Below are 41,580 nucleotides of genomic sequence, written 5' to 3'. Positions count from 1 at the left end.
GCTGCTGACCATCGCCTATGGCGTGCTCAAATCGGGCAAGCCTTTCGACCCTGCTTTAGCCATTGCACACTGAAGGGCGAAGACGGTATCTACGCCGAACCCACCCCCCACGCCGATCCGCCCCCTCTCCCGCCTGCGGGAGAGGGCTGGGGTGAGAGTGCTCCAGGCGGCACGAGTTGGCCACGTCAGGAAGCCCGCTTGCACTAGGGTTCCGGTGATCTCTGCTGTTGGGCGAACCAGCCAAGGAAAGCGGCCAGTCGCTGGCGGAATTCGGCAGCGGCTGCCTGAGGTTGCAAGGCCTCGGTATAGAAGAACTCGATTGCGACCCCTTGCTCGGGATACAGCCGCAAGGCCCGCGTCCGATGCTCTTCCAGCGTCCAGGGCCAGTCGATCTCGTCGGGCCGACGCAGCACCAGCAACGCGCGCAGCAGCCGCCGCGCCGCCTCTCGTTGCAGGCGCAACCGCTCAACGGGCAGCGTGCCCGTGACCAGGGTATGCAGATACCCCTCCAACACAGGTATTACAGTGCCATTCACCGCTCGAGCGATGGCCGCGTCCGGCTTGAAGGGGGTAAAACGCCGCGCCAGATCCTCGCCCCACAGCCAGCGACAATGATGCTTGAGCCAGAACCCCCAACTGAGGCGATTGGCTGAGGCGAGGGCCTCGGCTCGGCGCCCGAGGTCAAAATCGATCTTGCTGACTTCAGGGTAGCCAAGCTCCAGCGTGCGCCGCAGATGCTCCAGCTCGTTCACCTGGGTGCTCGGGCAGGCATCGCTCAGGATCAACGTAAGATCCAGATCAGACTGCGCCGGTCGGGCACGACCTTCGGCCACGCTGCCATAGACATAGAGCGCGACCAGATGCGCGCCCAGCAAAGCTGGTAACTGACTGCAGACGGCGGTCAGCACCGCCTGGTACTCGTGCTGGAAGGGCAACTCCGGCACCTGGCGGATAAAACCGGCTGCATCCAGTCCATTGTCAGCCGCATGCATCAGAACAACCCCATCTGTTGATCCAACAGCCGGTCGAAGCGGTCGCCGACGAAGGGCAGGATGGCGTCGGCCACCGGGGCCAGCTGGCGCTGCACATAGTGGTCGTAGTCCGGCGGCGCATGGGGCAGCTCGACCGGTTCGGCGCCGGCGGTGGTGATCAGGTAGCTGATCCAGCCGCCGCGGCGAAAGCGGCTGCGGCGGCCCAGGCGGGCGCCATCCGCCTCCAGCAGGCGCGCCGCACGGACCTGGGGCGAGAGGTTGCTCTGGTATTCCTCCAGCGGCCGACGCAGGCGCTTGCGATAGACCAGCAGGTCGTCGAAGTCGCCGGCGCGGGTGCGGGCGACGAAGTCGCGCACATAGTCCTCGTGGGGCTCGCCGGTGAAGATGCGCAGGTAGAGCTCGCGCTGGAAGCGCTGGGCCAGTGGCGACCAGTCGCTGCGCACCGTCTCCAGGCCCTTGAACACCAGTTCCGGCTGACCGTCCGTCCCGGGTCGCAAGCCGGCGTATCTCTTCTTGCTGCCCTCCTCCGCGCCGCGGATGGTGGGCATGAGAAATCGGGAAAAATGGGTCTCGTATTGCAGCTCCAGGTGGCTTTCCAGCCCCAGCTCGGCCTGCAGCTGCGCGCGCCAGTGGGCGTTGACCGCCGCCACCAGGTCGCGACCGATGCGCTCGGCCTCGGCCTCTTCGTGAGCGCGGCCGAGCCAGACGAAGGTGGAATCGGTGTCGCCATAGATCACCCGATGGCCACGCGCCTCGATCAGCTCGCGGGTCTGGTGCATCACCGCATGGCCGCGCAGGGTGATGGATGAGGCCAGGCGGTGATCGAAGAAGCGGCAGTGCGGGGTACCCAGCACGCCATAGAAGCTGTTCATGATGATCTTCAGCGCCTGGGCCAGGGGCGCGTTGCCGGCGCGCTTGGCGGCGTCGCGCCCTTCCCAGACCCGCGCCACCATCTCCGGCAGGCAGTGCCGGGTGCGATGGAAGCGCGCGCCGCGAAAGCCCGGCACCGTCTCCGCCTCGGGCAGCGCCAGGCCCTCCACCAGGCCCACCGGATCGATGAGAAAGGTACGGATCAGCGAGGGATAGAGACTCTTGTAGTCCAGCACCAGCACCGAGTCATAGAGCCCGGGCCGCGAATCCATGACGAAGCCGCCGGGGCTGGCCTCGGGCGGCTGGGCGCCGAGATTGGGCGCGACGAAACCCTGGCGGTGCATCAGCGGCAGATAGAGGTGGTAGAAGGCGGCGATGGAGGCGCCATGACGCTCCAGCGGCAAGCCGGTGACGCTGGCCCGCTCCAGCAGGAAGCGCAGCAGGCCGGTCTTGGCGAAGATGCGCGTGACCAACTCGCAGTCCACCAGGTTGTAGCGCGCCAGGGCGCTCTTCTCGCCGGCGAACATGCGATTGATGGAGGCCATGCGGTCGTGGGGATTGTCGATGGCCTTGCCCTCGCCCAGCAGGGTGCGGCTGACGTTCTCCAGGCTGTAGGAGGGAAACACCCAGGTCGCCGACTTGAGCGCCTCCACCCCGTCGATGATCGGCCGTCCGGCCAGCAGGGCGTGGAAGGGCCGGCCCTGGCCGCCGGGTTCGTAGCGATCGTCCTCCACGGCGCCCCGGCCCAGGTGCAGGGGCACGCCCAGTTTGCGCGCGTGCTCGTGGAGCACGCGGATGTCGAACTGCAGCACGCTCCAGCCGATGATGACGTCGGGATCATGACGCGCCATCCAGGCGTTGAGGCGTTCGAGCAGGGTGGCGCGGTCGGCGACGTATTCCAGGTCGAAGTCCACCGCGGCGTCTTCCCCGGTAGGCGGGCCGAGCATGTACACCTGGCGCTGGCCGCAGCCGTGCAGGCCGATGCTGTAGAGCTCGCCGCGCTCGCTGGTCTCGATGTCCAGCGACAGGGTGCGCAGCGTGGGACGATAGTTGGGATCCGGCCGCAGGGGCGCGCCCTCGGCGGTGGGCAGCGTCACCGGCGCGGTGATGAAGCGCTCCATGAGAAAGCGATCCGCCGGGGCGATATCCGTCTCGTAGACGTCGATGCCGGCGGCGGGGAGGCGCTGCTCCAGTTCGCGCAGGGTGCGATAGCGCGACGCATAGAGCCCCAGGACGGGGCGCCGCTGGAAGTCCTGCAGCGCCAGCTCGCGGATCTCCACCCCGGCCGGCAGCAGGCGCTCGATGTCCGCCCGTCGCGCGGCCGGGGCGAAGGCCACCGCCTGTTGCCCCGGCACCCGCAGCTGGTGCGGACCGCGGTCGGTGGCGAACCAGAACACCAGCTCCATCCCGGTGGAAGTCTCGCGCCAGAGGCGTGTCAGCAAGAAACCCTGGACGGCGGCCAAAGCGGTGGCGCTCCTCGACATGGATGAAAGGCCCATTCTCGCAAGGCCAGCCGGTACAGGCGACCTCGGCGCGCCCGATGGTCCGCTCGTCGCCCCCGCCGAATGGCCTGTGTCCTGTGGCGATGATCTTGCATCGAATGCCCACACCCGTCGTAGAGCCGACTGTTCGGCGCCTGGGCGCACCCTAGCTTTCAGTTGTCAGGCCGTGTCATGAATCCGTTGTCGTCGTCGTTTCCCACCGCTGCCGCACCCCGCTACAACGCCCAGCAAGCGCGCGTGCGCGAGCAGGCGCGTCGCTGGCTGGAACAGGACGTCCTGGTGCTGGATACCGAGGCGACCGGCCTGGGCGAGGATGCCCAGCTGATCGAGGTGGCGGTCATGACCCTCAGTGGCCGGGTGCTGCTCGATACCCTGGTCCGCCCAGGCATCGCCGTACCGCGCGAGGCGACCCTGATCCATGGTCTGACCGACGCCCACCTGGCCCAGGCGCCGCGCTTTCCCGAGGTGTTCGCCTCCCTCTGGCCGCTGCTGCGGGGCCGCACCGTGCTGGCCTATGGCATGGCCTTCGACTATCGCCTGCTGGCCCACAATGCCCGCCTCCACGGCCAGGCCCTGCCGCCGGAACTGGAGCGCGAGACGCCGCCGGTGCAACTGGTGGATGGCACCCGCCTGCACTGCCTGATGCAGCTCTATGCGCACTTCTGGCAGGAGCCCAGTCTGGACAGCCGCAGCCAGGATGGCTGGCGCCGCAAGTCCCTGGCCATGGCCGCCCGCCAGCAGGGCGTCGTGGTGCAGGAAACCCATCGCGCCCTGCCCGATTGCCGACTCAAGGCCGCCCTGGTGCAGGCGCTGGCCGGGGAGGCACCGGCCACCTGGCAGGGTCTGCAGGCGCTGGCGGGCTAGCCGAGCGGCAAGGTACCGGCTGGCAGACAGGCTAACGCTGCGCGACTTGCCATACTGGAGTCGTCATCCCGCCCGAGGCCCCGCCATGAAAGCCGTCGTCTACGAAGCCTTTTCCGCGACACCCCGCCTGTGCACGGTGCCGGACCCCACCCCCGAAGCCCACGGCGTGGTGCTCAGGGTCATGGCCACCGGCGTCTGCCGCAGCGACTGGCACGGCTGGGTCGGCCATGACAGCGACATCGAATTGCCCCATGTGCCGGGCCACGAACTGGCCGGCGTGGTGGAGGCGGTAGGCAGGGACGTGACCCTCTGGCGCGTCGGCGACCGGGTGACGGTGCCCTTCGTCGGTGGCTGCGGCGCCTGTCCGCAGTGCCATGCCGGTCACCAGCAGGTCTGCGATCATCAGTTCCAGCCCGGCTTCACCCACTGGGGGTCCTTTGCCCAGTACGTCGGCATCCACCAGGCCGATCTCAATCTGGTCGCCCTGCCCGAGCAACTGGACTTCGCCACCGCGGCCAGCCTGGGCTGCCGTTTCGTGACGGCCTTTCGCGCGGTGGTCGATCAGGGCCGGGTCAGCGCCGGCCAGTGGGTCGCGGTGCACGGCTGCGGTGGCGTCGGCCTCTCGGCGATCATGATCGCCCGCGCCCTGGGCGCCCAGGTGGTGGCCATCGACATCACCGCCGACAAGCTGGCCCTGGCGCGTCGCCTCGGCGCGGTGGCGACGATCGATGCCACCCAGGTGGCCAGCGTGCCCGAAGCGGTGCAGGAACTGACCGGCGGCGGTGCGCACCTCTCCCTCGACGCCCTCGGCCATCCAATCACCTGCTGCAATTCCATCGCCTGTCTGCGCAAGCGCGGCAGGCACGTCCAGGTCGGACTGCTGCTGGGTGACCAGGCGACCCCGGCGCTGCCGATGAACCTGGTGATCGCCCGGGAACTGGAGATCCTCGGCAGCCACGGCATGCAGGCCCATCGCTACGACGTGCTGATGGCCATGCTGCGCCAGGGCACCCTGGCGCCGGAGAAACTGATCGGCCGCGAGATCAGCCTGGCCGAATCCGGCGCGGCGCTGATGCACATGGACAAGTTCGAAGGCACCGGGGTGACCGTCATCACCCGCTTCGACTAGTCCAGGCTAGTGGGCCTCCGCCGCCTGCAACACCCAGCGCAGGCCCTGGAGGTCCTCGGCGGACAGGGTCTCGCGCAGGCGGCAGAGGCGATAGTGGACGCGGGTGTTCATGGCCACCCACTCCAGGTCCTGGCGGGTGGGCTGGGCGACGAAGTATTCGCCATAGCGCTCGTCCAGCCCGGCCATGCGGTACTGGCCCTTGAGCGGCAGATAGATCTGGTTGTTCATCTCCCAGCGACTGGCGCTGCAGCCATGGAAGCGCACCTTGTCGCCAAAGGTGGACAGCTGGGTGCGAAAATCGGTGGTGGCATTGCCGGCACTGGTTTTGAACTGGCTGGCGATCACGCTGAAGACGATACCTTCCGGCGAGGGCGCGCCCCGCCATTCGATGACCCGGCGATTGAGCGCCGTGTCGAATCCATCGGTGAAGATACCGGCGGCCTGCGCCGTGAGCGTTGGCAGGGTCAAGGCACCCAGCAACGCCATCATTGTTTTCAAAACGAGCTCCTGGTGATGACCCCGGCGTCTAGCCTGAGGCAGCAGGCCGAGGCGGCAAAGGGCCAGCTTCAGACTTTGGAGACCCGATTGGCTGAAAGGTGCCCCCGGCCGGTCCGGATAAGCGGTATCTTTCACAGTCTAGCGACGAGCCCGCCTCGTCCACCCCCTTGAACCGTCGCCGGCGAGGCGTACGGCCCGACCACGAAACGACCGGCCAAGCCGCCGGAGAGCACTGCGAGGATCTATGAGCGCTGCGGACATCGATTGGAAGACCCTCGGTTTCGACTACATCAAGACCGACTTCCGCTATATCGCCACCTATCGCAACGGCAGCTGGGGACCCGGCGAGCTGACTCGCGACAACCAGCTGCACATCAGCGAAGGCTCCACGGCCATCCACTACGGCCAGCAGTGCTTCGAAGGCCTCAAGGCCTATCGCTGCCAGGACGGCTCCATCAACCTGTTCCGCCCCGACCGCAACGCCGCGCGCATGCACAAGAGCTGCGCCCGCCTGCTGATGCCGCCGGTCCCCACCGAGATGTTCATCGACGCCTGCCAGCAGGTGGTCAAGGCCAACGAGGCCTGGATCCCGCCGTACGGCACCGGTGGCGCCTTCTACCTGCGCCCCTTCGTCATCGGCGTGGGTGACAACATCGGCGTGCGCACCGCCCCCGAATTCCACTTCGTGGTGTTCGGCATCCCGGTCGGCGCCTACTTCAAGGGCGGCATGACCCCGCACAACTTTGTCATCTCCGGCTACGACCGCGCCGCGCCCCAGGGCACCGGCGCCGCCAAGGTCGGTGGCAACTACGCCGCCAGCCTGATGCCCGGCGCCCAGGCCAAGGCCGAAGGCTTCGCCGACTGCATCTACCTGGATCCCCTGACCCATCGCAAGATCGAGGAAGTCGGCTCGGCCAACTTCTTCGCCATCACCGGCGACGGCAAGTTCGTCACCCCGCGCTCCGAGTCGGTGCTGCCGGGCGTGACCCGCATGTCGCTGATGGACCTGGCCCGCGAGCGGCTGAACCTGGAAGTGGTCGAGGGCGACGTCCATATCGACCAGCTCGACCAGTTCGTCGAAGCCGGCGCCTGCGGCACCGCAGCGGTCATCACCCCCATCGGCGGCATCCAGTACGGCGAGAAGCTGCACGTCTTCCACAGCCTGACCGAAGTCGGCCCGGTGACGCGCAAGCTGTACGAAGAACTGACCGGCATCCAGACCGGCGACAAGCCGGCGCCGGAGGGTTGGATCGTCAAGGTCTGACTTGGGGTTGGTTTGGTTTGAAAAAGGCGCCTCAGGGCGCCTTTTTCATTGGACAAGGGGTTGGCGGTAGGTTGGGTTGAGCGGAGCGAAGCCCAACGTTGCGGACTTGGATGTTGGGCGCCTGGATGCTCCGGCTAGTTGCTGAGTTTTGCTTGTAGCCCTTGTTTCGCCTGGCCGGCGACTTACTTTTCTTTGCTTGTGCAAAGAAAAGTAAGCAAAAGAAAGCACACCCCACGTTTCGGCCCTCCGCTGCGCTCCGGGTCCCCTCGCTCCGGCGCCGCTCCGGGGGCACGGCACGAAGGGGCCTCCTGCCCCTCGCGCCTTGCTCGGCGTCCTGCCTCGCATCCCCCTGCGCGACACCTACATTCGGCCTCACTGACGGGGACGGGACGCTAGCCTGAAAGTTGGGTATTTCCAGTATCTGTAGCGTGGAAAACCGCGCAGCGTTTTCCACTGAGGGAGTAACGCCTATCGCGTGGACAAGGCTGCGCCGTTGTCCACCCTACGGGTTTGCACCCAACGCATCAGGCGCGCGAATCGCCCCGTTCAGGAGGGCGAGCGCCAGTGTCGTGGAGTGGGTCGAGCCGCATGGATGCGGCGAGAGGTCCAGTGGGCCATGGACGGCCCATCTGGACCGACCCCGGAACGGCGCTGGCGTGAGCGGACCCGCAGCGCAGCGAAGGGCCGGATGGTGGGGCAAGCGCTTTTGGTTACTTTTGTCGCGACTGACAAAAGTGACTCGCCCGGGTGGGCGAAACCAAAACCATCAAAGCACTCGATAATCAGCTAGAGCCAAGTGTTGGGCCTCGCTCCGCTCAACCCAACCTACGCCACCCTCCCCTACACCCCCTCCCGCCGCCGCAGGATGGCGCGGGCGCCGATGAACAGCACCGCCACGCAGATCGCCGCCGCGATCAGCCAGCGCTTCGACACATGATGCTCGGCGAAGAAGTCCCGCAGGATCTCGCCCACCGCATAACCGATGCCGGTCATGACGAAGCCCCAGAGCAGCGCGCCGATGACGTTGAAGATCAGGAAACGCCGCGGGCGCACCCCGCTGGCGCCGATCAGCAGCGGGCCGATGAGGCGGAAGCCGTAGGCGAAGCGGATGCCGATGATCCACAGCGCCTCGTGGCGATGGATACGGCTGCGCAGCCAGTCGATGCGTGCCTGCTGGCGCTTGAAACGACCGAGGATGCGATCGCCGTAGCGCCGCCCCAGAAAGAACAGCGTCTGGTCACCGATGAAGCCGCCCAGGGCCACGCAGACCGCCGTGAGTGGAAACAGCAGATAGCCGTGGCGGGCGGCGATGCCGGCCAGGATAGCCACGCCATCGCCCTCGATCAGGGCGCCCAGCACGGCGGCACCGTAGCCGTAGTTGCTGATGACCTCGCTGTCGATCATGGCGCGTCCCTAGAGACCGAGGATGGTCAGCATGATGAAGGTGCCGAACAGCACGAAGTGGGTCATGCCCTCGATGGCGTTGGTCTCGCCGTCGTTGAGGTTGATGGCGGCGACGATCAGCGTCACGGCCATCATCACCGTCTGCACCGGGGTCATGGCCATCTGGATGGGCTGGCCATTGAACAGGGCGATGGCTTCCACCACCGGTACGGTAAGGATGACGGTGGACAGACTGGCGCCCAGGGCGATGTTGATCACCGACTGCATGCGATTGGCCATGGCCGCGCGCAGGGCCGTGAGGATCTCCGGACTGGCGGAGATCACCGCCACCACCAGGGCAGGCACCAGGGCCGGCACGGCCAGGCCTTCCAGGCCGGTATCCAGCGACTTGGACATCACCTCGGCCAGGGCCCCGGTGGCGACGATGCCGACGATCAAGAGGCCGATGGACAGCGCCGAGCTGCTCTCGCCATGGCCGCCTGCCTCGCCCTGCCCTTCCACGGCCGGGCGCTTGCGCTTCTTCTCAGGGTAGTTGTAGCTGAAGAAGTAGCTGTGTGGACCGGTCTGCATGCGCAGGAACAGCGCATAGAGCAGCGCCATGGCGCCGATGGTGAAGAAGGAATAGACGTGCCACTGGGCCGTGGGGATGAATTCCGGCACCAGCATGGAGATGCTCACCGCGGTCATGATCATCACGCCGTAGCTGCGGCTGGAATCGTCGTTGTAGGGCTGCTCGCCGTGCTTGAGGCCGCCGAGCAGCGCCGCGAGGCCGATGATGCCGTTCATGTCCAGCATCACCGCGGCGTAGATGGTGTCGCGGGCCAGGGTCGGTGAGTGGTCGTGGCTCATCATGATCGCCAGGATGATCACCTCCACCAGCACGGCGGAAAGGGTCAGGATCATGGTGCCGTAGGGATCGCCGACCTTTTCCGCGAGCAATTCGGCGTGGTGGGCGACGCGCATGGCCGCGCAGATGATGGCGGCGATCAGGCCGCCGGCGGCGACCAGCGCAAGGGTCTGGCCACCGCCGAGCAGCGCGTGTTCGAACACATAGGCCAGCACCGTGGCACCGATGGCGACCAGCAGCAGGGTTTCGTCTTTGAGGGCGGCGAGCATGGAGAGGGGCGTCCTTGGTTGAGCAATGCCTTGTTACGACCGCCATAGACGGCAAAACGCTCGCACCTCGATACGCCCCTGCCCTGATCGCCCGCGCGGCGGTCCCTTAGCCGACCCGGGCGCGCGGCGCCAGGCGCTTCCACACCGCCTTGGTGCCGGTGGCGCAGGCCTGGCGATAGCCCAGGGCGTGACGCTCGACCAGGTACCAGGACACCACCGCCAGCGGGAGGGTGATGCCGATGGAAAGGATCACCATGGTCCAGGCCTCGATGCCGGGGATCACCGCCGCCAGGGTCTGCTGCACCGGAAAGGAGTAGATGTAGAGGCCATAGGAATAGTCGCCCACCTCGTTGAAGGCGCGGATGCGCCCGGCCGGCACGAAGGCGAGATAGAGCAGTACGTAGCCCAGCACCAGGTTATAGACCAGAAAGAAGCTGTCACGGTCGGGCGTGGCCACCGCCAGCAGCGCCACGGCGGCGACGAAGAGCGCGCGCGATAGCGGGATGTAGGCGCGCAGCACATAGAAGGCGCCACCGAGAAAGAACATCTGGAACAGCCGCAGCAGATGGGATTCGCTGGCGAAGAAGTAGTGGGCGAACAGCTTGAACAGGGCGGCGCCCACGGCGAACAGCAGGATGGCGCGCTGGAAGTGGCGGCTGTCCAGGCGCAGCCAGAGCACGGCCAGCCAGAGCAACGCCAGGGCGCCGTACATGCCTACCTCGAAGGGCAGCGTCCACAGCGAGCCATTGACGATGGCCTGCAGGGGATTGCCCTCGAACAGCCCGGGCAGATCGAATTCGGCGCCGGCGATCAGGCCGGTGTTCTTGAACAGATAGAACCAGGTCTGGGGATCGCTCAGATAATCCTGCAGGGGCGCCCGGGTCAGCCAGGCGCCGAGGCCAAGCACCGTCAGCACCAGCATCACCAGTAGCCCCGGTACCACCCGCAGCGCGCGACCCCAGACGAAATCGATGATGTCGGCCCGGCTGAGCAGGCTCTTGGTGACCAGGAAACCGCTGGTGATGAAGAAGATGTCGACCGCGATGTCGCCCAGGGTCATGCCCAGGCTCTCGCGTCCGGGCTCCGCCGTGGGGGTGCCACTGGAGATGGCGAAGCTGTGACTGAAGACCACGGCGAGCGCCGCGATCATGCGAATCAGATTGAGATTGTTGTTCTTGCCGCCAACATGATCCTGAACGGTCTGCACGGATACCTCACGCGTGGTGTTTGGAGCCATGCGTCCCGATTGTAGTCAGATCCAGACCCGATGCAGGCGTTATGGCCTTTTGCTGGCCCAAAGCGTGGAATGCTGGGAATTTCTGACCGACGATGCCACCGTACATCGGTCAGCGGGAACCCGGACGGCTGCGGAAAACCGGGCAAAGCGTGCGACAATCGTCCATCTTTTCCTGATTCAAGCTATCCCGAGGATCCCATGTACGACTGGCTCAACGCCCTGCCCAAGGCCGAACTGCACCTGCACCTGGAAGGCACTCTGGAGCCCGAGTTGCTGTTCAAGCTGGCCGAGCGCCATGGCGTCGCCCTGCCCTGGGGCGATGTCGAAGCCCTGCGCGCCGCCTACAACTTCGGCAATCTGCAGGAATTCCTCGACCTCTATTACGCCGGTGCCGACGTGCTGCGCACCGAGCAGGACTTCTACGACCTGACCTGGGCCTATCTGCTCAAGTGCAAGGAACAGAACGTCATCCACACCGAACCCTTCTTCGATCCCCAGACCCACACCGATCGCGGCATTCCCTTCGAGGTGGTGGTGCGCGGCATCACCCAGGCGCTGAGCGACGGTGAGAAGCAGCTGGGCGTGACCAGCGGGCTGATCCTGAGCTTCCTACGGCACCTGTCCGAAGACGCCGCCCAGGCCACCCTGGATCAGGCGCTGCCGTTCCGCGACCACTTCGTCGCCGTCGGCCTGGACAGTTCGGAAAAGGGTCATCCGCCGAGCAAGTTCAAGCGCGTCTTCGCCCGTGCCCGTGCCGAAGGCTTTCCGGCCGTCGCCCATGCCGGCGAGGAAGGTCCGCCGGAGTACATCTGGGAAGCCCTCGACCAACTCGGCGTGGTGCGGATCGACCACGGCGTGCGCGCCTTCGAGGACGAGCGCCTGATGGCTCGCCTGGCCGACCAGCAGATCCCGCTCACCGTCTGCCCGCTGTCCAACACCAAGCTCTGCGTGTTCGACGACATGAGCCAGCACACCATCCTCAAGATGCTCGACCGCGGCCTCAAGGTCACCGTCAACTCCGACGACCCGGCCTACTTCGGCGGCTACGTCACCGAGAACTTCATGGCCCTGCACGAAGGCCTGGGCATGACCCAGGAACAGGCCCGGCGCCTGGCGCAGAACAGCCTCGACGCCCGCCTGGTGAAATGAGCATGAGCCTGACCGCTGCCGAGATTTCCTACTACGAACGCTTCGCCGAGCGCCTGGCCGATGCCGCCGCCGTGGCCATCCAGCCCTACTTTCGCGCCCAGCTGGCGGTGGACGACAAGGGCGACGCCGCCGTCGCCGGGCGTCGCTACGACCCGGTGACCATCGCCGACAAGGCCGCCGAACGAGCCATGCGCGAACTCATCCAGGCCGAGCACCCGGATCACGGCATCCTGGGCGAGGAAGAGGAAAACGTCGCCGGCAGCAGTCCCCTGAGCTGGGTGCTCGACCCCATCGACGGCACCCGCGCCTTCATCACCGGCCTGCCGCTGTGGGGCACCCTGGTGGCGCTCAACGACGGCAGCCGCCCGGTGATCGGGGTGATGAACCAGCCCTTCACCGGCGAACGCTACCTGGGCACCCCGGCCGGCGCCTGGCGCAACGGCGCGGCCCTGCGCACCCGCCCCTGCGCCAGCCTGGCCCAGGCCCGGCTGATGTGCACCAGCCGCGACATCTTCGACACCCCCGAGCGCCTGGCCGCCTTCGACGCCGTGGCCGCCGAGGTGCAGCTGGCCCGCTTCGGCGGCGACTGCTACGCCTACTGCATGCTGGCCTCGGGCTTCGTCGACGTCATCATCGAGGCGGGCCTGCAGCCCTACGACGTCCAGGCGCTGATCCCCATCATTGAAGGCGCCGGCGGCCGCATGACCGCCTGGGACGGCGGCGATGCCCAGCAGGGCGGCGCCATCCTCGCCTGCGGTGATCCGAAGTTGCATGCGCAGTTGGTGGAGCGGTTGCAGCACCTGGTCTGAGGCTTGGCAGAGGGCTTCGTAGGTTGGGTTGAGCGGAGCGAAGCCCAACATTACGGAGCTGCAACCTTGGCTTTATAGGTGCCCGGCTGCTTATTGAGTGCTCTGATGGCTCTTGTTTCACCCACCCGGGCGAGTCACTTTTGCCAATCGCGGCAAAAGTAACCAAAAACGCTTGCCCCGGACATCCGGCCCTCGCTGCGCTGCGGGTCCGCTCACGCCAGCGCCGTTCCGGGGTCGGTCCAGATGGGCCGTCCATGGCCCGCTGGACCTCTCGCCGCATCCATGCGGCTCGACCCACTCAACAACACTGGCGCTCGCCCTCCTGAACGGGGCGATTCGCCAGCCTGAAAGTGTTGCCCAAGCGCTTCGTAGCGTGGACAACGGCGGAGCCTTGTCCACTGATGGTGTCAGTGCTCGCCATTGGAAAATGCTACGCGGTTTTACACGCTACGCCTTGACTCTACTGGAATCGCGGCCATGCCGGTGCGCCGTAGCGACCGCTCCTACGAGATATCCGGCTACTGTAGGAGCGGCCCATGGCCGCGATAAAGACAGTTGCTTCGGCAGTTAAGGGCTGCCAGGGGAAAACGCTCTGCGGCTTTACACGTTACAGATCCTGTGAACACCCAAGATTCACGCTTGCGCCCCGTCCCCGCCAGTGAGGCCGAGTGCAGGGGTTGCGAGGCAGGACGCCGAGCGAGGCGCAAGGGGCAGGAAGCCCCTTCGTGCCGTGCCCCCCGAGCGGCGCCGGAGCGAGGGGACCCGGAGCGCAGCGGAGGGCCGAACTGTCGGGGGTGCTTTCTTTTGCATACTTTTCTTTGCACCGGGCGGCGATCCGCAAGCAAAGAAAAGTGAGTCGCCGGCCAGGCGAAACAAGAGCTATCAACAGACCTCAATAATTAGCCGAGACACCAACAGCAATCGCGGCCATGGGCCGCTCCTACAGACCCAATCCGAGCCTGCAGGAGCGGCCGCGATTGGCCCCATGGCAATCATCCCCCGCTAACCTCTTAAGCCCCCTCTAAGCCAACTCCCGTATACCGGCAGGATTCCGCCAAGAGTCCCTGCCGTGCTCCCCTCCTCTTCCACCGCCTCCCCCAGAGCCGCACAGCTGGAGCGGGCCTTGCTGCTCGGCTGCCTGGCCGCCTACCTGCTCGCTGGCCTATTCGGTCGTGGTCTGTGGAAGGCCGACGAACCCTATTCCTTCGGCATGGTGTGGAATTTCCTCACCACCCCGGACTGGCTGGTCCCTCGGGTCGGCACCGCGCCCTTCATGGAAAAGCCGCCGCTGATGTACTGGACCGGCGCCTTGACCGCGCGACTGGCCACGCCCTGGCTGAGTGCGCCCGACGGCGCGCGGCTGGCGGTACTGGGCTGGATGCTGGTGACCCTGGCCGCCCTCGCCTGGCTGACCGAGCGGCTGCTGCCCGGCCGCCTGCGCGAGGCCGTGCTCGCCCTGCTGGGCATGCTCGGGGTGGTGCAGCACAGTCATCTGCTGATCGCCGACGTGCCGCAACTGGCCGGTGCCACCCTAGGCCTTGCCGGGCTGGCCGCGCAGTTGCACGACAACCGCCATCCCTGGCGCCGTGGCCTACTGTTCGGCAGCGGTCTGGGCATCGCCTTCATGAGCAAGGGCCTGCTGGTCCCCGGGGTGCTGGGCCTCACCGGACTGCTCTGTGCGCTCTGCTGGCCGCGGCGACTGGTCGAGCCGGAAGGACGGCACTGGCTGCTCGCCGCCAGCCTGGCCGCCCTGCCCTGGCTGCTGATCTGGCCGGCGCTGCTCTGGCACCGGGCGCCGGAGCTGTTCCATACCTGGCTGTGGACCAACAACATTGGCCGCTTCTTTGGCCTGGAAGCGCGCAACAGCGATACCGATGGCCTGGCCTCCAGCCTGGCGGATCTGCTGGCGCTGTCCTTTCCCACCGGGTTGATCCTGCTGGGTGCCACGCTCTGGCAGCTGTATCGCCGTGGCGGCAGCCCGCTGAAGCGGCTGGGTCGGCATCCGGGACTGGCCACGGTGGTGCTCTATGCGGTCGTCTGCCTGGCGGTGCTGCTCAAGTCGGCGGTGTTCCGCAGCCTCTATCTGCTGCCGCTGTTTCCGGCGCTGGCGCTGCTGGCGGCGCGGCTGCAGCCACCACCCGTGCTCGCCGCCCTCGGGCGCACCCTCGGTCTGGCTTTCTGGACGCCGGTCATCGCCTTGCTGGCCCTGGGCGGTTTCGGCCTAGCGCTGCGCTGGCCGCTGCCCTGGCCAGCGCTGGTCCGGGATCATCTGCCGCTCGCTGAACGACTGCCGGTAGGCCTGCTGGCCTGGACCCTTGCCGCGCTGGCGCTGCTCGGCTGGGGCCTGGCGCTAGGGCTGCACAGACGCCTGGCACCCGGCAGTCTCTGGTTCGTCGGCCTCACCGTGAGCTGGAGTCTGGCCAACAGTCTCTGGCTGCCCTGGGTCGACCTGGGCAACAGCTATGCCCGGCCGTTCACCGAGCTGCAGCGGGCGCTGCCACGGACGGATTGCGTAGCCAGCTACGGCCTGGGCGAGTCGGAACGCTCCATGCTGCACGTCTATGCCGGCTATCCTCCGCTGGAGCGGACCGCTCTGCGGCAGGTGCCTTGCCAGGTGCTGGTGGTGCAGGACGAATGGCACCAAGCCGTGGCGGTACCGCCGGGCTGGCAGCTGCTCTGGCAGGGCGCCCGCCCCGGCAATCTCAAGGAGCGCTTCCGTGCCTTCAGGGTATTGCCGGGAGGGTTCTCAGGCGTTGGGCTTCGCTAACGCTCAACCCGACCTACGGCAGCTCCAACCCCCACGCAAGGTTGGGTTGAGACAGCTTCACTGTCGAAGCCCAACAGCCCCAACTAACCCAGCTCGTGATAACGCCGGTCGAAGTACAGCAATCCGCCTTCGCCACCGGGCTCGGCCACCCCCAGCACCTCGCAGAGCAACAGGTCGTGGCTGCCCACCGACTGCACCCCGGCGATGCGGCAATCGCAGGCCACCAGGGCGCCGTCCAGCACCGGCGCACCGGTGGCGAGGCGGGTCCAGCGCGCCGCGGCGAAGCGTTCGGCCATGGCGGTCTTGCCGCCGAAGAGGTTGGCCAGCGCCTGCTGGCCGGCGGCCAGGACGTTGACGCAGAGCACGCCGTTGGCGCTGAAGGCCGGATGCACCGAGGCGCCGCGGTTGAGGCAGACCAGCAGGGTCGCCGGGCTGTCGCTAACGCTGCATACGGCGGTGGCGGTAAAGCCGGCCGGGCCGGCCGGACCATCGGTGGTGACCAGATTGACCGCGGCGCCCAGGCGCGCCATGGCTCACGGAAGAGGTCGCGTTCGACCGGGGCGGCGGGCGTCGTGGCAGGCGGCAAGGCATGGGCAACGGACATGGCGCTATTCCTCGGAAGATTGGCTGAGATAGTCGAGCACCACCCGGTCGAAGGTGGCGGGGTCGGTGACGCTGGAGGCATGGCCGCCCCACTCCAGCAATTCGAAGCTGGCCCGGGGCAGGCCCGTGGCCAGGCGCTGGGACGAGGTCCAGGGCACCAGCACATCGTCGCGGTTGGCCAGCACCAGGGTCGGCACCTCGATCCGCGCCAGTTCGGCGTCCACGTCGAAAGCCAGCAGGGCACCGATGCGCCGCAGGACATTGGCCTCGCCGGGGAAGTGCGCCAGGGCATGGGCCTCGTCGGCGGCCAGGCGCTCACCGTGATCGGCGATCCAGGTAGCCGGATAGAGAAAGATCGCCTGGGCCTGGACATAGGCCGCGGCGCCGCTGTCGCGCAGCAGCCGTTGACGCAGGGCGAAGCAGCGCCTGGTGTGCGGATTGGGCCGACTCCAGGCATTGACCAGCACCTGGCGGCGGATCAGGCCCGGGCGCAGCAGACTGGCCTGCAGGCCCACCAGACCGCCCAGGGCATGGCCCATGAACAGGCAGCGGTCGAGTTCCAGGCGATCGGCCAGCGCCAGCAGGTCCTCGGCCATATGCTGGATGCGGTAGTCCGCCGGCAACTCGGCCGGGCTCCTGCCGGTGCCGGTCTGGTCATAGACCACCACCCGGAATCTTTCGCCGAGGGTCGCCAGCTGCGGCGCCCAGAAGGCCCCGGCGCCGCCCAGCCCGGAGCTGAGCAGCAGGGTCTCGGCCGCCGGATCCTGGCGGCCATGGAGTTCGAAGTGCATGGGCGGTCCTTGAAGGTTGGGTGGTTGAGGCTTCCCTCACCCCAGCCCTCTCCCAGGGGGAGAGGGGGCTAGACGGAGCGCGGCCTAGCCGACATGGGCGATGCTGGCGATCTCGATCAGCGCATCCGGCTTTACCAGGCCGCACTGGATGCAGTAGCGCGCCGGCTTCTCGCCGGGAAAGAATTCGGCGTACACCGCATTGATGGCGGCGTAGTTGGCCCAGTCGGTGAGCATGATCATGTTGAAGGTGACGTCGGCCATGGTGCCGCCGGCCGCCTCCACCACGCCCTGGATGGTGGTGAGCACATGGCGTGCCTGGGCCGCGGCGTCGCCGACGTGGACCACGTTGTTCTGGGCATCGAACGGCAGAGTGCCGGAGACATAGAGTACCCCATCGGCCAGGCTGCCAGGCACGAAGGGGGCGATGGGGGTACCGGTACCGGCGGGGATCACGGCTTGCTTGGGCATGGTGGCTCAGTCCTTGGCGAAGGTGGTGTGGAAATCGGCGCAGCTGGCGACCCAGCCGAAGAAGGTCTCGATGTTGAACAGCGCGGCCTCGTGGGCCGAACGGGGCCCGGCCTGGTGGCAGGCGTCGTGCAGACAGACGCCGAAGTATTCGAGGAAGAAGCCATCCCTCAGGGTCGACTCCACGCAGACGTTGGTGGCGACGCCGACGAACACCAGGTTGCGGATGCCACGGGCGCGCAGCAGGCTGTCCAGGTGGGTGTTGTAGAAGCCGCTATAGCGGGTCTTGGGCACCACCAGGTCGGCGGCCGCCGGCTGCAGCCGGTCCACCAGGGCATAGTCCCAGCCCCCCTTAGCCAGCAGCTGCCCCTGCAATTCAGGTCGCTTGCGCATGGTCTTGAGGGCGTTGGACTTGTGCCAGTTGGGCGAACCCGGCCCGCCCGCCTCGCGATATTCCGGGTCCCAGCCATTCTGGAGCCAGACCACCTGCATGCCCGCAGTGCGGGCGGTCCCCACCACGGCGGCGACGTTTTCGATCACCGGGCCGGTGGCCGAGACGTCAAAGCCGGCCAGATCCAGATAGCCGCCCTTGCTGGCATAGGCGTTCTGCATGTCCACCACAATCAAAGCCGTCTCACTGGCCTTGAGCCGCAGCGGTTCGGGACGCGCCGGCAGCGTCACGGCTTCGGCGTCATTCGCAGGCAGGGCATAGCCCGCCAGGGTTTCCACAGCGTTCATCAGGCACTCTCCTTGAACAGCTCGACGTGACGGCGGCTCTGCATCAGCGGCTGGATGCGCTCGCCGAAGTCGGTCACGCCCTGGACGAAGTCATCGAAGGTCAGCAGCACCCCGCTGGCCCCGGGTACCTCGGCGATCTCGTCGAGCATCCGCGCCACGCTGGCGAAGGAGCCCACCAGGGTGCCCATGTTGATGTTCACCGCCGAGGTCGGATCGGCCATCTGGCGCACGTTGGTGTCGCTGCCGGACTTGGTGTCGGCGGCGGCCTGGGCGCCCAGCCAGGCGATGGCCTCTTCGTCGGCGCCGGCCTTGTAGTGCTCCCACTTGGCGCGAGCGGCCTCGTCGGTCTCGGCGGCGATGATCATGAACAGGGCGATGGAGGAGACCTCGCGCCCGGTCTTGGCGGTGGCCGCCTGTAGCCGTTCTACCGCCGGGGCGAAGGCCTTGGGCGTGTTGACGCCCTTGCCGAAGACGAAGCTGTAGTCGGCATGTTCGGCGGCGAACGCCAGGCCGGCATCGCTCGCCCCGGCGCAGACGATCTCCATGGGTGCCTGGGGACGCGGACTCACCCGGCAATCTTCCATCCGGAAGTGCGTGCCCTGGAAGTCCGATTGGCCGGTGCCCCAGAGATCGCGCAGCACCTGGGCGTATTCACCGAGGTATTGATAGCGACTGGCAAAGAACTCATCGCCCGGCCAGAGCCCCATCTGGCTGTACTCGGGCTTCTGCCAGCCGGTGACCAGGTTGACGCCGAAGCGGCCGCCGGAGATGCAGTCGATGGTGGCGGCCATGCGCGCGACGATGGCCGGCGGCAGGGTCAGGGTCGCGGCAGTGGCGAACAGCTTGATGCGCGAGGTCACCGCCGCCAGCCCGGCCATGAGGGTGAAGGACTCCAGGTTGTGGTCCCAGAATTCGGTCTTACCACCGAAGCCGCGCAGCTTGATCATGGACAGGGCGAAGTCGAAGCCGTAGTGCTCGGCGCACTGCACGATCTCGCGATTCAGCTCGAAGGTAGGCCGGTACTGGGGCGCGTTTTCCGACAGCAGCCAGCCGTTGTTGCCGATGGGAATGAAGACACCGATGTTCATCGCTCGCACTCTCCCGCAGTCAGGAATCGAAGCGCATCCAGATGCGCCGTTGCTGCAGGATCGGAGCAGAAAGCTTGCCAAGTCTTGAAAGTTCAGGCCAATTAAACACTTGGGGTCTATCCGAGAATAAAGCTGGACCATTTGGTCCAGATTAGAGCACCTAGTTTGTGCAAGGCGCCCGAATCCGGGGCATGAAGGCTGGCGCGTCATGCTAGAGTTCGGAGACTGACGCGCTACCCTTCGGGGTCCGCCGATGATTCGTCACCAGGACGGTGCGAAGCTCAACGACCGCGCCTGCAGCCGGCCCGCGTCAGATGTCCAAGAAGGCCCAAGGAGCAGTTCGTGAGTCAGGCCAGTGATCTTCCGCCACGCAAGTCCCGCCAACCCAGCCCTGCCGCCCAGCAGCGCCGGCAGCGCCAGATAGAAGCCAAGCGCGCCCAGATTCTCAGCGCGGCGCTCGATATCTTTTCCCGCTTCGGTCTGCACGGCGCCAGCCTGGATCAGGTGGCGCTGCAGGCGGACGTCTCCAAGACCAACCTGCTCTACTATTTCAGCAACAAGGAAGAGCTCTATGTCGCCGTGCTGCGTCAGCTGCTGGCGACCTGGCTGAATCCCCTGCGCACCTTCAGCGAAGACCAGGAACCCCTCGACGCCCTGCGCGGCTATCTGCTCCAGAAGCTGGAGATGTCCCGCGACTATCCCGCCGAGTCCCGGCTGTTCTGTCTGGAGATGGTCCAGGGCGCACCGCTGCTGCTCCCTGAACTGCAGGGCAGCCTGCACGACCTGATGGACGAGAAGACCCGGGTGATCCGCGCCTGGATCGCCGCCGGCAAGCTGGCTCCAGTGGATCCGCACCACCTGATCTTCAGCATCTGGGCCATCACCCAGCACTATGCGGACTTCCGCGTGCAGGTGCAGACCCTGTGCGGTCGCACGCTGAAGGATCCGCTGTTCTTCGACGAGGTCCTGCAGGGCCTGGAGACGCTGATCATCGACGGGCTCAGACCCCGCGCCGGCGGCCCGGCCTAGGCCGCCAGGAAGAACTCGGCGAACAACTCGCTGAGCCTCGGCCAGAGCGGTGCCGGCAGGTCATGGGCCATGTCCGGTATCAGCTCGAAGCGGGCGCCGGGAATGGCCCGCGCCACGGCGCGACCACAGGCCGGACGCAGCAAGGGATCCCGCGCGCCGTGCACCACCAGGGTCGGCGCCTGGATGCGGCGGGCGAAGACGCGCAGATCGCCGCTGCCGAGCAGGGCGAACAACTGCCGCTGCACCCCCTCCACATCCACCCCGCGCGCCAGGATGCGCTGCACCAGTCGTTCCAGATCGGCCTCGCTCTGGCGATACCTCGGACTCTCGATGCCGCGCAGCAGGGCCTTCTGCCGGGCGAGCGCCGCCTCCGCCGGCAGATCGGCCGGCGGCCGCAGCAGCAGGCTGCCCAGCAGCTTGAACGAGGGTGGCGGCAACAGCGGCTGATTGGTCGACGAGAACAGGATGCCCAGCCGCGCGACCCGCTGAGGCCATTGGGCGGCGAGGATCTGGGCGATCATGCCGCCCATGGAGCCGCCCAGTACGAAGGCGCGTTCCAGCCCCAGGTGATCGAGCAGCCCGACCGCATCGGCGGCCATGGCTTCCAGGCGATAGGGCACCGCGCTGGGCTTGCCCAGTTGCGCCCGCCCCAGCACCGGCCACAGTGAAGGCGGCCGTCCACCCGGCCAGCTCAGCCGCGAGGACTGGCCGACGTCGCGATTGTCGAAACGGATCACCCGCAGGCCCCGGCGCACCAGGGCCTCGCAGAAGCCTTCCGGCCAGAGCAGCAACTGGGCGCCAAAGCCCATGATCAGCAGCAGCGCCGGATCGGCGGGATCGCCCCAGTCCTCATAGGCCAGCTCGAGGGCGCCGACCCGGGCGCGACCTTCACGTATGTCCATGGCTCCCTCGCGAAATGGCTAAAGGGCCATGCTACCCCAAGGTCGTACCCGCGAAAGCGGCAGAACCGGGCGGTCACGCGGCGCTGCTGCGCTATGCTCGGACAGACCTCTTCCAGAGACCTTCGCCATGTCCGCAGCGCCCCTGGTTTACCACCTGACCGACGAAGCACGCGAAGACCTGCGCCAGGCGATCGCGGCGCCGCTGAGGCGCTACAACGACAGCCAGGCGGGCCCGAGCGGTTACCGGGCCCTGGTCATCAGCCTGACCCGCGGCGGCGAAGCCCTCGGCGGCCTCTGGGGCTACACCAGCTATGGCTGGCTCTATGTGCAGTTGCTGGCGGTGGAGGAAGCCGCCCGCGGCCAGGGCGCCGGCCGCGAATTGCTGCGGCGCGCCGAGGCCGAGGCGCTGGTCCGCGGCTGCCACGGCGCCTGGCTCGACACTCACGAATTCCAGGCCCGCGGCTTCTACGAACGCCTGGGCTACGAGGTATTCGGCGAGCTGGCGGACTATCCGCCGGGCTTCGCGCGGTATTTCCTGCGCAAGGCGCTGTGCCCGACGCCCGCCGTCGGCACTAGCGCTGGCCCTGACTGAGGGCGCTGAGGCGGGTCGAGAGTCCCTGCATCTCCTGGCCAAGCTGACGCAGGGCACCGGCGTCGCGGGCGCCCTCTTCGCTCGCCGCATGGATACGCACCGCCAGTTCATTGATTTCCTGGGTCACGTGGCTCTGCTCCTGGGCGGCCACGGCGATCTGCTGGGCGCGCTCGACGATGCCATCGAAGCTGTCGACGGTCCCGCTCAGGGTGCCGGCCACGACGGTCGCCTCTCGGACGGCGACTTCGGTACGCTGCACCCCGGCCTGCATGGTGGCCACGGCGGCGCTCGACGCCTGGCGCAGGCTGGCGATCATCCCCTGGATTTCGTTGGCGGACGCCTGGGTCCGCCCGGCCAGCGTGCGCACCTCGTCGGCGACCACCGCGAAGCCACGTCCCTGTTCACCTGCGCGAGCCGCCTCGATGGCCGCGTTGAGGGCCAGCAGGTTGGTCTGTTCGGAGATCGACTTGATCACGTCCAGCACGCCGCCGACCCGCTCGATGTCCTCGCCCAGACGGGTGATGGCGGTGGCAGCGCCACCGATCTCCTGGGCCAGCCCCTGCATTGAGTCGGTGTTGCGCGCCATCTGGCTTTGGCCGGTGTGCACCGTGCCGAGCGAAGCGCGGGCCACGTCCGAGCAGTCGGTGGTGTTGCGCGCCACCTCGCCGGCGCTGGCCGACATCTCGGTGATGGCCGTCGCCAGCAGGGTGTTGTCTTCGCGCTGCTTTTCCGCCCGATCGGCCAGGCCATGGGAGAGTTGCGCCAGCTCGGTCGCCTGGCCCTGCAGCAGCGAGGCGTCAGCGGCGATCCGGCGGAGCATCTCGCGCAGCGAGCCAGCGTAGCGATTGACCGCGCCGCGCAAGCGGCCGATTTCGTCGGCACGCCGGATGTCCAGTTCGCTCGCGTTGGCACCGTCCTGGCCCAGGCGCTCGATCTGCAGGGTGGTCTCTTCCAGCTGGGCCAGCAGGCGCCGGCCGGCGAGCCAGGCTATGCCCAGCAGCAGTGCCAGGAGCGGCAACAGCAAGAGCAGCATCTGGCTGGTCAGGCGCGTGGCCAGGCCGGTGACCTGAGCTTCGGGCGTGACCAGACCGACCTGCCAGCCGGTCGCATCCATCGGCACCAGGGTGACGTAAGCGGCGCCATCGAGCTGGCGGTCGTGAGGGAGGTACAGGGTGCGGTTGCCCGTTTGGCCGAGGGCATCCGCCACCGCCTTGAACGAGGCCTCACCCGCGATCACGTCGTTCAGCGTCGGCAGGCCCTTGGCACCCTTGATCCCAGGGAAATAGAGCAGATTGCCACTGCGATCGACGGCGAAGGCATAGCCACCGGTCACGCCACCCTGGCGTTCGAGGAAGGCGGCGAGACCATCGAGCTTGAGGTCCAGCGTCGCCACGCCGGCGAAGGCGTTCTGTTGGCGATAGGGCACGCTGCAGGTGGTCATGGCGACCTGGCTGACCGGGTCCTGGTAGGCGTCGGACCAGACGCACCGTCCCGCGGTGGCCGCCTTGGCATCGCGATACCAGGATTCGTCGCGATAGGCCGAGGTCTGGGGCGCATTGTAGTCGTCCGAGTACTCCAGACCGCCGGCGCCGTTGCGAGCCCAGAAGAAGCTGCGGCGGTCGACCCCCGGGGTGAAGGCGGCGGGTTCCGGCCAGAGGCCTCCGCCGGCGATGGCCTGGTCGCCGTGGCTGTCGATGAGCCTCGGCAGGACGGCCTTCACTAGGGCTTCGTCATGGGGCAGCGTCTCGCCCAGATCCGCCAGGGCCACGCTGGTCCCTTCGATACGCGCCAGCTGCAGGGCGAGTTGCCGTGCGATGGCGGTGGCCGACTGTTCGGCCGCGGCCGTCCCGGCGGCCACCAGTTGCGGTTTACCACCAAAGGCCATCACGGCGTAGACGCCGACGGCGGTGAGCCCCAGCAGGCAAAGCACGCCCAGGGTCATGCGCCCGGTGATGCGGGTGGGTATCAGAGTCATACGGCGGCTCCAGCAGGTTGCCAGGGGGAATGGCCAGTATTACGGCCGGGACGGCGGTCAATTGAGCGAAGCGATACCCCCGCGCGGGATACCGCCGATGAACGGCGGGCAATCAGCCCGCGGTGAGGAAGTTGCCGATCCGGGCGTTGTCCTGCGCACCTTCCAGCAGCGGCACCTCGGCTTCGTCCTTGAGTTGCACGCCGGAGAGCTTGCGGCGATCCGCTTCGCGCATCAGGTAGAGCAGCTTGTGCGCTGCCAGGCCGTAGGCGAGGCCTTCCAGGCGTACGTTGGAGATGCAGTTGCGATAGGCGTCGTTGAGGCCCGGTCTTGGGCCGTAGGTGAAGTAGAGGCCGAGGCTGTCCGGCGAACTCAGACCGGGGCGCTCGCCGATCAGCATCACCAACAGGCGCGCCTTGAGCAGCCCGCCGATCTCGTCGCCGACCGCCACCCGCCCCTGTTCCACCAGGGTCACCGGCGCCCAGCGCCAGCCCTCGGCCCCGGCCTGATCGGCCAGGCGCTCCAGGAACGGCAGCGCATGGCGATGCACCGCCAGGGCCGAGAGGCCATCGGCGATGACCACGGCGACGTCGAAGCCCTCGGGATGCTCGGCGGCATAGGCCTGGAGTTCGTGGGCGGACTCCGCGGACAGCCTGCGGCCCAGGTCGGGACGTTGCAGATAGGTGTGGCGATCCGGCGCGGCGCTCTTGAGCACCAGGTTCTCGCGACCCTGGGCGGCCAGGCCTTCGCGCAACGCCTGATGATCGAAAGCCAGGTGCACCGCATCGCGGGCCTGGGCATGGGCGGCCTGGAAGTCCAGCTGGGCCGACGTCGGCAGGCTGGTGCCGGCACGGCCGAGGGCGATGCGTGCCGGGGTGAGGCGACGCAATTCGGCCCAGGGGTCGGGGCGGGCGGTGTCGGAGTCCTTCATGGCAACCTCCTCGGTAGTTTGGGTTGAGACGGCTTCATCGTCGAAGCCCGACGGGCACGGGTTGGATGGGCAACGTTGGGCTTCGCTGATGCTCAACCCAACCTAGGAAAAGCCCTTCAAATCTGCGCCAGCGCCCGCTGGAACGGCGCCGGCAAGCCTTCGCCGAGACGGAACCGGCCGTCCTCCAGCCGCAGGATGCCCAGGCGGTCGAGCCAGGCGGCGAATTCCGGGGCGGGCTGCAGGCCCAGCACCTGGCGGGCATAGAGGGCGTCGTGAAAGGAGGTGGTCTGATAGTTGAGCATCACGTCGTCCGACCCCGGGATGCCCATGATGAAGTTGATGCCCGCCGCGCCCAGCAGGGTCAGCAGCATGTCCATGTCGTCCTGGTCGGCCTCGGCATGGTTGGTGTAGCAGATGTCGCAGCCCATGGGCACGCCGAGCAGCTTGCCGCAGAAGTGATCTTCCAGCCCGGCGCGGATGATCTGCTTGCCGTTGTAGAGGTACTCGGGGCCGATGAAGCCGACCACGGTGTTGACCAGCAGCGGCTTGAATTTCCGCGCCACGGCGTAGGCACGCACCTCGCAGGTCTGCTGGTCGACGCCGTGGTGGGCGCCGGCAGAGAGGGCGCTGCCCTGCCCCGTCTCGAAATACATGAGGTTGTCGCCCAGGGTGCCGCGGCGTTGCGACAGCCCGGCCTCGTAGCCTTCCTGCAGCAGTGCCAGGCTGATGCCGAAGCTTTCGTTGGCGCCCTGTGTGCCGGCGATGGACTGGAACACCAGGTCCACCGGCGCACCCCGCTCAATGGCGGCGATGCTGGTGGTGACGTGGGTCAGCACGCAGGACTGGGTGGGTATTTCGTAGCGCTGGATCACGGCGTCGAGCATCTTCAGCAGTTCGCAGATGCCGCTGGTGCTGTCGGTGGCCGGATTGATGCCGATCACCGCATCGCCGTTGCCATAGAGCAGGCCGTCGAGGACGCTGGCGGCGATGCCGGCCGGATCGTCGGTGGGGTGATTGGGCTGTAGCCGGGTCGACAGCCGCCCGCGCAGGCCGATGGTATTGCGAAAGCGGGTCACCACCCGGACCTTCTGCGCCACCAGGATCAGGTCCTGGATACGCATGATCTTGGACACCGCGGCGACCATTTCCGGGGTCATCCCCGGCGCCAGGGCGGCGAGACTGGTCTCGTCCGCCGTCGGACCCAGCAGCCAGTCGCGGAAGCCGCCCACGGTGAGGTGAGCGACCGGGGCGAAGGCCTGGGCATCGTGGCTATCCAGGATCAGCCGGGTGACCTCGTCGGCCTCGTAAGGGATCACCGCCTCGCTGAGAAAGTGCTTGAGCGGAACCTCGGCCAGCGCCATCTGCGCCGCCACCCGCTCCACGTCGCTGCCGGCGGCGACCCCGGCCAGGACATCCCCGGAACGCGCCGGGGTGGCCTTGGCCAGCAGTTCCTTGAGATCGGCGAAGCGCCAGGTCTGGCCACCCACGCTGTGCTGGAAACCGCTCATGCTACCTCCTCGGGTTGCGCTGTTCAGGCCTCGCCAAAGGCGGCATCGGGCGCGATGTCGCCCTGTCTACGGCTGAGACCGCAGACCAGCGCGCCTATCACCATCAACACCACGAAGACACTGGCGATCACCGGGTTGTACCAGACCATGGCGATCAGGCAGACCACCGCCAATACCAGCGCGATGGCCGGCACCACCGGATAGCCGGGGGCGCGGAAGGTGCGTTCCAGGTTCGGCTCGCTGCGCCGCAGCTTGAACAGGCTGAGCATGCTCATGATGTACATGACGATGGCGCCGAACACGCTCATGGTGATCATGGCGGCGGTCAGGGTCAGGCCCTGCAGGCTGATCACGCCGTCGCTGAAGATGGCGGCGATGCCCACCACACCCCCGGCCAGCACCGCGCGGTGCGGTGTCTGGAAACGCGACAGCTTGGCCAGGCCATGGGGCAGGAAGCCAGCGCGAGCCAGGGCGAAGAACTGCCGGGAATAGCCGAGGATGATGCCGTGGAAGCTGGCCACCAGGCCGAACAGACCGATGCCCACCAGCAGGTGCAGCCACATCGAGCCCTCGCCCACCACGCCCTTCATGGCCTGGGGCAACGGATCGTTGATATTGGACAGGGCGCGCCAGTCGCCCACGCCACCGGCAAAGATCATCACGCCGATGGCCAGGGTCACCAGGGTGAGGATGCCGGCGATGTAGGCCTTGGGAATGGTCCGCTTCGGGTCCTTGGCTTCCTCGGCGGCCATGGCCGCGCCCTCGATGGCGAGAAAGAACCAGATGGCGAAGGGAATGGCAGCGAACATGCCGCCCACCGCGGCCAGGGAGAACTGGTCCTGGCCGGCCCAGCCGCCGCTGGTGAAGTTGGTCAGGCTGAAGCCTGGCGCCACCACCCCCATGAAGATCAGCAGCTCGATCACCGCCAGCACCGTGACCACCAGCTCGAAGGTGGCGGCGATGCTCACGCCGAGGATGTTCAGGGTCATGAAGATGAAATAGGCCGCCACCGCGCAGAGCTTGGGATCGAGGGTGGGAAACTGCACGTTGAGGTAGGCGCCGATGGCCATGGCGATGGCCGGCGGGGCGAAGACGAATTCGATCAGGGTGGCGATGCCGGCGATGGTACCGCCCGTGGGGCCGAAGGCGCGCCGGCTGTAGGCGAAGGGGCCACCGGCGTGGGGAATGGCGGTGGTCAGTTCGGTGAAGCTGAAGATGAAGCAGGTGTACATCACCGCCACCACCAGCGCGGTGACCAGGAAGCCCAGGGTGCCGGCGACGCCCCAGCCGTAGCTCCAGCCGAAGTATTCCCCGGAGATCACCAGCCCCACGGCGATGCCCCAGAGGTGCAGGGTGCCGAGGGTCGGCTTGAGTTTCTCGTTGGTCATGACAGGCCACTCCCCTTGTAGCGACGTGATCCGAATGGGTCACCGCGATCCCGCGATGCCCGGCTTTTTCGAGCTTAAACAGCTCGGGGGCGTGGCGACTTGACCGCTCGGTACGGTCGCTGTGACCTCGGGTCAAGTCGACGTTACCCCTCTTCCCAGGGTGCTACCCGAGACCGCACCACCCTGGTGCGATGTCCGACCGCTCGCCCCGCGATGAGGCACGTCGAGACCCCCAATAGCGTGAAGCCCTCGGCGTTCCGCCCCCAATGGAGGACCGCTTTCCACCCCGGGGCACAGCCTTTGCTTCATTCATGCCGATCCCCTCCCTGGACCTGCATCATGCCCCTGGCCGCCTCAGGCTTCGCCGCCCTGACCTCACCGTCGCGCAACCTTGGCGTGCTCTCCGCCGCCGCCAGCGGACTGGACGCGGTCATCACCAGCCACGGCGGCGACGTCGATCGCATCTTCGGCACCGCCGGCATCGACCCCGAACAGCTGCAGCACCCCACCCTGAGCCTGGGGCTGGGCAACTACTGCCGGGTCTTGGAAGAGGCCGCCGCCCAGTCCGGCTGCGACAATTTCGGCCTGCACTACGGCGGGCAATTCAAACCGCAGATGCTCGGCCTGCTGGGCTACGTGGGGCTCTGTTCGCCCACTGCCGAGGCAGCCCTGCAGAACTTCGCCGCCGCCTTTCCCTTCCACCAGCACAGCACCCTGATCCAGCTGGTGGACGCCGGTGACTGCTGGCGCTTCGACTACCAGGTACGCCATGGCGCCATCGTCGCCCGCCGTCAGGATGCCGAGTTGACCCTGGGCATGCTGCTCAACCTCTTGCGCCATGTGCTCGGCCCGACCTGGGCGCCACGCGCGGTGCAATTCGAGCACCCGCGCCCCGAAGGCTGGCACGAACACCGTCGGCTGTTCGACGCCCCGGTCAGCTTCGGCCAGCCCTGCAACGCCATGCTGGTGCCCAAGGCCGACCTGCGCGGCCACGCCATGCCCGACCACGACCCGCTGCTCCTGCTGGTGGTGCAGGACGCCATCCGCCAGCTCGGCCAGCGCCTGCCGCAGCTGGAATTGCTCGAAGAGGTCCGCGCCTCGGTGCGCCTGGCGCTGCCCCTGGGCGAACCTAGCCTGGAGTCCATCGCCCAGCGCCTGGACCTTTCCACCAGCCAGCTGCAACGCCGCCTGCGCGACCAGGGCGCGAGCTTCTCGACCCTGGTCGAGGGCGTCCGCCGCGATCTGGCGCAGCACTACCTGCGGCAGCGGCTGCCGGTCACCGATCTGGCGCCGCTGCTGGGCTATTCCGAGACGAGCGCCTTTTCACGGGCGTTTCGGCGGTGGTTTCAGGTGAGTCCGCGGCAGTGGCGGCAGCAGGCGTAGATTGGCGCTGAGCGGAGCCCAACAAGGTGTCTTGGCCAAACTCCGCCTTGTTGGGCTTCGCTATGCTCAGCATCAACCTGCCGAACTGGCAAAGGCGACTCGCCTTGGGTGGGCGAAACAAACCCCCTCCGAACAATCGGTAATCAGCTAGGGCACTCCGCACCTTCCAAACGCCAGCACCCACCCAACCCACCTCCGCCCGGTCAGATTCTTGCAAGGCGCTCCCCAAACGGCCCCAACCCGAACAACGACCCTCTGATGACCTCTGCCCTGCCCCCTGCCCTTTTCACCCCCGCCTGGCTGGCGCGCCTGGAGCTGGCCTATGCCCGCCAGGGCGACTGGACCCGACCGACCACCCGCCGCCACCTCGGCCCCTTGCGGGTGCAGAAGCACCTGCATGCGGAAGGCCCCGAGGTCTGCCAGCACATCATCGTGCATCCACCGGGTGGCATCGCCGGGGGCGATCGGCTGGACATCGACGTCAGCATCGGCGAGTCCGCCTGGGCCCAGCTCACCAGCCCCGGCGCGGCCAAGTGGTATCGCGCCGACAGCGCGGCCCACCAGCAGATCGAGCTGCGCGTGGCCGCTGGCGCCACCTTGGAGTGGTTGCCCCAGGAGACCATCGTCTTCTCCGGTGCCCAGGCCCATCTCGCTACCCGCATCGAGCTAGAGCGTGACGCCCGCCTCTGCTACTGGGACATCGTCGCCCTGGGTCGTCCCGCCAGTGCCGAGCGCTTTGCCGAAGGCCTATTCCAGGCGCAGCTGGACATCCGTCGCGACGGTACCCCGCTGTGGCACGAGCGCCAACGCCTGGTCGGTGCGGATCGCCTGCTCGACTCGCCCATCGGCCTCGCCGGTCAGCCGGTGTTCGCCACGCTCTTGATCACCGGCACCCTGGACGCCGACACCCTGGAACGCTGCCGAGAACTGGGCCTGCCGGTGCGGGGCGACCTGACCCAGTTGCCTGGCCTGGTGGTCGCCCGCTGCCTGGCCGCCGAAAGCCTGCAGGCCCGCGCCTGGCTGATCGAGGTCTGGCGCCTGCTGCGTCCGGCGCTGCTCGGCCGCGCCGCCGTCCCGCCACGGATCTGGAGCACCTGAAGCCGCAGCGCTCTTGTAGGTACGGCCCACGGCCGCGATGATCGACCTTCCTTGACCGAACCTGCCAACCGGAACACCCATGGACCTGACGCCCCGCGAGAAAGACAAACTGCTCATCTTCACCGCTGGCCTGGTGGCCGAACGCCGCCTGGCGCGTGGGGTGAAGCTCAACTACCCGGAAGCCATGGCGCTGATCTCCGCCGCCCTGCTCGAAGGCGCCCGTGACGGTCGCACCGTGGCCGAGCTGATGCACTACGGCACCACCCTGCTGACCCGCGACCAAGTGATGGAAGGCGTTCCGGAGATGATTCCGGAGATCCAGGTGGAAGCCACCTTTCCCGACGGCACCAAGCTGGTCACCGTCCACCAGCCGATCGCCTAGGGAGGCCGCCATGAGTCTGATCGTCCGCGACGCCACACCCGCCGACCTGCCGGCCGTGCTGCACATCTACAACGACGCCGTCAGCAACACCACGGCGATCTGGAACGAGACCCCGGTGGACCTGGCCAACCGCCAGGCCTGGTTCGACCTGCGCGCCACCCAGGGCTACCCCATCCTGGTCGCCGAGAATGCCGAGGGCACGGTGGTGGGCTACGCCTCCTTTGGTGACTGGCGCCCCTTCGAAGGCTTTCGCCACACCGTCGAGCACTCGGTCTATATCCATCCCGACCAGCGCGGTCAGGGCATCGGTCCGCGCCTGATGACGGTGCTCATCGAACGCGCCCGCGCCTGCGACAAGCACGTGATGGTGGCCGCCATCGAGAGCGGCAACCAGGCGTCCATCCGACTGCACGAACGCCTCGGCTTCCTCACCACCGGGCAGATGCCCCAGGTCGGCACCAAGTTTGGTCGCTGGCTCGACCTCACCTTCATGCAACTGATGCTGGAGCAGCGCCCATGATCCCCGGCGAATACCAGATCCAGGACGGCGACATCGAACTCAACGCCGGCCGCCGCACCCTCAGCCTGACCGTCGCCAACAGCGGCGACCGGCCGATCCAGGTGGGCTCGCACTACCATTTCCACGAAACCAACGACGCCCTGGTGTTCGACCGCGCCCTGGCGCGCGGCATGCGCCTGAACATCGCCGCCGGCACCGCCGTGCGCTTCGAGCCGGGCCAGAGTCGCGAGGTGGAACTGGTCGAGCTGGCCGGCCTGCGTACCGTCTACGGCTTCGCCGGGCGGGTGATGGGGAAGTTGTAGCGGCGAGCCCCCTCACCCCAACCCTCTCCCAGAGGGAGAGGGGGCTAAAAGCAGACATCGAGCGCCCTTCCCCCTCTCCCTCCGAGAGAGGGTCGAGGTGATGGCCAACCAGAACACCTAGCCTCCCAGGGACAACTCCCTGCGAGACAACAGGACGCCACCCGCTCTTCCCCCTCTCCCTCTGGGAGAAGGCTGGGGTGAGGGCAAACCGAACCACCTTTATTCGGGATTCACGCCTATGAAAATCTCCCGCCAAGCCTATGCCGACATGTTCGGCCCCACCACCGGTGACCGGGTGCGCCTGGCCGACACCGAGCTCTGGATCGAGGTCGAAGAAGACCACACCGTCTACGGCGAAGAAGTGAAGTTCGGCGGCGGCAAGGTCATCCGCGACGGCATGGGCCAGAGCCAGCTGCTCGCGGCCGAGGTGGTGGATACCGTCATCACCAATGCGCTGATCGTCGACCACTGGGGCATCGTCAAGGCCGACGTCGGCCTCAAGCACGGCCGCATCCATGCCATCGGCAAGGCCGGCAACCCGGACATCCAGCCGAGTGTCAGCGTGCCCATCGGCGCCGCCACCGAGGTCATCGCCGGCGAGGGCATGATCCTCACCGCCGGCGGGATCGACTCCCACATCCACTTCATCTGCCCACAGCAGATCGAAGAGGCGCTCATGAGCGGCACCACCACCATGATCGGCGGCGGCACCGGGCCGGCCACCGGCACCTATGCCACCACCGTGACCCCCGGTCCCTGGCACATGGCGCAGATGCTCAAGGCCGCCGACGCCTTCCCGATGAACATCGGCTTCACCGGCAAGGGCAACGCCAGCCTGCCGGGTCCGCTGGAAGAGCAGGTCCGGGCCGGCGCCATCGGCTTGAAATTGCACGAGGACTGGGGCACCACCCCCGCCGCCATCGACAACTGCCTGGCGGTGGCCGATCGCTTCGACATCCAGGTGGCCATCCACACCGACACCCTCAACGAATCCGGTTTCGTCGAGACCACCCTGGGCGCCTTCAAGGGTCGCACCATCCACACCTATCACACCGAGGGCGCGGGGGGCGGCCATGCGCCGGACATCATCAAGGCCTGCGGCTTCCCCAACGTGCTGCCCAGCTCCACCAACCCGACGCGGCCCTTCACCAAGAACACCATCGACGAGCACCTGGACATGCTCATGGTCTGCCACCACCTGGACCCGAGCATCGCCGAGGACGTGGCCTTCGCCGAGAGTCGCATCCGCCGGGAGACCATCGCTGCTGAAGACATCCTCCACGATCTCGGCGCCTTCGCCATGATCAGCTCCGACAGCCAGGCCATGGGTCGTGTCGGCGAGGTCATCACCCGCACCTGGCAGACCGCCGACAAGATGAAGAAGCAGCGCGGCCCGCTGCCCGAGGACGGCGCCGGCAACGACAACTTCCGGGTCAAGCGCTACATCGCCAAGTACACCATCAACCCGGCGATCACCCATGGCATCAGCCACGAGGTGGGCTCCATCGAGGTGGGCAAGTTCGCCGACCTGGTGCTCTGGCGCCCGGCGTTCTTTGGCGTCAAGCCAACGCTGATCCTCAAGGGCGGCGCCATCGCCGCGAGTCTGATGGGCGACGCCAACGCCTCCATCCCTACCCCGCAACCGGTGCACTACCGCCCCATGTTCGGCAGCTACGCCGGCATGCTCCACGACACCAGCCTGACCTTCATCAGCCAGGCCGCCTTCGAAGCCAGGGTGCCGGAGCAACTGGGGCTGAAGAAGCGCATCGGCGTGGTCAAGGGCTGCCGCACCGCGCAGAAGAGCGACCTCATCCACAACGGCTATCTGCCGACCATCGAGGTCGATCCGCAGAACTACCAGGTCAAGGCCGACGGCCAGCTGCTCTGGTGCGAACCGGCCGAGGTGCTGCCGATGGCGCAGCGGTATTTCCTGTTCTAGAAGGGGCCTGTTCTAACCAGGCACAGGGAATGTTGGGCTTCGCTTTCGCTCAACCCAACCTACGGACTCAGCTGCGACTGATCGGCGCCGCTGGCGCTTCGGCCCGGTCGTTGCGGTCGTAGGCGGCCTTGTCCAGCTGGCCCATCCAACGTGCGGTCAGGGTGCCGGCGGTCATGGAGCCGTTGACGTTGAGGGCGGTGCGACCCATGTCGATCAGGGGTTCGATGGACACCAGCAGCGCCACCAGGGTGACCGGCAGGCCGAGGGCCGGCAGCACGATCAGGGCGGCGAAGGTGGCGCCACCGCCCACGCCGGCCACGCCCGCCGAACTCAGGGTGACGATGCCGACCAGGGTGGCGATCCACAGCGGATCGAAGGGGTTGATACCCAGGGTCGGGGCGACCATCACCGCCAGCATCGCCGGATAGAGACCGGCGCAGCCGTTCTGGCCGATGGTGGCACCGAAGGAGGCGGCGAAGCTGGCGATGGCCGGCGGCACGCCGAGGCGCTCGGTCTGGGCCTCGATGTTCAGCGGGATGGTCGCCGCGCTGGAGCGGCTGGTGAAGGCGAAGCTCAGCACCGGCCAGACCTTGGGAAAGAAGCGCGCCGGCGACAGGCCGCTCAGGGTCAGCAGCAGTGCATGCACGCCAAAGAGGATGCCCAGGCCCAGGTAGGAGGCGATCAGGAAGGTGCCCAGCTTGAGCACGTCCTGCGGGCTGGCGGTGGCGACCATCTTGGTCATCAGCGCCAGCACGCCGTAGGGGGTGAGTTGCAGCAGCAGGCGCACCAGCTTCATCACCCAGGCCTGGAGCACGTCGATGCCGGCCAGCACCTTCTCGCCGCGCACCGGATCGTCGCGCTGCAGGCGCAGGGCGGCGACGCCGAGGAAGGCGGCGAAGATCACCACGCTGATGATGGAGGTGGGATTGGCGCCGGACAGATCGGCGAAGGGATTCTTCGGGATGAAGGACAGCAGCAACTGCGGCACCGACAGATCCGCCACCTTGCCGACATAGCTGTTCTGCAGCGCAGTCAGGCGCGCGGTCTCCTGGGCGCCCTGCACCAGGCCCTCGGCGCTGAGGCCGAACAGCCAGGTGACCAGCACCCCGACCAGGGCGGCGATGGCGGTGGTGAACAGCAGGGTGCCCAGGGTCAGCAGGCTGATGCGCCCCATGGAGGAGGCTTCGCGCAGCCGCGCCACGGCGGCCAAGATGGAGGCGAACACCAGCGGCATGATGCTCATCTGCAGCAGCTGCACGTAGCCATTGCCGGCCAGGTTGAACCAGCCGATGGAGGTCTTGAGCACGGGGGCATCATGCCCGTAGAGGAGTTGCAGCACCAGGCCGAAGGCCACGCCCAGGGCGAGGCCGATGAAGACGCGCACGGCCAGGCTCCAGCCGGTGTTGCGGGTACGCGCCAGCAGACCGAGCAGCACGGCGAAGGCGACGAGATTGAGGACGAGAGGCAGATTCACACGAGGTCTCCGAAACGGCGCCCGGCGCGGCCGCCGGACGAGAGGCGGGCGATGGTAGCAGTTCACGCCGCCCGGGCTTAGATCGAGGCGCTATCACCTGATAACCCTGGGACCTTGGGAGGAGCGGTTCTATCGCCGGGGCGAACGGTATTTCCGCCGGGCCCTGCACTGCTAGAGTGCGCTCCGTCGGGAAACGATGCCCGACGCTGCCAACCCAAAAAGGAGTGACTCCATGCAACGTTTCGCCAAGCTCGCCGCTTCCTTCGCCCTCGCCGCCGCCGTCGCCGGCTGCACCGGTACCGCGATGAAGACGCAGAATCTGGATCCGTCGCAGTACACCGTCGTCGGTCATGGCGAGGGCAAGGCCACCGGTCTCATGATCCTGGGCTTCATCCCGGTCCAGCAGAACGACCGCTTCGTGCGCGCCCAGCAGGCCGCCATCAAGTCCCGCGGCGGCGATGCCCTGATCAATGCCCAGGTGCAGGAAAACTGGTTCTGGGCCTATGTCCTGAACGGCTACACCACCACCGTTTCCGGCGACGTGGTCAAGCTTAAGCGCTGAGCCCCGCCCGACCGACAGGCGCCGCCCATGGAGGCGGCGTTTTTGCGCTAGGCTGGTCGCTTCTTTCCGAGGAGCCGACCATGACCGCGACCCTGATGAAACTCCCGCTGCAATCCATCGATGGCGAAACCCTGACCCTGGAACGCTACCTGGGCAAGGTGCTGCTGGTGGTGAACGTCGCCTCCAAGTGCGGCCTGACCAGCCAGTACGAGGGCCTGGAACGTCTCTATGAGGCCCAGCGCGAACGCGGCCTGGAAGTCCTCGGCTTTCCCGCCAACAACTTCAAGCAGCAGGAGCCCGGCAGCGACGCCGAGATCAAGGAATTCTGCACCCTCACCTATGGCGTGCAATTTCCTATGTTCGCCAAGCTCAGCGTGGTGGGTGAGGACAAGCATCCGCTCTATGACGAACTCACCCGTGCCCAGCCCGAAGCGACCGGTGACGGTCCCTTCCGTGAACGCATGGTGAGCCGTGGCGGCAGCCCTAATCCCAAGCCCGAAGTGCTGTGGAATTTCGAGAAATTCCTGATCGGGCGCAATGGCGAGGTGGTGGGGCGCTTCGCGCCGGATGTGACGGCGGATGATCCGCGGTTGGTGGAGGCGATTGAGGTGGAGTTGGCGAAGGGGTGAGGACTGGCATTGGTAGGTTGGGTTGAGCGAGAGCGAAGCCCAACGGTGTTAGGGTCAACCTTCAATCTTGATGTCCTAGCTGATTATCGAGTTTTGCTGGCACTTCTTGTTTCGCTCTCCCGAGCGAGTCACTTTTGCCAGTCGCGGCAAAAGTAACCAAAAACGCTTGCCCCACCATACGGCCCTACGCTTCGCTCCGGGTTCGCTCACGCCAGCGCCGCTCCGGGGTCGGCCTACACGGGCCATCCATGGCCCGTTAGGCCTCTCGCCGCATCCATGCGGCTCGACCCACTCCACAACACTGGCGTTCGCCCTCCTGAACGGGGCGATTCGCCAGCCTGAAAGTGTTGGTTGAAGAAGTACGAAGAGTTCGTAATCCGTAGCGTGGACAACGGCGAAGCCTTGTCCACAGGGATCAGCGTTACGCACTAGCGGAAAACGCTGCGCGGTTTTCCACGCTACGAATATCTAAACACCACAGCTTCAGGCTGGCACCTCGTCCCCGTCAGTGAGGCCGAGTTCCGGTGTCGTGGCGGGGGTTGCGAGGTAGGACGCCGAGCAAGGGGACTCGGAGCGCAGCGAAGGGCCAAAATGTGGGGTTTGCTTTCTTTTGCTTACTTTTCTTTGCACCGGGCGGCGATCCGCAAGCAAAGAAAAGTGAGTCGCCGGCCAGGCGAAATAGGGGCAGCAGCAATGCCGGTAAACAGCTAGGGCAACCAACTTCAAAGCCGTTGGGCTTCGCTAACGCTCAACCCAATCTCCAGGCGTCTCCGACTCAAGAGGTCGGATTGCGACGGCCGACCGCCACAACCCAACCTTCCCCTTACCCGCGCTGCAACACCCCGCGCATGGAGCCGAAATGCCCTGGGAAGGAGCAGAAGAAGGTGTATTCCTTGCCGGCTTCCAGGGCCCCGGTATCGAAGGTCACCGAATCCTTCTCGCCACCACCCAACATCTTGGTATGGGCGATGATGCGTTCGTCGCCCTCGGGCAGATAGCCCTTGGCTTCGCCCGCGTTCATGCCGGCGGCGTCGACGGCCGAGGCGTCGGTGGAGCGGGTCAGCACCCAGTTATGGCCCATGACGTTCTTGGGCAGGCTGCCGCTGTGGATCAGCTCCACGGTAAAGGTCTTGCACGAGGCCGGGACCTGGATCGAAGCGCGGCTGTAGGTCATCTGGTCGCCGGCTTCGATCTGGGTGGTACAGCTGTCGGCGGCCCAGACGCCGGTACTACCCAGGGCGAACAGCGCCGCAGCAAAGAACTTGGATTTCATGAACCCTCCGGATGCGTGAAAGTCGCCAGTCAGACCGATGCGAGGGTGGCGGGTTCCAGCGGCCATGGCAAGGGAGCGGCTTCGCTCTATCGTCCCCATCGAAACCTTTGCCAGGTCGTTGGGCCTTACCTCTGGGTACTATCCCTCCATCACCCGCCAGCCAAGGACGCCCGCCATGACCCTTACCGCCCTGCTGCACGAGTTGTTCGCCAGCTATGCCCAGGCCGCCAGTGGCAATGCGCCGGAAGAGGCTTTCCTCGCGCGATGACGGTGCTTTGCTCACGGGTGACGGGCCGCTAGGCTAGGCGTTTTGCCTGCCTAGGAGTCCCCATGTCGCTGAAAACCGTCTGTGTCTTCTGTGGTGCCAAGCCCGGCGCTTCGCCAGTCTTCGCCGAAGCGGCCGCGCACCTCGGGCGTACCCTCGCCGAGCGTGGCCTCACCCTGGTCTACGGCGGCGGCAAGGTCGGCCTGATGGGTGTGGTCGCCGATGCCGCCCTGGCGGCTGGTGGCGAAGTCATCGGCATCATTCCGCAGAGTCTCAAGACCGCCGAACTGGGCCATACCGGTTGCACTCGGCTGGAAGTGGTCGACGGCATGCACGCGCGCAAGGCGCGGATGGCCGAGCTGGCCGATGCCTTCATCGCCCTGCCCGGCGGTCTGGGCACCCTGGAAGAACTCTTCGAGGTCTGGACCTGGGGTCAGCTCGGCTATCACGCCAAGCCCATGGGCCTGCTTGAGATCGACGGCTTCTATGCCCAGCTGGAGGGTTTCCTCGATCACCTGGTCGCCCAGGGCTTCGTCGCCGCGCCGCACCGCGCCATGCTGCAGGTAGAGGAGTCGCCAACCGCCCTGCTAGACGCCCTCGCCGCCTGGCAACCCACGGTACCGCCGCGCTGGGCCGAACCAGCGCCGCGCTAGCGCCCGGTACACCGCCCGTCCCGGGTCTCGAACCCTCGCCGCTTGTGGCCTGTCGGTACTGACAGACCCGCAAAAGTCACCAGCGACGAGGATTCCTCCATGACCGATTTTCCCAAAGCCCCGATGCCGGAACAGCAGCAAGAGGTTCCCGGCCTGCAATCGCGCATGAATCCGGTCCCGGATTGCGGTGAGCAAAGCTACAAGGGCTCTGGCCGTCTGGCCGGCAAGAAGGCGCTGATCACCGGTGGCGACAGCGGCATCGGCCGTGCAGTGGCCATCGCCTTCGCCCGCGAGGGCGCCGATGTGGCCATCAGCTACCTGAACGAGCACGAAGACGCCGAGGACACCGCCCGCCTGGTGCGCGAAGCCGGGCGCGAGGCCCTGCTGCTGCCGGGCTGCCTGTCCAAGCGCGAGCAGTGCCTGGCAGTGGTGGACAAGACCGTGGCGGCCTTTGGCCGTATCGACGTGCTGGTCAACAACGCCGCCTTCCAGATGACCCATGAGACGCTGGAAGAGATTCCCGACGACGAGTGGGTCTACACCTTCGATGTGAACATCACCGCCATGTTTCGCATCACCCAGGCCGCGGTGAAGCACATGGGCCAGGGTGGCTCCATCATCAACACCACCTCGGTGAATTCGGACATGCCGCGGCCAACGCTGTTGGCCTATGCCACCACCAAGGGCGCCATCGCCAACTTCACCGCGGGCCTGGCGCAACTGCTTGGCGAAAAGGGCATCCGCGCCAACAGCGTGGCCCCCGGCCCTGTCTGGACCCCGCTGATCCCGGCCACCATGCCGCCCGAGCAGGTCAAGGAATTCGGCGGCAACACCCCGCTCGGCCGCCCCGGCCAGCCGGTGGAACTGGCGCCGGTCTATGTGATGCTGGCCTCCGACGAATCCAGCTACACCTCGGGCGCGCGCATCGCCGTAACCGGCGGCAAGCCGATTCTCTGAGTGTTCTCTGCCCCGGCCCGGGCCGGGGCGCCTTTCTTGCCGCTGGAGTCCCCGATGCTCGGCCAACCCCTGCGCCTTTCCACCCCCTTGCGCACCCATGTGTTCGGCGGTCACGAGATCGCCGAGCGCCTCGGTAAGCGTGGCCTGCCCCCGGGCCGCATCGCCGAGACTTGGGAAATCAGCGACGTACCGGGCAGCAGTGCCACGGTGCTCGACGGTCCCCTCGCCGGCCAGAGCCTGCATGACGTGGTGCAGGCCTATCCCGAACAACTGGTCGCGCCCGGCTGGCAGGGCCCCTGGTTTCCCCTGCTGACCAAGTTCATCGACGGCAGCGGCCGCCTGCCGGTGCACCTGCACGCCGATGACGCCACCGCCCGCCGCCTGGAATGCCAGCCCAACGGCAAGACCGAGGCATGGCACATCCTCTGGGCCGAACCGGGCGCCACCGCCCTGGTGGGCCTCAAGCCCGGCCAGAGTCGCGAGCGCGTGCGCGACGCCCTGCTGCGGCAGGACTACGACGCCGTCATGCGGCGCCTGCCGGTGCGCGCTGGTGAGACCTTCTTCATCCCCGGCGGCACCCTGCACAGCTTCGGTCCCGGCACCCTGATCTACGAGATCGAACAAACCTCGGACATCCAGCAGCAGGCCATGCCCTGGCGCATGACCGATGGCGAGCCGCTGCCCCACGCCGACTGGCGCGAAGGTATCGAGGCGCTGCTGGACGAACTGGATCTGGATGCCGATCCGCGGGTCACCCCCGGGCTGCGCCTGCCCCTGGGCGATGGGCACGACCGCCTGCTGTGTACGGCTTGCCGGCACTTCGCCCTGGAACGCTGGCGGCTGGCCGGCGCCGGGGCGCCGCCGCTGGACTATCGCTTCTCCAGCGCCCGCCTGCTGAGCAACGTCGGGCGTCCGGTACGGCTGGAGTCGGCTGGCTGGAGCGGCATGCTCGGCGCCGCCGAATCCCTGCTGCTGCCGGCCGCGCTCGGCGAAATCCGCCTGAGCGGCCCGGCCGACCTGCTGGTCGGCTACGTGCCGGATCTGCATCAGGACATCCAGGCGCCCCTGGCCGCTGCCGGCTACGGCCCCGCGGTCATGGCCGATCTGGGTATCGAATTCTCTTCCTGAACTACAAGCTTACTGACCTTTAAGGAGTCCCCATGAGCGACTATCCCAAGCCCCCGCTGAAACCCCAACCCCAGACCTTTCCCGGCTCCGAAGCGCGCATGGATCCGCTGCCCGACAGCGGCGCCGAAACCTATCGCGGCTCGGGTCGCCTCAAGGGCAAGGCGGCGCTGATCACCGGCGCCGACAGCGGTATCGGCCGCGCCGTGGCCATCGCCTTCGCTCGTGAGGGCGCCGATGTCGCCATCGCCTACCTGGACGAGCACGAGGATGCCCGGGAGACCGCCCGCCTGGTTACCGAGGCCGGGCGCCAGGCCGTCCTGCTGCCCGGCGATCTGATCGACCGCCAGACCTGCCTGGACGTGGTGCAGAAGACCGTCGAGGCCTTTGGCCGCATCGACGTGCTGGTCAACAACGCCGCCTTCCAGCAGGTGCGCGACAGCCTCGACGAGATTCCCGACGAGGAATGGGTGCATACCTTCAACGTGAACATCCATGCCATGTTCCGCATCACCCAGGCGGCGGTGAAGCACATGCCGCGCGGCGGCTCCATCATCAACACCGCCTCGATCAACGCCGACATCGCCCCGCCGACCCTGCTGGCCTACTCGGCGACCAAGGGCGCCATCGCCAACTTCACCGCGGGCCTGGCGCAACTGCTCGGCGCCAAGGGCATCCGCGCCAACAGCGTGGCCCCCGGCCCGATCTGGACGCCGCTGATCGTCAGCACCATGAAACCCGACGAACCGGAGCAATTCGGCGCCAGCACCCCCCTGGGTCGCTCCGGCCAGCCGGTGGAGCTGGCCCCTGCCTATGTGCTGCTGGCCTCGGACGAAGGCAGCTACATCTCCGGCGCCATGTTGCCGGTTACGGGCGGAATGCCGGTGCTCTGAGGGTTTTGGCTGGGGTGCCGGGGTTTGCCCTCACCCCGGCCCTCTTCCCGAGGGAGAGGGGGTAGATAATTCCGTAGGTTGGGTTGAGCGCAGCGAAGCCCAACGTGTGGTATCCGGCAGCGTTGGGCTTCGACGATGAAGCCGTCTCAACCCAACCTACGGGGCTTGCCCTCTCTCAGAGAGAATATTGCTCAGCGTCCGCGTGGAAAACGCTACGCGGTTTTCCACCCTACATATCTTGGTTCGCTCTTTCTCCGAGGGCGAGGAAGTAGATGATTCTGTAGGTTGGGTTGAGCGCAGCGAAGCCCGACGTGAGGTATCCGGCAGCGTTGGGCTTCCACGATGAAGCCGTCTCAACCCAACCTACGGGGCTTGCCCTCTCTCAGGGAGAAGATTGCTCAGCGTCCGCGTGGAAAACGCTGCGCGGTTTTCCACCCTTGTATCTCGACTGAGGCCTCTTTGCGAGGTCATAGTCCCCGACTGATCATCGGGGGAGGATGGCAAGCCGTTTCCACCC

The 41,580-nt window shown here is 67.0% G+C and carries 36 protein-coding genes and 3 pseudogenes; 20 read left to right on the top strand and 19 right to left on the bottom strand.

Annotation, left to right across the window (positions count from 1 at the left end):
* Positions 1-203: 203 nt before the first annotated feature.
* Both EC839_RS23120 and EC839_RS23115 read right to left on the bottom strand, forming a co-directional pair.
* Positions 204-992, bottom strand: coding sequence for a nucleotidyltransferase domain-containing protein (locus EC839_RS23120; RefSeq protein ID WP_007163108.1), 789 nt, complete (start codon positions 990-992; stop codon positions 204-206).
* Positions 992-3,325, bottom strand: coding sequence for a DNA polymerase II (locus EC839_RS23115; RefSeq protein ID WP_007163107.1), 2,334 nt, complete (start codon positions 3,323-3,325; stop codon positions 992-994). The genes EC839_RS23120 and EC839_RS23115 overlap by 1 nt, the downstream gene beginning before the upstream one ends.
* A 210-nt stretch (positions 3,326-3,535) precedes the next feature.
* On the opposite strand from EC839_RS23115, the gene EC839_RS23110 reads away from it, so the two are divergent.
* Both EC839_RS23110 and EC839_RS23105 read left to right on the top strand, forming a co-directional pair.
* Positions 3,536-4,228: a 3'-5' exonuclease gene (locus EC839_RS23110; RefSeq protein WP_080568416.1), complete on the top strand. Its 693-nt coding sequence runs from the start codon at positions 3,536-3,538 to the stop codon at positions 4,226-4,228.
* Between the two features lie 85 nt (positions 4,229-4,313).
* On the top strand, positions 4,314-5,357 hold the full coding sequence (locus EC839_RS23105; RefSeq protein ID WP_007163105.1) for a zinc-dependent alcohol dehydrogenase family protein: 1,044 nt from the start codon (positions 4,314-4,316) through the stop codon (positions 5,355-5,357).
* A 6-nt stretch (positions 5,358-5,363) separates the two neighbouring features.
* On the opposite strand, the gene EC839_RS23100 is transcribed toward EC839_RS23105, so the two are convergent.
* Positions 5,364-5,855, bottom strand: coding sequence for a hypothetical protein (locus tag EC839_RS23100; protein WP_177416793.1), 492 nt, complete (start codon positions 5,853-5,855; stop codon positions 5,364-5,366).
* A 244-nt stretch (positions 5,856-6,099) separates the two neighbouring features.
* Here EC839_RS23100 and EC839_RS23095 point away from each other — a divergent pair, with 244 nt between their 5' ends.
* Complete coding sequence (locus EC839_RS23095) at positions 6,100-7,119, top strand: branched-chain amino acid aminotransferase (RefSeq protein WP_007163103.1); 1,020 nt, start codon at positions 6,100-6,102, stop codon at positions 7,117-7,119.
* An 840-nt stretch (positions 7,120-7,959) separates the two neighbouring features.
* On the opposite strand, the gene EC839_RS23085 is transcribed toward EC839_RS23095, so the two are convergent.
* The 3 genes from EC839_RS23085 to EC839_RS23075 form a co-directional block, all read right to left on the bottom strand.
* A complete protein-coding gene (locus EC839_RS23085) occupies positions 7,960-8,523 on the bottom strand; it encodes a DedA family protein (protein ID WP_007163102.1) in 564 nt (187 codons plus the stop codon).
* 9 nt (positions 8,524-8,532) lie between these two features.
* Entirely contained in the window at positions 8,533-9,639 is a 1,107-nt protein-coding gene (locus EC839_RS23080) for a calcium:proton antiporter (protein ID WP_007163101.1), read from the bottom strand.
* Between the two features lie 106 nt (positions 9,640-9,745).
* Positions 9,746-10,846, bottom strand: coding sequence for an acyltransferase (locus tag EC839_RS23075; protein ID WP_100169021.1), 1,101 nt, complete (start codon positions 10,844-10,846; stop codon positions 9,746-9,748).
* A 228-nt stretch (positions 10,847-11,074) separates the two neighbouring features.
* On the opposite strand from EC839_RS23075, the gene EC839_RS23070 reads away from it, so the two are divergent.
* The 3 genes from EC839_RS23070 to EC839_RS23060 all read left to right on the top strand — a co-directional run bounded on the left by EC839_RS23070 (position 11,075) and on the right by EC839_RS23060 (position 15,601).
* A complete protein-coding gene (locus EC839_RS23070) occupies positions 11,075-12,025 on the top strand; it encodes an adenosine deaminase (RefSeq protein ID WP_007163099.1) in 951 nt (316 codons plus the stop codon).
* Between the two features lie 2 nt (positions 12,026-12,027).
* Entirely contained in the window at positions 12,028-12,834 is an 807-nt protein-coding gene (gene hisN / locus EC839_RS23065; protein WP_007163098.1) for a histidinol-phosphatase, read from the top strand.
* Between the two features lie 1,069 nt (positions 12,835-13,903).
* The gene (locus EC839_RS23060) at positions 13,904-15,601 is read left to right on the top strand and encodes a glycosyltransferase family 39 protein (RefSeq protein ID WP_177416791.1); all 1,698 of its coding nucleotides are present in this window, start codon (positions 13,904-13,906) and stop codon (positions 15,599-15,601) included.
* Positions 15,602-15,684: 83 nt separating this feature from the next.
* Here EC839_RS23060 and EC839_RS23055 read toward each other — a convergent pair.
* The 5 genes and pseudogenes from EC839_RS23055 to rutA all read right to left on the bottom strand — a co-directional run bounded on the left by EC839_RS23055 (position 15,685) and on the right by rutA (position 19,286).
* Positions 15,685-16,205, bottom strand: a pseudogene (locus EC839_RS23055) (flavin reductase).
* 4 nt (positions 16,206-16,209) lie between these two features.
* On the bottom strand, positions 16,210-16,995 hold the full coding sequence (gene rutD / locus EC839_RS23050) for a pyrimidine utilization protein D (protein WP_007162983.1): 786 nt from the start codon (positions 16,993-16,995) through the stop codon (positions 16,210-16,212).
* An 84-nt stretch (positions 16,996-17,079) separates the two neighbouring features.
* Complete coding sequence (rutC, locus tag EC839_RS23045) at positions 17,080-17,463, bottom strand: pyrimidine utilization protein C (protein WP_027600052.1); 384 nt, start codon at positions 17,461-17,463, stop codon at positions 17,080-17,082.
* 6 nt (positions 17,464-17,469) lie between these two features.
* Positions 17,470-18,198, bottom strand: coding sequence for a pyrimidine utilization protein B (rutB, locus tag EC839_RS23040; RefSeq protein ID WP_007162985.1), 729 nt, complete (start codon positions 18,196-18,198; stop codon positions 17,470-17,472).
* A complete protein-coding gene (gene rutA, locus EC839_RS23035) occupies positions 18,198-19,286 on the bottom strand; it encodes a pyrimidine utilization protein A (protein WP_007162986.1) in 1,089 nt (362 codons plus the stop codon). The genes rutB and rutA overlap by 1 nt, the downstream gene beginning before the upstream one ends.
* 342 nt (positions 19,287-19,628) lie before the next feature.
* Between rutA and rutR the strand changes: the two genes are divergently transcribed.
* Positions 19,629-20,315, top strand: a complete 687-nt coding sequence (gene rutR / locus EC839_RS23030) for an HTH-type transcriptional regulator RutR (protein WP_007162987.1) — start codon at positions 19,629-19,631, stop codon at positions 20,313-20,315.
* Here rutR and EC839_RS23025 read toward each other — a convergent pair.
* Entirely contained in the window at positions 20,312-21,217 is a 906-nt protein-coding gene (locus tag EC839_RS23025; protein WP_007162988.1) for an alpha/beta fold hydrolase, read from the bottom strand. The genes rutR and EC839_RS23025 overlap by 4 nt on opposite strands.
* A gap of 127 nt (positions 21,218-21,344) precedes the next feature.
* On the opposite strand from EC839_RS23025, the gene EC839_RS23020 reads away from it, so the two are divergent.
* Positions 21,345-21,809 (top strand): N-acetyltransferase, encoded by a 465-nt coding sequence (locus EC839_RS23020; protein WP_007162989.1) that lies wholly within the window; start codon positions 21,345-21,347, stop codon positions 21,807-21,809.
* Here the strand turns inward: EC839_RS23020 and EC839_RS25140 are convergent.
* The 5 genes and pseudogenes from EC839_RS25140 to eat all read right to left on the bottom strand — a co-directional run.
* Positions 21,790-22,386, bottom strand: a pseudogene (locus EC839_RS25140) (methyl-accepting chemotaxis protein); the annotation flags it as partial. The gene EC839_RS23020 and the pseudogene EC839_RS25140 overlap by 20 nt on opposite strands.
* A gap of 522 nt (positions 22,387-22,908) precedes the next feature.
* Positions 22,909-23,694, bottom strand: a pseudogene (locus tag EC839_RS25135) (cache domain-containing protein); the annotation flags it as partial.
* Between the two features lie 202 nt (positions 23,695-23,896).
* Positions 23,897-24,712, bottom strand: coding sequence for an ethanolamine ammonia-lyase subunit EutC (eutC, locus tag EC839_RS23010; protein WP_007162991.1), 816 nt, complete (start codon positions 24,710-24,712; stop codon positions 23,897-23,899).
* A gap of 116 nt (positions 24,713-24,828) precedes the next feature.
* Positions 24,829-26,220, bottom strand: a complete 1,392-nt coding sequence (locus EC839_RS23005) for an ethanolamine ammonia-lyase subunit EutB (RefSeq protein WP_007162992.1) — start codon at positions 26,218-26,220, stop codon at positions 24,829-24,831.
* A gap of 23 nt (positions 26,221-26,243) precedes the next feature.
* Entirely contained in the window at positions 26,244-27,608 is a 1,365-nt protein-coding gene (gene eat / locus EC839_RS23000; protein WP_007162993.1) for an ethanolamine permease, read from the bottom strand.
* Between the two features lie 339 nt (positions 27,609-27,947).
* Here eat and EC839_RS22995 point away from each other — a divergent pair, with 339 nt between their 5' ends.
* The 6 genes from EC839_RS22995 (at position 27,948) to ureC (ending at position 33,232) form a co-directional block, all read left to right on the top strand.
* Positions 27,948-28,991: an AraC family transcriptional regulator gene (locus tag EC839_RS22995; RefSeq protein ID WP_007162994.1), complete on the top strand. Its 1,044-nt coding sequence runs from the start codon at positions 27,948-27,950 to the stop codon at positions 28,989-28,991.
* Between the two features lie 258 nt (positions 28,992-29,249).
* Positions 29,250-30,089: an urease accessory protein UreD gene (locus EC839_RS22990; protein WP_007162995.1), complete on the top strand. Its 840-nt coding sequence runs from the start codon at positions 29,250-29,252 to the stop codon at positions 30,087-30,089.
* 79 nt (positions 30,090-30,168) lie between these two features.
* Positions 30,169-30,471, top strand: a complete 303-nt coding sequence (gene ureA / locus EC839_RS22985; RefSeq protein ID WP_007162996.1) for an urease subunit gamma — start codon at positions 30,169-30,171, stop codon at positions 30,469-30,471.
* A gap of 10 nt (positions 30,472-30,481) precedes the next feature.
* Positions 30,482-30,991, top strand: coding sequence for a GNAT family N-acetyltransferase (locus tag EC839_RS22980; RefSeq protein WP_007162997.1), 510 nt, complete (start codon positions 30,482-30,484; stop codon positions 30,989-30,991).
* Positions 30,988-31,293, top strand: a complete 306-nt coding sequence (locus EC839_RS22975) for an urease subunit beta (RefSeq protein WP_007162998.1) — start codon at positions 30,988-30,990, stop codon at positions 31,291-31,293. Before EC839_RS22980 ends, EC839_RS22975 begins: the two co-directional genes overlap by 4 nt.
* 238 nt (positions 31,294-31,531) lie before the next feature.
* Positions 31,532-33,232, top strand: coding sequence for an urease subunit alpha (ureC, locus tag EC839_RS22970; protein WP_007162999.1), 1,701 nt, complete (start codon positions 31,532-31,534; stop codon positions 33,230-33,232).
* Positions 33,233-33,299: 67 nt separating this feature from the next.
* Here ureC and EC839_RS22965 read toward each other — a convergent pair whose 3' ends face one another.
* Positions 33,300-34,706 carry an L-cystine transporter gene (locus EC839_RS22965; RefSeq protein ID WP_007163000.1) on the bottom strand — a complete coding sequence of 469 codons (1,407 nt, stop codon included), beginning with the start codon at positions 34,704-34,706 and terminating at the stop codon, positions 33,300-33,302.
* 232 nt (positions 34,707-34,938) lie between these two features.
* Here EC839_RS22965 and EC839_RS22960 point away from each other — a divergent pair, with 232 nt between their 5' ends.
* Positions 34,939-35,268 (top strand): hypothetical protein, encoded by a 330-nt coding sequence (locus EC839_RS22960; protein WP_007163001.1) that lies wholly within the window; start codon positions 34,939-34,941, stop codon positions 35,266-35,268.
* 80 nt (positions 35,269-35,348) lie between these two features.
* A complete protein-coding gene (locus EC839_RS22955) occupies positions 35,349-35,897 on the top strand; it encodes a glutathione peroxidase (protein ID WP_007163002.1) in 549 nt (182 codons plus the stop codon).
* An 823-nt stretch (positions 35,898-36,720) separates the two neighbouring features.
* Here EC839_RS22955 and azu read toward each other — a convergent pair.
* Positions 36,721-37,170, bottom strand: a complete 450-nt coding sequence (gene azu / locus EC839_RS22950) for an azurin (protein WP_007163003.1) — start codon at positions 37,168-37,170, stop codon at positions 36,721-36,723.
* A 330-nt stretch (positions 37,171-37,500) separates the two neighbouring features.
* On the opposite strand from azu, the gene EC839_RS22945 reads away from it, so the two are divergent.
* From EC839_RS22945 to EC839_RS22930, 4 genes are all read left to right on the top strand, one after another.
* The gene (locus tag EC839_RS22945) at positions 37,501-38,088 is read left to right on the top strand and encodes a TIGR00730 family Rossman fold protein (protein WP_007163005.1); all 588 of its coding nucleotides are present in this window, start codon (positions 37,501-37,503) and stop codon (positions 38,086-38,088) included.
* Between the two features lie 99 nt (positions 38,089-38,187).
* Entirely contained in the window at positions 38,188-39,045 is an 858-nt protein-coding gene (locus EC839_RS22940) for an SDR family oxidoreductase (RefSeq protein ID WP_007163006.1), read from the top strand.
* A 54-nt stretch (positions 39,046-39,099) separates the two neighbouring features.
* The gene (locus EC839_RS22935) at positions 39,100-40,173 is read left to right on the top strand and encodes a class I mannose-6-phosphate isomerase (protein ID WP_007163007.1); all 1,074 of its coding nucleotides are present in this window, start codon (positions 39,100-39,102) and stop codon (positions 40,171-40,173) included.
* A gap of 32 nt (positions 40,174-40,205) precedes the next feature.
* Positions 40,206-41,063, top strand: coding sequence for a glucose 1-dehydrogenase (locus EC839_RS22930; RefSeq protein WP_007163008.1), 858 nt, complete (start codon positions 40,206-40,208; stop codon positions 41,061-41,063).
* Positions 41,064-41,580 lie beyond the last annotated feature (517 nt).

This window comes from Pseudomonas sp. JUb52, assembly GCF_004341115.1.
Classification (GTDB): domain Bacteria; phylum Pseudomonadota; class Gammaproteobacteria; order Pseudomonadales; family Pseudomonadaceae; genus Chryseomonas; species Chryseomonas oryzihabitans.
The sequence above is the reverse complement of the archived record's forward strand: the minus strand, read 5'-3'. Positions and strand labels throughout refer to the sequence as shown.

Bases quoted from the DNA above. Each gene is read 5' to 3' on its own strand.
- ureA (WP_007162996.1), top strand. From the start codon at position 30,169: ATGGACCTGACGCCCCGCGAGAAAGACAAACTGCTCATCTTCACCGCT.
- EC839_RS23070 (WP_007163099.1), top strand. From the start codon at position 11,075: ATGTACGACTGGCTCAACGCCCTGCCCAAGGCCGAACTGCACCTGCAC.
- EC839_RS22940 (WP_007163006.1), top strand. From the start codon at position 38,188: ATGACCGATTTTCCCAAAGCCCCGATGCCGGAACAGCAGCAAGAGGTT.
- EC839_RS23005 (WP_007162992.1), bottom strand. From the start codon at position 26,220: ATGAGCGGTTTCCAGCACAGCGTGGGTGGCCAGACCTGGCGCTTCGCC.
- EC839_RS23080 (WP_007163101.1), bottom strand. From the start codon at position 9,639: ATGCTCGCCGCCCTCAAAGACGAAACCCTGCTGCTGGTCGCCATCGGT.
- EC839_RS22980 (WP_007162997.1), top strand. From the start codon at position 30,482: ATGAGTCTGATCGTCCGCGACGCCACACCCGCCGACCTGCCGGCCGTG.
- eat (WP_007162993.1), bottom strand. From the start codon at position 27,608: ATGACCAACGAGAAACTCAAGCCGACCCTCGGCACCCTGCACCTCTGG.
- ureC (WP_007162999.1), top strand. From the start codon at position 31,532: ATGAAAATCTCCCGCCAAGCCTATGCCGACATGTTCGGCCCCACCACC.
- hisN (WP_007163098.1), top strand. From the start codon at position 12,028: ATGAGCCTGACCGCTGCCGAGATTTCCTACTACGAACGCTTCGCCGAG.
- eutC (WP_007162991.1), bottom strand. From the start codon at position 24,712: ATGAAGGACTCCGACACCGCCCGCCCCGACCCCTGGGCCGAATTGCGT.
- EC839_RS22995 (WP_007162994.1), top strand. From the start codon at position 27,948: ATGCCCCTGGCCGCCTCAGGCTTCGCCGCCCTGACCTCACCGTCGCGC.
- rutC (WP_027600052.1), bottom strand. From the start codon at position 17,463: ATGCCCAAGCAAGCCGTGATCCCCGCCGGTACCGGTACCCCCATCGCC.
- EC839_RS23025 (WP_007162988.1), bottom strand. From the start codon at position 21,217: ATGGACATACGTGAAGGTCGCGCCCGGGTCGGCGCCCTCGAGCTGGCC.
- EC839_RS22935 (WP_007163007.1), top strand. From the start codon at position 39,100: ATGCTCGGCCAACCCCTGCGCCTTTCCACCCCCTTGCGCACCCATGTG.
- EC839_RS23110 (WP_080568416.1), top strand. From the start codon at position 3,536: ATGAATCCGTTGTCGTCGTCGTTTCCCACCGCTGCCGCACCCCGCTAC.
- EC839_RS22975 (WP_007162998.1), top strand. From the start codon at position 30,988: ATGATCCCCGGCGAATACCAGATCCAGGACGGCGACATCGAACTCAAC.
- EC839_RS22945 (WP_007163005.1), top strand. From the start codon at position 37,501: ATGTCGCTGAAAACCGTCTGTGTCTTCTGTGGTGCCAAGCCCGGCGCT.
- EC839_RS22990 (WP_007162995.1), top strand. From the start codon at position 29,250: ATGACCTCTGCCCTGCCCCCTGCCCTTTTCACCCCCGCCTGGCTGGCG.
- rutD (WP_007162983.1), bottom strand. From the start codon at position 16,995: ATGCACTTCGAACTCCATGGCCGCCAGGATCCGGCGGCCGAGACCCTG.
- rutA (WP_007162986.1), bottom strand. From the start codon at position 19,286: ATGAACATCGGTGTCTTCATTCCCATCGGCAACAACGGCTGGCTGCTG.
- EC839_RS23020 (WP_007162989.1), top strand. From the start codon at position 21,345: ATGTCCGCAGCGCCCCTGGTTTACCACCTGACCGACGAAGCACGCGAA.
- EC839_RS23095 (WP_007163103.1), top strand. From the start codon at position 6,100: ATGAGCGCTGCGGACATCGATTGGAAGACCCTCGGTTTCGACTACATC.
- EC839_RS22960 (WP_007163001.1), top strand. From the start codon at position 34,939: ATGCAACGTTTCGCCAAGCTCGCCGCTTCCTTCGCCCTCGCCGCCGCC.
- EC839_RS23105 (WP_007163105.1), top strand. From the start codon at position 4,314: ATGAAAGCCGTCGTCTACGAAGCCTTTTCCGCGACACCCCGCCTGTGC.
- EC839_RS22955 (WP_007163002.1), top strand. From the start codon at position 35,349: ATGACCGCGACCCTGATGAAACTCCCGCTGCAATCCATCGATGGCGAA.
- azu (WP_007163003.1), bottom strand. From the start codon at position 37,170: ATGAAATCCAAGTTCTTTGCTGCGGCGCTGTTCGCCCTGGGTAGTACC.
- EC839_RS23120 (WP_007163108.1), bottom strand. From the start codon at position 992: ATGCATGCGGCTGACAATGGACTGGATGCAGCCGGTTTTATCCGCCAG.
- EC839_RS22930 (WP_007163008.1), top strand. From the start codon at position 40,206: ATGAGCGACTATCCCAAGCCCCCGCTGAAACCCCAACCCCAGACCTTT.
- rutB (WP_007162985.1), bottom strand. From the start codon at position 18,198: ATGAACGCTGTGGAAACCCTGGCGGGCTATGCCCTGCCTGCGAATGAC.
- EC839_RS23085 (WP_007163102.1), bottom strand. From the start codon at position 8,523: ATGATCGACAGCGAGGTCATCAGCAACTACGGCTACGGTGCCGCCGTG.